Origin of the sequence: Mesonia aestuariivivens (assembly GCF_019311235.1) — a bacterium.
Classification (GTDB): domain Bacteria; phylum Bacteroidota; class Bacteroidia; order Flavobacteriales; family Flavobacteriaceae; genus Mesonia; species Mesonia aestuariivivens.
In genome coordinates, this window is the sequence record NZ_JAHWDF010000005.1 from 173,014 (window position 1) to 230,684 (window position 57,671).

General features: G+C 32.8%; 54 protein-coding genes (1 of these 54 running past the window's edge). 28 read left to right on the forward strand and 26 right to left on the reverse strand.

Translation table 11 applies throughout. The annotated features are described in order from the left end of the window. Positions 1-24 precede the first annotated feature (24 nt). The gene (locus KW502_RS06540) at positions 25-1,086 is read left to right on the forward strand and encodes a WD40/YVTN/BNR-like repeat-containing protein (RefSeq protein WP_219039736.1); all 1,062 of its coding nucleotides are present in this window, start codon (positions 25-27) and stop codon (positions 1,084-1,086) included. 8 nt (positions 1,087-1,094) lie between these two features. Here the strand turns inward: KW502_RS06540 and KW502_RS06545 are convergent, their stop codons facing one another. From KW502_RS06545 to KW502_RS06575, 7 genes are read right to left on the reverse strand one after another with little or no spacing between them, the layout of a single operon-like run. Continuing rightward, positions 1,095-1,517, reverse strand: a complete 423-nt coding sequence (locus tag KW502_RS06545) for a hypothetical protein (RefSeq protein ID WP_219039737.1) — start codon at positions 1,515-1,517, stop codon at positions 1,095-1,097. Between the two features lie 3 nt (positions 1,518-1,520). Beyond that, entirely contained in the window at positions 1,521-2,018 is a 498-nt protein-coding gene (locus tag KW502_RS06550; RefSeq protein ID WP_219039738.1) for a hypothetical protein, read from the reverse strand. A 32-nt stretch (positions 2,019-2,050) separates the two neighbouring features. Continuing rightward, entirely contained in the window at positions 2,051-2,602 is a 552-nt protein-coding gene (locus tag KW502_RS06555; RefSeq protein WP_219039739.1) for an RNA polymerase sigma factor, read from the reverse strand. A 17-nt stretch (positions 2,603-2,619) separates the two neighbouring features. Next, positions 2,620-4,446 carry an ABC transporter ATP-binding protein gene (locus KW502_RS06560; RefSeq protein ID WP_219039740.1) on the reverse strand — a complete coding sequence of 609 codons (1,827 nt, stop codon included), beginning with the start codon at positions 4,444-4,446 and terminating at the stop codon, positions 2,620-2,622. Positions 4,447-4,455: 9 nt separating this feature from the next. Further along, a complete protein-coding gene (locus KW502_RS06565; protein ID WP_219039741.1) occupies positions 4,456-6,171 on the reverse strand; it encodes a phospho-sugar mutase in 1,716 nt (571 codons plus the stop codon). 52 nt (positions 6,172-6,223) lie between these two features. Further along, positions 6,224-7,180, reverse strand: a complete 957-nt coding sequence (locus KW502_RS06570) for a glycosyltransferase family 2 protein (protein WP_219039742.1) — start codon at positions 7,178-7,180, stop codon at positions 6,224-6,226. Position 7,181: 1 nt separating this feature from the next. Beyond that, on the reverse strand, positions 7,182-7,724 hold the full coding sequence (locus KW502_RS06575; protein WP_219039743.1) for a DUF4199 domain-containing protein: 543 nt from the start codon (positions 7,722-7,724) through the stop codon (positions 7,182-7,184). A gap of 163 nt (positions 7,725-7,887) precedes the next feature. On the opposite strand from KW502_RS06575, the gene KW502_RS06580 reads away from it, so the two are divergent. Next, complete coding sequence (locus KW502_RS06580) at positions 7,888-8,142, forward strand: type B 50S ribosomal protein L31 (RefSeq protein ID WP_219039744.1); 255 nt, start codon at positions 7,888-7,890, stop codon at positions 8,140-8,142. Between the two features lie 225 nt (positions 8,143-8,367). On the opposite strand, the gene KW502_RS06585 is transcribed toward KW502_RS06580, so the two are convergent. Then, positions 8,368-10,542 (reverse strand): T9SS type A sorting domain-containing protein, encoded by a 2,175-nt coding sequence (locus tag KW502_RS06585; protein WP_219039745.1) that lies wholly within the window; start codon positions 10,540-10,542, stop codon positions 8,368-8,370. Positions 10,543-10,659: 117 nt separating this feature from the next. On the opposite strand from KW502_RS06585, the gene KW502_RS06590 reads away from it, so the two are divergent. The 5 genes from KW502_RS06590 to KW502_RS06610 all read left to right on the forward strand — a co-directional run bounded on the left by KW502_RS06590 (position 10,660) and on the right by KW502_RS06610 (position 14,960). Next, on the forward strand, positions 10,660-11,109 hold the full coding sequence (locus KW502_RS06590; protein WP_219039746.1) for a cytochrome c: 450 nt from the start codon (positions 10,660-10,662) through the stop codon (positions 11,107-11,109). Between the two features lie 9 nt (positions 11,110-11,118). Beyond that, complete coding sequence (locus tag KW502_RS06595) at positions 11,119-11,754, forward strand: Crp/Fnr family transcriptional regulator (RefSeq protein ID WP_219039747.1); 636 nt, start codon at positions 11,119-11,121, stop codon at positions 11,752-11,754. 63 nt (positions 11,755-11,817) lie between these two features. Continuing rightward, entirely contained in the window at positions 11,818-12,624 is an 807-nt protein-coding gene (locus KW502_RS06600) for a sulfite exporter TauE/SafE family protein (protein ID WP_219039748.1), read from the forward strand. A 96-nt stretch (positions 12,625-12,720) separates the two neighbouring features. After that, complete coding sequence (locus tag KW502_RS06605) at positions 12,721-13,614, forward strand: sterol desaturase family protein (RefSeq protein WP_219039795.1); 894 nt, start codon at positions 12,721-12,723, stop codon at positions 13,612-13,614. 11 nt (positions 13,615-13,625) lie between these two features. Further along, positions 13,626-14,960, forward strand: coding sequence for an MBL fold metallo-hydrolase (locus KW502_RS06610; RefSeq protein ID WP_219039749.1), 1,335 nt, complete (start codon positions 13,626-13,628; stop codon positions 14,958-14,960). Positions 14,961-15,040: 80 nt separating this feature from the next. Here the strand turns inward: KW502_RS06610 and KW502_RS06615 are convergent, their stop codons facing one another. Continuing rightward, positions 15,041-15,466, reverse strand: coding sequence for a PepSY-like domain-containing protein (locus tag KW502_RS06615; RefSeq protein WP_219039750.1), 426 nt, complete (start codon positions 15,464-15,466; stop codon positions 15,041-15,043). A 170-nt stretch (positions 15,467-15,636) separates the two neighbouring features. Between KW502_RS06615 and KW502_RS06620 the strand changes: the two genes are divergently transcribed. Both KW502_RS06620 and KW502_RS06625 read left to right on the forward strand, forming a co-directional pair. After that, positions 15,637-16,188, forward strand: coding sequence for a YeeE/YedE family protein (locus KW502_RS06620; protein WP_219039751.1), 552 nt, complete (start codon positions 15,637-15,639; stop codon positions 16,186-16,188). 54 nt (positions 16,189-16,242) lie between these two features. Next, positions 16,243-16,656, forward strand: a complete 414-nt coding sequence (locus tag KW502_RS06625; protein WP_219039752.1) for a DUF6691 family protein — start codon at positions 16,243-16,245, stop codon at positions 16,654-16,656. Positions 16,657-16,678: 22 nt separating this feature from the next. On the opposite strand, the gene KW502_RS06630 is transcribed toward KW502_RS06625, so the two are convergent. Then, positions 16,679-16,834 (reverse strand): hypothetical protein, encoded by a 156-nt coding sequence (locus KW502_RS06630; RefSeq protein WP_219039753.1) that lies wholly within the window; start codon positions 16,832-16,834, stop codon positions 16,679-16,681. 207 nt (positions 16,835-17,041) lie between these two features. Here KW502_RS06630 and KW502_RS06635 point away from each other — a divergent pair, with 207 nt between their 5' ends. The 6 genes from KW502_RS06635 to KW502_RS06660 all read left to right on the forward strand — a co-directional run bounded on the left by KW502_RS06635 (position 17,042) and on the right by KW502_RS06660 (position 23,536). Next, the gene (locus tag KW502_RS06635; protein ID WP_219039754.1) at positions 17,042-18,052 is read left to right on the forward strand and encodes an NADP-dependent oxidoreductase; all 1,011 of its coding nucleotides are present in this window, start codon (positions 17,042-17,044) and stop codon (positions 18,050-18,052) included. Positions 18,053-18,242: 190 nt separating this feature from the next. Then, positions 18,243-18,728, forward strand: coding sequence for an acyl-CoA carboxylase biotin carboxyl carrier protein subunit (locus KW502_RS06640; RefSeq protein ID WP_219039755.1), 486 nt, complete (start codon positions 18,243-18,245; stop codon positions 18,726-18,728). Positions 18,729-18,843: 115 nt separating this feature from the next. Beyond that, positions 18,844-20,289, forward strand: coding sequence for an acetyl-CoA carboxylase biotin carboxylase subunit (gene accC / locus KW502_RS06645; RefSeq protein ID WP_219039756.1), 1,446 nt, complete (start codon positions 18,844-18,846; stop codon positions 20,287-20,289). A gap of 67 nt (positions 20,290-20,356) precedes the next feature. Next, the gene (locus KW502_RS06650) at positions 20,357-21,901 is read left to right on the forward strand and encodes an acyl-CoA carboxylase subunit beta (protein WP_219039757.1); all 1,545 of its coding nucleotides are present in this window, start codon (positions 20,357-20,359) and stop codon (positions 21,899-21,901) included. A 108-nt stretch (positions 21,902-22,009) separates the two neighbouring features. Next, positions 22,010-22,906 (forward strand): NAD(P)-dependent oxidoreductase, encoded by an 897-nt coding sequence (locus tag KW502_RS06655; RefSeq protein WP_219039758.1) that lies wholly within the window; start codon positions 22,010-22,012, stop codon positions 22,904-22,906. A 156-nt stretch (positions 22,907-23,062) separates the two neighbouring features. Continuing rightward, on the forward strand, positions 23,063-23,536 hold the full coding sequence (locus tag KW502_RS06660) for a DUF4168 domain-containing protein (protein WP_219039759.1): 474 nt from the start codon (positions 23,063-23,065) through the stop codon (positions 23,534-23,536). Positions 23,537-23,610: 74 nt separating this feature from the next. Here KW502_RS06660 and KW502_RS06665 read toward each other — a convergent pair whose 3' ends face one another. From KW502_RS06665 to KW502_RS06705, 9 genes are all read right to left on the reverse strand, one after another. Further along, entirely contained in the window at positions 23,611-24,807 is a 1,197-nt protein-coding gene (locus KW502_RS06665) for an IS256 family transposase (RefSeq protein WP_219039760.1), read from the reverse strand. A 350-nt stretch (positions 24,808-25,157) separates the two neighbouring features. After that, positions 25,158-26,582 (reverse strand): SusD/RagB family nutrient-binding outer membrane lipoprotein, encoded by a 1,425-nt coding sequence (locus KW502_RS06670; protein ID WP_219039761.1) that lies wholly within the window; start codon positions 26,580-26,582, stop codon positions 25,158-25,160. A gap of 10 nt (positions 26,583-26,592) precedes the next feature. Then, entirely contained in the window at positions 26,593-29,817 is a 3,225-nt protein-coding gene (locus tag KW502_RS06675; RefSeq protein ID WP_219039762.1) for a SusC/RagA family TonB-linked outer membrane protein, read from the reverse strand. Between the two features lie 219 nt (positions 29,818-30,036). Then, positions 30,037-32,259 (reverse strand): NADP-dependent isocitrate dehydrogenase, encoded by a 2,223-nt coding sequence (locus KW502_RS06680; protein WP_219039763.1) that lies wholly within the window; start codon positions 32,257-32,259, stop codon positions 30,037-30,039. Positions 32,260-32,630: 371 nt separating this feature from the next. Beyond that, on the reverse strand, positions 32,631-32,984 hold the full coding sequence (gene rplS / locus KW502_RS06685; protein WP_219039764.1) for a 50S ribosomal protein L19: 354 nt from the start codon (positions 32,982-32,984) through the stop codon (positions 32,631-32,633). A 112-nt stretch (positions 32,985-33,096) separates the two neighbouring features. Further along, complete coding sequence (trmD, locus tag KW502_RS06690; protein WP_219039765.1) at positions 33,097-33,774, reverse strand: tRNA (guanosine(37)-N1)-methyltransferase TrmD; 678 nt, start codon at positions 33,772-33,774, stop codon at positions 33,097-33,099. A 12-nt stretch (positions 33,775-33,786) separates the two neighbouring features. After that, positions 33,787-34,389 (reverse strand): hypothetical protein, encoded by a 603-nt coding sequence (locus KW502_RS06695; RefSeq protein WP_255554146.1) that lies wholly within the window; start codon positions 34,387-34,389, stop codon positions 33,787-33,789. Between the two features lie 166 nt (positions 34,390-34,555). Continuing rightward, on the reverse strand, positions 34,556-36,001 hold the full coding sequence (locus tag KW502_RS06700) for a glyceraldehyde-3-phosphate dehydrogenase (RefSeq protein ID WP_219039766.1): 1,446 nt from the start codon (positions 35,999-36,001) through the stop codon (positions 34,556-34,558). A 134-nt stretch (positions 36,002-36,135) separates the two neighbouring features. Beyond that, on the reverse strand, positions 36,136-37,536 hold the full coding sequence (locus KW502_RS06705) for a S1C family serine protease (RefSeq protein ID WP_219039767.1): 1,401 nt from the start codon (positions 37,534-37,536) through the stop codon (positions 36,136-36,138). 135 nt (positions 37,537-37,671) lie between these two features. On the opposite strand from KW502_RS06705, the gene dapF reads away from it, so the two are divergent. The 3 genes from dapF to mltG are packed head-to-tail and all read left to right on the forward strand — an operon-like array spanning position 37,672 to position 40,008. Continuing rightward, on the forward strand, positions 37,672-38,451 hold the full coding sequence (dapF, locus tag KW502_RS06710; protein WP_219039768.1) for a diaminopimelate epimerase: 780 nt from the start codon (positions 37,672-37,674) through the stop codon (positions 38,449-38,451). Then, a complete protein-coding gene (locus KW502_RS06715) occupies positions 38,445-38,975 on the forward strand; it encodes a GNAT family N-acetyltransferase (protein ID WP_219039769.1) in 531 nt (176 codons plus the stop codon). Before dapF ends, KW502_RS06715 begins: the two co-directional genes overlap by 7 nt. Next, the gene (gene mltG / locus KW502_RS06720) at positions 38,965-40,008 is read left to right on the forward strand and encodes an endolytic transglycosylase MltG (RefSeq protein WP_219039770.1); all 1,044 of its coding nucleotides are present in this window, start codon (positions 38,965-38,967) and stop codon (positions 40,006-40,008) included. Before KW502_RS06715 ends, mltG begins: the two co-directional genes overlap by 11 nt. A gap of 129 nt (positions 40,009-40,137) precedes the next feature. Here the strand turns inward: mltG and KW502_RS06725 are convergent, their stop codons facing one another. From KW502_RS06725 to KW502_RS15370, 3 genes are all read right to left on the reverse strand, one after another. Next, entirely contained in the window at positions 40,138-40,656 is a 519-nt protein-coding gene (locus tag KW502_RS06725; protein ID WP_219039771.1) for a hypothetical protein, read from the reverse strand. Positions 40,657-40,697: 41 nt separating this feature from the next. Further along, positions 40,698-42,323, reverse strand: a complete 1,626-nt coding sequence (locus KW502_RS06730; RefSeq protein ID WP_219039772.1) for an ABC transporter substrate-binding protein — start codon at positions 42,321-42,323, stop codon at positions 40,698-40,700. A gap of 100 nt (positions 42,324-42,423) precedes the next feature. Then, complete coding sequence (locus tag KW502_RS15370; RefSeq protein ID WP_255554151.1) at positions 42,424-42,597, reverse strand: four helix bundle protein; 174 nt, start codon at positions 42,595-42,597, stop codon at positions 42,424-42,426. A 326-nt stretch (positions 42,598-42,923) separates the two neighbouring features. Here KW502_RS15370 and mtaB point away from each other — a divergent pair, with 326 nt between their 5' ends. Then, positions 42,924-44,279, forward strand: coding sequence for a tRNA (N(6)-L-threonylcarbamoyladenosine(37)-C(2))-methylthiotransferase MtaB (gene mtaB, locus KW502_RS06740; protein WP_219039773.1), 1,356 nt, complete (start codon positions 42,924-42,926; stop codon positions 44,277-44,279). A 45-nt stretch (positions 44,280-44,324) separates the two neighbouring features. Here the strand turns inward: mtaB and KW502_RS06745 are convergent, their stop codons facing one another. Continuing rightward, positions 44,325-44,624 (reverse strand): GNAT family N-acetyltransferase, encoded by a 300-nt coding sequence (locus tag KW502_RS06745; protein WP_219039774.1) that lies wholly within the window; start codon positions 44,622-44,624, stop codon positions 44,325-44,327. A 16-nt stretch (positions 44,625-44,640) separates the two neighbouring features. After that, positions 44,641-45,357, reverse strand: coding sequence for a pirin family protein (locus KW502_RS06750; protein WP_219039775.1), 717 nt, complete (start codon positions 45,355-45,357; stop codon positions 44,641-44,643). Positions 45,358-45,456: 99 nt separating this feature from the next. Between KW502_RS06750 and KW502_RS06755 the strand changes: the two genes are divergently transcribed. The 3 genes from KW502_RS06755 to cls are packed head-to-tail and all read left to right on the forward strand — an operon-like array spanning position 45,457 to position 48,583. After that, positions 45,457-46,140, forward strand: coding sequence for an alpha/beta hydrolase family protein (locus tag KW502_RS06755; RefSeq protein ID WP_255554153.1), 684 nt, complete (start codon positions 45,457-45,459; stop codon positions 46,138-46,140). Positions 46,141-46,157: 17 nt separating this feature from the next. Beyond that, positions 46,158-47,129, forward strand: coding sequence for a lytic transglycosylase domain-containing protein (locus tag KW502_RS06760; RefSeq protein WP_219039776.1), 972 nt, complete (start codon positions 46,158-46,160; stop codon positions 47,127-47,129). Continuing rightward, positions 47,129-48,583: a cardiolipin synthase gene (gene cls / locus KW502_RS06765; protein WP_219039777.1), complete on the forward strand. Its 1,455-nt coding sequence runs from the start codon at positions 47,129-47,131 to the stop codon at positions 48,581-48,583. Before KW502_RS06760 ends, cls begins: the two co-directional genes overlap by 1 nt. Before the next feature lie 48 nt (positions 48,584-48,631). Here cls and KW502_RS06770 read toward each other — a convergent pair whose 3' ends face one another. Further along, complete coding sequence (locus tag KW502_RS06770) at positions 48,632-49,147, reverse strand: DUF2892 domain-containing protein (RefSeq protein WP_219039778.1); 516 nt, start codon at positions 49,145-49,147, stop codon at positions 48,632-48,634. Between the two features lie 167 nt (positions 49,148-49,314). On the opposite strand from KW502_RS06770, the gene rpmH reads away from it, so the two are divergent. Together rpmH and carB are read left to right on the forward strand one after the other, a co-directional pair. Next, complete coding sequence (rpmH, locus tag KW502_RS06775; RefSeq protein ID WP_219039779.1) at positions 49,315-49,473, forward strand: 50S ribosomal protein L34; 159 nt, start codon at positions 49,315-49,317, stop codon at positions 49,471-49,473. Positions 49,474-49,581: 108 nt separating this feature from the next. Further along, complete coding sequence (carB, locus tag KW502_RS06780) at positions 49,582-52,434, forward strand: carbamoyl-phosphate synthase large subunit (RefSeq protein WP_219039780.1); 2,853 nt, start codon at positions 49,582-49,584, stop codon at positions 52,432-52,434. Positions 52,435-52,502: 68 nt separating this feature from the next. Here carB and KW502_RS06785 read toward each other — a convergent pair whose 3' ends face one another. Then, the gene (locus KW502_RS06785; protein WP_219039781.1) at positions 52,503-53,255 is read right to left on the reverse strand and encodes an NUDIX hydrolase; all 753 of its coding nucleotides are present in this window, start codon (positions 53,253-53,255) and stop codon (positions 52,503-52,505) included. A gap of 533 nt (positions 53,256-53,788) precedes the next feature. Between KW502_RS06785 and KW502_RS06790 the strand changes: the two genes are divergently transcribed. The 4 genes from KW502_RS06790 to KW502_RS06800 all read left to right on the forward strand — a co-directional run. Then, positions 53,789-56,065, forward strand: coding sequence for a TonB-dependent receptor (locus KW502_RS06790; RefSeq protein ID WP_255554154.1), 2,277 nt, complete (start codon positions 53,789-53,791; stop codon positions 56,063-56,065). Between the two features lie 11 nt (positions 56,066-56,076). Next, positions 56,077-57,099 (forward strand): nucleoside hydrolase, encoded by a 1,023-nt coding sequence (locus tag KW502_RS06795; RefSeq protein WP_255554156.1) that lies wholly within the window; start codon positions 56,077-56,079, stop codon positions 57,097-57,099. A gap of 5 nt (positions 57,100-57,104) precedes the next feature. After that, a complete protein-coding gene (locus KW502_RS15375) occupies positions 57,105-57,236 on the forward strand; it encodes a hypothetical protein (protein WP_255554158.1) in 132 nt (43 codons plus the stop codon). A 131-nt stretch (positions 57,237-57,367) separates the two neighbouring features. Continuing rightward, positions 57,368-57,671, forward strand: partial view of an alpha/beta hydrolase gene (locus KW502_RS06800; protein WP_219039784.1) — the 5' portion only. 578 nt of this gene lie beyond the right edge of the window; the window shows 304 of its 882 coding nt (coding positions 1-304); the start codon lies at positions 57,368-57,370; its stop codon lies beyond the right edge, outside the window.

Sequence of the window (57,671 nt, forward strand, 5' to 3'; positions counted from 1 at the left end):
GTTATATTTGAAAAAAAACTATTTATGAGAATTTTTACTTTGCTTATTTGTGTTCTCAGTTTAACTGCTTGTGTAAATGTAGCTCAACAAGAAAATGCTGTTCATCAATTCACATCGGTAAAAGTAGAAGGTATTTTTAACCATCCCGTTAGTATAAGGGCTTTAAAAATTAGTCCTGAACATATTTTTTATGCAGGTTCTAAGGGAAGTTTTGGATATTTAAATATGGCAGATCATTCGGTAGCTTTTATGGGAAATATAGCCGAAGCACCCACTAAAGAGTTTAGAGCTATAGGTAGTACAGGAGAATCTGATTTTATACTTAGCGCAGGAAACCCTGCCCAGCTTTATAAAGTGAATTATTTTGGAAAGCGTAAATTGGTTTATGAAGAGAAAAATGAAAAAGTTTTTTATGATGCCATGGGGTTTTGGAATGAAAATGAAGGTATTGCTATAGGCGATCCTACCGATGATTGCATGTCTATTCTTATTACGCGTGATGGAGGAGAGAGCTGGAAAAAGATTTCTTGTGATGAATTACCAAAAGCTATAGAAGGAGAAGCTGCTTTTGCGGCTAGTAATACTAATATTTCTATTGTGGGAGATCAAGCTTGGTTTGTGAGTGGAGGCAAAGTTTCTCGAATTTATAATTCAAAAGATAAGGGAGAAAGTTGGTCAGTTTCAAATTTACCTATCATTCAGGGTAAAGAGACTACAGGTGCTTATAGTCTAGATTTTTACAATCAAGATTTAGGAGTTGCCTTTGGCGGTGATTATACCAAGCCTAATGTTAATGTAGCTAATAAAATTTTCACTAAAAATGGAGGAGAATCTTGGGATGTTATCGCTAAAGGAGAAGGTCCTGGGTATAGAAGTTGTGTAAAGTTTGTACCTAACAGTGGTGGACAAGAAATTGTAGCTTTAGGTTTTAAAGGTATTTCTTACAGTGCAGACTATGGCGCTACTTGGAAACAAATAAGCGATGAACCTTTTTATACGTTCACTTTTGTAAATGAATTTGTAGCCTATGCTGCTGGAAATAATAGAATAAGTAGGCTAACTTTTATAGAAAATACTATAGAATAAATAACTTATTAATTTTTGTATTTTTCTAAAAGCATTTTATGAAAGTCATGCTCTGCTTTTTTTAACATCAATATTTTTTTGGGAGACATCATTTTTTTTAGTTCAATTACAAATTCTTTTCTAAGTTTTAAACGGTCTTCCTTCATCTGCATATAAGTAGCTAAAAGCTGTTCAGCATTTTTATCATCTAGTTGCTCAATAGTTTCTAGACCATTTTTTACTTCACACCATTTTTCATTATAAAGTCCTTCTTTTTTATCTTCAAATAAATTATAAATAGGCCAAAAGACTTGTGCTTCTTCTGGTGTTAACGAAAGGGCGTCTGTTATATAAGCGGTTTTTAAGGCTTCTATTTTTTCATCTTCGGCTTCTTGAGCTAAAGTGATGCCTGAAATAAAGAAGAAAGCGAGGTAAAAGAAATATTTTTTCATAATTTATTCGTCATTCAATAATGAAGCCATATCAGTATCGTTGCTTAAATATTCTAAAATAGCTTCACTATCTAAGGTGTTTAATTGAGATTGAAAATTATTAAGATTAGAGGTGTTGTCGTAATTGATTTCGTTTTCAAAATCAAATTCATTTTGCTCTAAATAATCTTCAATATCTATTTGGCTTATCGTGTTGTTTACAGTTACTACATTTGTTTCTTTATAAATTAACATGATAAATAATACGACTGCAGCAGCAGTTGTGATTGCTGTGAAAATTTTATTTCTGGAAATTGAAATTACTTTTGAAGTAGAAGGTTCTTCTTCAGGTAATGCTATATTTAAAGTTTTAAAATAATTATCTGGTGTTGTTAATCCGGAAGATTTAATTTGATCTAATGAATTGACTTTGTCTAAAGAAAAATTAACTTCAAAATTCTCAAAATATTCTTTGGGAACTTTAAAACCGGTATTTTTTGGTATGTTATTTTTCTCTTTCATGTCTAATTTAGACTTTAAATCTCTTTAAAGGTTTAATCTTCTTTTATATATTTTTCAATTTTTTTTGCAGCATGGTGGTAATTAGATTTACACGCTCCCTCAGACACTTCTAAAATTTCAGCAATTTCTTTATATTTTAGATCTTGAAAGTATTTCATATTAAAGACTTGTCGCTGCTTTTCTGGTAAGGTTGCTAAAGCTTTATGTAGAGCGAATTGTATATGATCGCCTTCAAAATATACATCACTTTCTAAATTATTAGCCAAGTAATCTTGCATTTCTTGACTAGAAAGTTGTAATTGTTTTGCTTTTTTATTTAAAAAGGTAATACTCTCGTTAGTGGCAATGCGGTACATCCAACTGTAAAGTTTACTTTCTCTTTTAAAATTTTTAATGTACCTAAAAACTTTTATAAATGTATTTTGTAATACATCATGAGTGTCTTCATGGTTTTTAACGATGTTTCTAATATGCCAATATAATCGTTCTTGGTATAATGCTACCAATTTAGAAAAAGCTTCTTCTTTTCTTTTTCCTTCTTGAAGTTGTTTAACAATTTGATCTTCTTCGTTTTGGGTAGGCATTTTATGAGGATTAGCAACTACTCAAAAGATTGCATTTCAACTAAATTTTTATAGGTTCCGTTTAAAGCTAAGAGTTCATTGTGTTTACCCTGTTCTACAATTTCGCCACGTTGCATGACAATAATATTGTCTGCGTATTGTATGGTTGAAAGTCGGTGAGCAATAACAATAGAAGTTCTATTTTTCATCATATTCTCTAACGCCTTTTGTACTAGTTTTTCACTTTCTGTATCTAGCGCAGAAGTAGCTTCATCTAAAATCATAATTGGCGGATTTTTAAGTACCGCTCTAGCAATGGAAAGACGCTGTTTTTGTCCACCACTTAATTTGTTACCACTATCTCCAATATTAGTTTCTATACCTTTTGGTAAATCTGAAACAAACTCCCAAGCATTTGCAATTTTTAATGCTTCGATAATTTCTTGATCGCTAGCATCTTCTTTTGCCATTAAAATGTTATTCTTAATGGTGTCGTTAAATAGTATAGCGTCTTGAGTTACCATTCCCATTAAATTACGAAGACTGCTTTTAGTGATGTTTTTAATATTAATACCGTCAATTAAAATTTCGCCTTTTTGAATGTCGTAAAATCTTGTCACTAAGTTTGCAATGGTTGATTTACCGCTACCAGATTGCCCTACTAATGCAATGGTTTTTCCTTTAGGGACTTCTATATTAAAATTCTTTAACACATTGTGGTCTTCATATTTAAATGAAATATCTTTAATAAGAATTCCACTTTCAAAAGAATCTTTTACAATTGCGTTTTCAAGATTTTTAATGCTGTTTTCTGTTTCTAGCACACTTAAGACACGTTCTGCAGCCGCATTTCCTTTTTTAACTTCATAAGAAGCTTTACTAATGGCTTTTGCGGGTGTTAAAATATTATACGCCAATCCCATATAAGCAATAAAAGAAGCTCCATCTAGCGAGCCTTCTAAAATAACCATTCTACCACCATATAATAGTAAAATAGAAATGACAACGATCCCTAAAAATTCACTCACTGGAGAAGCTAAGTTTTTACGGTGCATTAAATCATTAGAAAATTTAAAATGTCGTTCTGTAGATTGCTGAAAAACTTGAGTAAATCTTGCTTCAGCATTAAAGGCCTTAATAATTTTTAAACCTGAAAGTGTTTCTTCTAAATTAGATAAAATATGACCATTTTCACGTTGAACTCGATCAGATTTCTTTTTTAATTGTTTACCGATTAAAGAAATAATATAACCTGAAACTGGAATAAAAATAAATACAAATAAGGTTAATTGCGGACTAATAATCACCATCATTATAATGGTGAAAATAATTGTTAGTGGTTCTTTTACGATTAATTCTAATACCGCTAGAAATGAGTTTTGAACCTCTTGCACATCAGAAGTCATTCTGGCTATAATATCTCCTTTTCTTTTTTCTGAATAAAATGAGATAGGGAGTTCTACAATTTTTTTATATAATTTATCTCTTAGGTCTTTTAATACACCATTTCTTAAAAAGGCAATAAAATATAAGCCCATATAATTGAAAAGATTTTTAAGCAAGAATAAACTAATAATTATTGCCACTAATACCGTTAAGGTGTAGACACCTCCTTTTTCTGCTGAAGTGGTGGTGATGTAGTAATTAGAATATTCATTAAAAAAATCGCCTAAGTGAACTAAGCCTTTATAAGCTGGAACTTCTTTTATAGGTTTAGCTTCTCCAAACATTACTTTAAGCATTGGTATTAGCGCCACCATAGATAGTGTGCTAAATAAAGCGTAAAATATGTTAGCAAATATGTTTAAAAATGCATACTTCTTATAAGGAAGTATAAATGGATAAATTTTCTTTATATATTTCATTAAGGCAACTTAAAAATCAAAGTGCGAAAGTACCGAATCAATTTTATTTTCCAATCTTTCTTTAGCAACTTTATAATCTGAAGTATCCTCAAGAGAATGATGAGTGCTTACGTAAAATTTAATTTTAGGTTCTGTACCACTGGGTCTAGCCGCTACTTTTGTGCCATCTTCTAAATAAAAGATAAGTACATTTGATTGCGGAATATTGATTGTACTCTTTTCATCCGTTTCTAAATTTGTTCTTTCTGAAGTTTGATAATCTTCAAAAGCAATCACTTTAGTACCATTAAAATCTGTAGGGGTATTGTTTCTTAAATCGCTAAGCATTTGCTGAATTTCTTCTGCTCCTGAAATTCCTTTTTTTACTAAAGAAATTAATTTCTCTTGGTAAACCCCGTGTTTTTTATAAAGTTCTAAAAGCTCTTGAAATATAGAACTATCTTTTTCTTTGGCTTGAGCGCCAATAGTACAGGCAAGTAGGGTAGCGGTAACGGCATCTTTATCTCTAACAAAATCGCCCACCATATAGCCAAAGCTTTCTTCGCCACCGCCAATAAAGGTTTGATTAGGAAAATCTTTAATCATTTTTGCAATCCACTTAAAACCGGTAAGTCCAAGTTTACATTCTACACCGTAGTGACTGGCTAACTTTTCCATCATTGGGGTAGAGACGATAGTCGAGGCGATAAATTCATCACCTTTAAAACCGTATTTAGCTTTATATTCTTTTAACAGAAAATCTGTCATTAAAACCATGGTTTGATTTCCGTTAAGTAAGCTCATTTTACCTTCATTGTCTCTAACGGCAATTCCTAATCGGTCACTATCTGGATCTGTACCAATTACCATATCTGCTTGCTTTTCATCGGCAAGTTTTAATGCCATTTTTAAAGCGTCGGGTTCTTCTGGATTGGGAGATTTTACGGTAGGGAAATTTCCGTTTGGTTCTGCTTGCTCTTCAACTATAAAAACATTGGTAAAACCTGCTTTTTCTAATACCTTCGGAATAAGTGTTATCGACGTTCCGTGTAATGGAGTGAATACAATTTTAAAATCATCTTTGGCTTTTCTAGAAACTTGAAAGTTTACATTTTTTAATGAAGCTTCAATAAAAGCTTGATCTACTTCTAGATCTATATATTCAATTAAATCTTCTTTGGCTTCAAATTTAATTTCATTGTAATCTAAGCTATTGATTACTTCAACTATTTCTTTATCTTGCGGTGGCACTAACTGCCCGCCATCTTCCCAATAAACTTTATAACCATTATATTCTGGAGGGTTGTGACTTGCGGTAAGTACAATACCACATTGGCAATCTAAATGTTTAACCGCAAAGCTGAGTTCTGGCGTAGGTCTTAAATCAGAGAAAATAAATACTTTAATTCCATTAGCAGAAAACACATTGGCTACGATTTGCGCTAATTCTTTACTGTTATTTCTACAGTCGTAAGCTATAGCGACTTTTATCTCTTTTTTGGGGAATTGTGCTTTTAAATAATTAGAAACCCCTTGAGTGTTTTTACCTAAGGTATACTTATTAATTCTGTTGGAGCCTATTCCCATAATGCCTCGCATACCACCAGTACCAAACGCTAAATCTTGATAAAAACTATCTTCTAGTTCTTTTTTATCGTTTTCAATTAAATGTTGTGTGTTTTTTCTTGTGGTTTCGTCAAAAACATCAGATAACCAATATTTAGCTTTAGATAAAATTTCTTCCATGATAATTTTTAGTTTGGTAGTGCAACAAAAATAAATAAAAATAGATGAAGCGCTAATGATTTAGCGTTTTGCTAACTTTATAACGTTCTGTTTTACGATTTGAGCGTAAGATTAATTCTGCAACAAAACCAGTTAAGAAAAATAGGGTTCCTATAATCATGACGGTAAGCGCAATATAAAACCAAGGGTTTTGAGTTACTAAAATATCTTGAATTTGATGATACAAGTGATAAAGTTTAGAAACACCTATGTATAATGCAGAAAGAAAACCTACAAAAAACATGAGAATACCTAAGCCGCCAAAAAGGTGCATAGGGTTTTTGCCAAACTTAGAAAGAAACCATATGGTTATTAAATCTAGCAAACCGTGTAAAAATCGTTCTGAGCCAAATTTTGTTTCGCCATACTTTCTGGCTTGATGTTTTACTTCTTTCTCTCTTATTTTAGTATATCCTGCATTTTTTGCTAAAAGCGGAATATAGCGATGCATCTCACCATAAACATCTATATTTTTTACAACTTCTAATCGATAAGCTTTTAGGCCGCAATTAAAATCGTGAAGCTCAAGTCCGGCTACTTTTCTAGCTGCTAAGTTGAACAGTTTAGAAGGTAAATTTTTAGTAATTACATTATCGTAGCGTTTCTTTTTCCAGCCAGAAACTATATCTAAATTATCTTTGGTGATGAGTTGGTAAAGTTCTGGAATTTCTTCAGGATTGTCTTGCAAGTCTGCATCCATGGTAATGACTACATCACCTTGAGCTATTAGAAAGCCCGCATGTAGAGCTTGTGATTTGCCGTAATTTTTTTTGAAATGTATAGCTTTTACTAAATGGTTGGTAGTAGCTAAATCTTCTATAATTTGCCAAGAATGATCCGTACTTCCGTCATTTATGAAAATAATCTCGTAGCTAAAAGAATGAGCTAGCATAACCTCTAAAATCCAATTATATAATTCTGGTAAAGATTTTTCTTCGTTGAGAAGTGGGATAACGATCGATAATTGCATGCTATTCTGTAATTTGCTTATTTTCTTTCAGCCCAAGTGATACTAAGAGACCTATTAATATATAGATAACTAAATTTGAGCATAATCCTAATATTTGATTTTTTAATGAAAACTGATTTTCTTGTGTCAATGTTTTAATTGAATTATTAATATCTTCTTGAGAAGCGCCAAAATTCTCCATAAAAGATTTGGTCATTTCTATGGTTTTAGCAAGAACAAAATCAGCTGCATTGGGATCTAAAATATTAAATATAAGGTAATTTGTAGCAGTGTAAATTAATAAACCAATTAAAATAATTATAAAATAAGAGGTGAAGGCTTTTTTATAAGTGTAAATTTCAGAAGAAGCTTTTTTACATTGGTATGAACCTATAATGGCAATAGATAGAATGATGACAAAAGTTAATATTCTCGTCCACCATTTGGTGAATAATTCTAAATAGAAAAAATAACTTACTATTGTCATTAAGGCCAATACAATTCCTAGAACAATTCCGTATTTACCGGCTAGTTTTTTTAGGTTAGGGATTACTTGATTGTTCATTCTATTGAATTTTTAGGGAATTAACGCACAAATATAGAAAAAGCTGTTCGAGCATTTTTAAAAACTTTTAATATTTCTTAAATTTGTACTCTAAATAGTTGTGAAATAATTTATTTTATATAAATTTGCACCTCTAAAATTATAAGGTTTAAAGCTAAAGAAGATGAAACAAGGAATCCATCCAGAAAATTATAGACTAGTAGCTTTTAAAGATATGTCTAACGAAGAAATCTTTATCACTAAGTCGACTGTTAATACAAAAGAAACTATTGATGTTGAAGGAACTGAATATCCATTAGTTAAATTGGAGATTTCTAGAACTTCTCATCCTTTTTATACAGGTAAGACAAAACTTATCGATTCAGCTGGTCGTATAGACAAGTTTAAAAACAAATATGCTAAGTTTAAAAAAGACTAAGTTCTTTTTAACTTCAAGATACTTAAAAACCCTTAGAAATAATTCTAAGGGTTTTTTTAGTTGAAATAAAGCTTGTGGGTTATTTATTCACTAGCTACTGTTAACTTATAAAGGTTTTGTAAAACTCTTAAGTCAGAATATAATTTAGTTATTACAGGAGAAAAAAAGCCTACTTATAAATTTATAAGTAGGCTTTTTTATGATTGTCAACAGAAAGTAGTACTGTTAATTCTTAATAATTTTAAACGTCTGTGAGCTATTTTTAGAATTCACTTTAATAAAATAAGCACCACTTGAAAGTGAGTTCATTTGAATTTGTTTTTCTTTAAGATGAATAGACTTGTTTTCAAATACTTTTCTTCCAGATAAATCGAAAACCTCAATAGAAGAAATTAAGTTTTCTGATGAAATATTTATATAAGAATTAGTTGGGTTTGGATATAACTGAACAGAATTTTTATTCAAACTTTGCGTAGATAGCGTACTTATACAGCTAAATTTAGCTTCCCAACCCGCTTCATTTTCATATTGATCTGATGTGAATTTAATAGTTATGGCACCTTCTAAATTTGTTGCTGTAAAACTTAAGTTTTGCGAGGTTAAATTACCTGATATATGATCACCGTTATTAAAAATTGGTGAAGAGGTAGAAGTACCATCATAAATTGTCATAAAGTCAAAATCTTCTTCCGTAAAAAATTCAAGAAATTCTAATTTCAATTTTTCATTAGAATTGGGAGGATAGAAGGTTTTAACCAAATTTTGGTCGTCTCCATAATTATTAGAAATACCACCTGTATCTACAAAATTTTCATCACTACAATAATCCCAATTACTTAGGTACATATAATTTCTGTAACCACCATCATTACTGTTAGAACAAATATTTGTCACATATATATCGTAATAAGTATTTGAAGATAAATTTTGAATATTAACTGTAGTAGAATTGGTTTGAACCCAATTTTGATTATTTGCATTATTTCCGTACGGGAAAAATAAATAATACCATTCTGAAGAAAAATTATCTATAATGTTAAGATCTGTAGAATTTTCATCTGAATTAGAAAACGTAATATTCTCAATAGAAGCAAAGCAAGAATTAATACAATCTGTTCCTAAGCAACTTTTACTATCTACGGTATTTCTTATTAATTGACTAGGTTGCACACCAAAACCATTGGCGAGGTTAATCCCCACATTAGTAAGATGACAATAACTCATAATAGTCCCTCCATTAGAAGGTATTGGGCCATTACAACCTTCATCGTAATCTGCTTGAGGACCGCATCCATCAATGGCAGTATCATTTCCATTCCAAGCACAAGCGTGTGTATGTGGAGAGCCAAAGGCGTGACCCATTTCATGAGTAGATGCGCCTACAGTCCAAGAATAAGTTGGTAGTTGATTATAAAATTGGTCTACCGCAGAATAAGCGTAATTTAAATTAGAACATAGAGAATTTGGGTAAGCAACACTAGTCGTTCTAGGTTGATTAATTAAGTGCGCTAAATCACCATTAAAAAAATTACGATAATTACTAAAATAAGTTAGATTATCTCCAAACTCACCATTATAAGGGTCGTCTTGAGTCCAAACCATTACTTCACTTAAAGCTATTGTTATGCCATCATTGGCATATAAAGTAGAAATATTATTATGAATTGCAGTTACCCAATTAATAGTTTGATTAATATCTGAGTTGTTTTGTAAATAAGGTTCATAAGCAACTTCATAATAAACTCTTACGCAATTTGTAGTGACCATTGAAGATTCTTGGTTTGTATTAAAGTTTCTTTGCACTGACCTTTCCATGTTCTTTTCAATTTCATCTAAACCACAAACAAAAGGATTTTCACCATGTAGATCATGCTCAGCATATACAATATATTGTTTGCTGTTTTTTAATCTTCCTATATTAATATTGCCTAATTCTAAAGAAGAAGCTAAACCGTAGACACTATGATTAAAAAAAGAAAAAGAAGCTATTGATTGTTGAGAGTTAGCAATAACCCCTCGGTAAAAGACCCCAGATTTATGAGAAATTTTTTGTTGATTATGATTAAAAGCGGTGAAATTTTCTTCTATAGAATTTTTTCTGTAAAGTTCAATCTCTACAGACCTTCCTTTAAAAGGGATTGATAACTTAACTAAAAGCGGTTTATTTTGATAAATATCATGGATAACGTTTTCGTTAATATCAAGAATTGAAGCTTCAAGAACAGACTTACTTATCTCTTTATTTAAATCTCCATTTCTTGTTTCTGAGAAAATATTATATTCAGTAAATTCGTAGTTGTTTTGATGATATATTTCAATATCTTTTTTTACTTTCGATTCATGTTGACCAAACGCAATGCAACTTAAAAAGAAGAAAATTATTTTTGTAAATTCTTTCATAATTGATTTTTTGAGGTTATGAAATTAATAAAATAAAAGTTAAAAGCATAGGTATTTTGTTTGTGTTTCGGGATATACGTTAATATTTATCTTGCGGTTTGAATTAATTTTAATTATATGAATAGATCAATATACCTACTTTTTGTTCTTGTTTTTTTTATTTCTTGTAAAAAACAAGAGAAATCTAAACAATCAAAAGCTGAAGAAAACGCTATAACAGTTATTAAAAAGACACCTTTACAAGAAAGTATTGCAAAAGGAAAATCTGTATACACTAATAACTGTGCTCAATGTCACTTGCCAACCGGAAAGGGAATCCCGAAAATCTATCCACCACTTAGAAAATCAAATTGGTTAACCAAAAAAAGAACTGAAAGTATTCACGCTGTAAAGTATGGCTTAAGTGGAGAAATTACCGTTAATGGTCAACCCTATGAAAATGTAATGACGCCTATGGGATTGTCTGATCAAGAAGTAGCCGATGTGTTAAATTACGTCATGAATATGTGGGGCAATAAGCAAGAAAAAATGCTTACTCCTGAAGAAGTATCTAACGTCGATAAATAAAATTCACTCATGGATTTTACAGCACTTCAAAAAAATTACGGTGATTTATTTCAGCCAGAATTAATTGAAGAAATTAAAAAAGTAGCCCTTTCAAAACAGGTGAAATCTGGAGAACAACTCATAAAGTCTGGTGATTATATTCGCTCGATGCCGCTTATCTTAAATGGCATTATAAAAATAATGCGTGAAGATGAAAATGGTGATGAGTTATTGCTTTATTTTTTAGAAAAAGGAGATACTTGTGCAATGACAATGGCTTGTTGTGTAGGGAATAAAAAAAGTGAAATTAAAGCGGTTGCCGAAACCGATGTAGATCTTTTAATGATACCTGTACAAAAAATGGAAGAATGGTCTTCTAATTTTAAAAGTTGGAGAAATTTTGTTTTTGATAGTTATCATCATCGTTTAATGGAAGTACTCCAGTCTATCGATCAAATTGCTTTTTCAAAATTAGACGATCGTTTAATTAATTACCTTCATCACAAGCAAAATATTTTTAAAAGTAATTTAATAGAAATTACACATCAAGAAATAGCTCGTGACTTAAATAGTTCGCGAGTTGTAATTTCTCGGTTATTGAAAAAGTTGGAAAATAAAAAAATGATTAAATTGAATAGAAATTCGATTAAAATAATAGCTATGTAACTTTTATTACGTTCAGCAGCCATTCTTTTACATAGTTTTGTGCTTATAATATATAAATTACAGATGTTAATTAGTATTTTAGGTTTTATAGCCGCATTAATTATAGGAATTGTTTTAGGGCTTACTGGTGGTGGTGGTTCTATATTAACAGTGCCAGTATTTGTCTACTTATTGGGTATAGATCCTGTATTGGCGACTGGTTATTCATTATTTGTAGTTGGTATTTCATCTGCATTTGGTGCAATTAAAAATCTACAAAAAGGCTTAGTAAATTTTGGTGCATCACTTGTCTTTGCTGTACCTGCGGTAATTGCAGTGTTTTCAACTAGAAAATTTATCATCTCAGCCATTCCTAATGTTATAATTAAAAATCAGCATATGTTGGTGACTAAAGATGCTGCCATTATGGTATTTTTTGCCATTCTTATGTTAGCAGCATCATTTTCGATGATTCTTAATAATAAAAGATTGGTCGCCCGAAAAATGTTAACTCAACCTAAAAAAACTAATTACTTAACTCTAGGAGCACTAGGATTATTTACGGGTTTGGTCACTGGTTTGGTAGGAGCAGGCGGCGGATTTATTATTGTACCAATATTAATTTTTCTAGCTAAACTTCCTATAAAAAAAGCAGCTGCAACTTCTTTGTTTATCATCGCATTAAACTCTTTAATTGGCTTTTTGGGAGATGCACTTCAAATAGAAATTGATTGGATGTTTTTATTGTCATTTTCAGCTTTTGCAGTTTTAGGAATATTGTTAGGGATTTCATTCAGTAAGTTTATAGATGGTGCTAAACTCAAAAAAGGATTCGGTTTTTTAGTATTAATAATGGGTATTTATATCTTTTATAAAGAAATGATGATGTAAGCTGAATATTGAAAAAATTGAATTAAATAAAGTAAATAAGGTTGCTCACACAAGTTTAGATATTGTGTATTTTTGTTCTCGATCAATTTAATAATGATAGAAAAGTATTTAAAGATAATAAACGATTCATTTTCGGGATATTTCACTTATTTAATAAATGAAATATCCAACCCGTCGTGGACTAATTATTTTTATTGGCTCATCGCTTTATCATTATTGGTTTGGGTATTCGAAATACTAATTCCTTGGCGTAAAAATCAACCCGTATTTAGAAAAGGTTTTTGGTTAGATAGTTTTTATATTCTATTTAATTTCTTTCTCTTCTCTCTAGTGGGCTACAATGCTATTTCTAATGTTGGAGTCGAATTGTTTAATGATTTTTTAGCGCTATTTGATATTGAGAATATTGTTGCTATTGAATTAGAAAACTTTCCGATCTGGGCGCAACTTTTAATTATGTTTGTAGTTGCAGATTTTATTCAATGGAATGTTCATCGCCACTTACACAAGCAACCCTTTCTGTGGAAGTTTCATAAAGTACACCATAGCGTAAAACAAATGGGTTTTGCCGCACAATTTCGATTTCACTTTATGGAGACGATTATATATAAAAGTGTACAATATATACCACTAGCCATGATTGGTTTTGGTATAGAACAATTTTTTATAATACATATGTTTTCCGTCTTTGTTGGGCATTTAAACCACGCAAATTTAGGCTGGAGTTATGGTTGGTTTGGTTATATTTTTAACAATCCAAAAATGCATATATGGCACCATGCTAAAGATTTACCAGAAGGCAGACCTTATGGAATGAATTACGGATTAAGTTTAAGCATTTGGGATTATTTGTTTAGAACGGCTTATATTCCCAAAAACGGAAAAAATATAAAATTAGGTTTTGAAGGTGATGAAAATTTCCCAAAGAAATTTTTGGAGCAGTTAAAGTATCCTTTTCTAGATCAACAAAAAATACAGAAAAAAACATAAAATCTTTTTAGATGAATATAAAACAATTTAACGATAAAGCTTTAGCACATTATAGCTATGCAATCGTTTCCGAAGGAAAAATGGCAGTGGTAGATCCTGCAAGAAACCCAATGCCGTATTACCAATATGCAGAAGAAAATAATGCTAAGATCGTCGCTGTTTTAGAAACTCACCCGCACGCAGATTTTGTGAGTAGTCATTATCAAATTCATCAAGAAACTGGCGCTAGCATATATGTGAGTAAATTGTTAGGCGCAGATTATCCGCACCAATCTTTTGATGATGGAGACCATTTTATAATGGGAAACATTAAGTTTTCTGCTATTAACTCTCCTGGACATTCGCCAGATAGTATTACTATTCTAGCAGAAGCAGAAGATGAAAAAGCATTATTTACGGGAGATACTTTATTTATTGGTAATGTTGGGAGACCAGATTTACGAGAAAAAGCAGGTAATATGCATGCTAAGCGTGAAGAATTAGCGAAGCAAATGTATTACACCATAAAAGATAAATTTACTCATCTACCTAATGAAACTTTAGTTTATCCAGCACACGGAGCAGGTTCGCTATGTGGTAAAAATATGAGTGATGCTTCCTCTTCAACTTTAGGAAATGAACGAGTGAGCAATTGGGCATTTAAAGAACAGACCGAAGAAGAATTTGTGAATGAGATTTTAAGTGATCAACCTATGATTCCTTATTACTTTGGTTTTGATGTAGATACCAATAAAAAAGGAGCTGATAATTTTTCAAAAAGTATTGGCGAAGTACCATTATTGCTAAATGTAGAAGAAGTAGAAGAAGGAGTGATGATCATAGATATTAGAGCTCAACAAGAATTTAAGGAGAATTATCTGTTAGGAAGTATAAACATTCAAGGAATTAGATCACCACAAAAGTTAGAAACTTGGTTAGGTGCAATTGTTCAACCTAAAGAAGCATTTTATTTAGTAGTACCTACTGTAGAAATGGCAGAAACTACTTTAAGTAGGGTGGCAAGTATTGGTTATGAAAAGCAATTAAAAGCTGTTATAACGCTATCATCAGCATTAGCTTCCATCGAAAAAATCAATTTAGAAGAATTCAAAAATAATATAGATAACTATACCATTGTCGATATTAGAAATGTGGTAGAGGTTGTTAAAAAGAAACCTTTTAAAAATTCTATTAATATCCCATTACATGAATTAAGAGAGAGAGCTAACGAAGTGCCTACAGATAAACCAATTGTTGTGCATTGCGCTGCAGGTTATAGAAGCGCTGTAGGAAGTAGTATTCTTAAACGAGAACTTAAAAATATGACAGTTTTAGATTTAAGCGATGCAATTAAATATTTTATGTAAAGAATAATTAACTTATTGAATAAGAAAAAGCCAAACCACATTGAGTAGTTTGGCTTTTTTAATTTTAACTATGGACTAATTTATAAATTTTTATTTTTCAAAAAATTTCCATCGAGGTCAAAAATTAATTCGGCGCCACTTTTCATTTCAATTTGATGACTATCATCGTCCATTTTCCAATTAGTAACATAATCGTTTTTATAACGATTTTCTAAAAAGTACTTCATTTTTTTAGGCAATAACTCATAAGGAACTTTTTCATCTCCTTTAATTTGAGTAGGTTTCCCACTTTCATCAAAATCTATTTTAGTACCATTTTTAAATTTTACCTGATAACTGTCTTCACCAGAATTTGGTTCTGCATTAACTTTATCAATTTCATGAGTAGAATAACTCATTTCTATAATATGCAAAGCATTTGATGGTAACTTATCTAAATTTTCTTGTGCGTGAGTGTAAGCAAACATCATTAAACTTAATACTCCAGAAATTATCCATTTTTTCATCATCATAATTTTTATTATTTCTATTTCAAAACTAAAAACTAGAAATGTGTTTCTTATTAAGGTTTTGTGAATTTAATTAAGCTTAACATTATTGCTAAACTCATATTAAGTAACCTTGGTTACAGATATAGTTAAATGAATTATTCATATTTGTAGTAAAATAATGACTAATGAATTGGATTTTTGAACCTTGGCCTTGGTATATTGGCGGGCCAGCAATTGGTATTTTTATGTTGGTGCTTTTAAGTATGGGTAAGCAATTTGGAATGTCTTCTAATTTAAGAACGATATGCAGTATCGCTGGAGCAGGAAAAGTAACTAAATTTTTCAATTTTAATTGGAAAGCCCAACGATGGAATTTAACTCTAATGATTGGTGCAGCACTTGGCGGCTTTATTGCTGCCAACTATTTATCAGCTAATACTGTTCAAATAAATGAAAGTTTGCTGCCACAACTTCAAGCTTACGGAATTAATAGTGCCGGCAAAGCATATTTACCTACCGAGATTTTCGCAGTAGAAAATTTACATCTAAAAAATATACTTATTCTCTTAGGTGGCGGTCTGTTAGTGGGCTTTGGCGCACGTTATGCTGGTGGTTGTACCTCAGGTCACGGCATTTCGGGATTAAGCAATCTTCAGCTACCTTCATTAATAGCTATTGTTGGTTTTTTTATTGGCGGCTTGGTCATGATTCATCTTTTCTATCCACTTATTTTTTAAAATAATTTTAAAATGTCACCTCGAGCGGAGTCGAGAGATTCAAAATATTATAAAATGAAAACTATAATTTATTTATTGCTAGGAAGTCTTTTCGGCATCATTATGTATAAGTCTGAAGCCGCATCATGGTTTAGAATTTATGAGATGTTTAATTTCGCTAGCTTTCATATGTATGGCATTATGGGTTCTGCTGTTGCAGTAGGACTAATTGGCGTGCAAATCATGAAAAAGAAAAAAATAAAAGCTATTGATGGTTCAGAGTTATCGCTTCAGCCTAAAGAAAAAAGTATTTACCGTTACTTATTTGGCGGAATCATTTTCGGACTAGGCTGGGCACTTGCCGGAGCTTGCCCAGGACCAATGTATACCTTAGCTGGTGTAGGTTATATTTCAATTTTATTAGTTATCGCCGGAGCTATTTTAGGAACTTTTATTTACGGTATTCTTCGAAAATATTTACCGCATTAATTTTATTTCGGATATGAGTTAATTATTTTTTTTCTAATTGGTGCCACATAAATAATAAACTTGTACCGCTAATAAATCCTATCAAGCTTGTAGTGGTATCTTTACCTGTAATTAAAAAATAACCACAGCATAAAATCCCAGCCATTCCAATAATGAAAAATAAATGATTTTGTTTCATACTAATAGTTTTAATTATTTCTCTATTTGACATAGATTTCGGTTCTTAGTTACATAATTTAAAAAATAATATTTTCTATTAGAAGATTCTGTATAATTATTTACTTACATTTTTTAGTTAAAATCATATTTAAAATATGGATTGTCTTTTATTTAATAACTTCTTAACGGCTTATGCAATTGCATTTTTTTACATTTAAAATAAAAAATGAAAACGCAAAGTATTCTATTAAAACAACGTCCTGAAAAAACTCCACAAAATTCTGATTTTGAGTTTAAAGAAGAAGAAGTAAGTACCCCAAAATCTAACGAAGTACTTTTAAAATCTATTTATATTTCTGTAGATCCTTATTTAAGAGGAAGAATGCGCGATGTAGAATCGTACATAGAGCCCTTTCAATTGAACGAGCCTATCACTTCTGCAATTATTGCCAAGGTAGAAAAATCTGAACATGAAAATTTTAAAGAAGGCGATTATGTACTTGGCCATTTAGCTTGGAAAGAATACCAAGTAGCCAAAGGAGAAAACCTTCGAAAAGTAGATCCCAAACAAGCTAATCTTTCTGCTTATTTGGGCATTTTAGGGATGACGGGCTTAACGGCTTATTTTGGATTAACTGAAATTGGAGCACCTAAAGAAGGAGAGACAGTGCTCGTTTCTGGAGCTGCAGGTGCTGTAGGAAGTACTGTCGGGCAAATTGCAAAAATTTACGGTTGTAAAACTATTGGTATTGCTGGGTCTGATGAAAAAATTGATTTGATAAAAGGTAAATTTAATTATGATGAAGGTATCAATTATAAGACTACAGACAATATGAAAGAGGCCATTTCTAAAGCTGCAACAAATGGTATTGATGTGTATTACGATAATGTTGGTGGAGAAATTTTAGATGCAACTCTTCAAAATATCAATAGAAATGGTAGAGTAATTAATTGTGGAGCTATCTCTCAATACAATAAAGATGAAACTGCTACCGGACCAAGAGTAGAAGGTATATTAATTAAAAAAAGTGTAAAGATGCAAGGCTTTACGTTGCAAAACGATTTTGGAGAAAAATTTAATGAAGGCACAAAAAAATTAGCACAATGGCTTCAAGAGGGAAAGCTAAATTACGAAGAGACAATTAGAGAAGGTTTTGAGAAGGTACCACAAGCATTTATAGATTTATTTTCTGGTGAAAATAAAGGTAAAATGGTGGTAAAAGTAGCTGAAGAATAATCTACCTAATATTAAAAACTATTATTTATCCCAAAACAAGCTCGATGTTTTGGGATTTTTTGTAAAAAGTTCAATCCAAATAATTTTAATTAGAAGAGTTTGTTTTATTATAAAATCAAATTCATAAATAATGAATATTAATTTTATATATTTATAATATGATCAAAATAAGTCTATTTTATTTATCAATATGAATCAAAATTATAAAGTAAAAGTAAATAATGATATCGAGCTAGAGTTTAAGTTAGATGAAATTAAAAAGCTAGATATCCAACCACTTCCTAATAAAACATACCATCTGCTAAAAGACCATCAATCATTTAAAGCAGAAATTATAAAAAGTGATTTCCTCAATCGAAAATATACCGTAAAAATTAACTCTAATCATTACGAAATCGATATCGCTAGTCAGCTTGATTTGCTTATTAAAGAAATGGGTTTATTGCTAGGTAATGCTCAAAAAGTAAATGATATTAAAGCACCAATGCCTGGCTTAATCTTAGAGATAAATGTAAAAGAAGGAGATACGGTAAAAGAAGGCGATTACCTTTTGGTGTTAGAAGCTATGAAAATGGAGAACGCTCTAACCGCACCAAGAGATGCCATCATTAAATCGATAAGCATCGAAAAGGGACAAACGGTAGAGAAAAATCAACTATTAATTGAAATGGAATAAAACTCAAGTCATCAAATTTTAGAAACTGTCAGCTGGAGCGGAGTAGAAATACATAGAACATTAATTTTTAATAAACGCTAAATAGATAGCTGAAGAGAAAAAATTGCAATTCAAAATGAAAAAAATATTAGTTGCCAATAGAGGAGAAATTGCTTTACGTATAATGAAATCTGCTCAGAAAATGGGCATCAAAACCGTAGCTATTTATTCCACGGCAGATAGAAACGCGCCACACGTTAAATTTGCAGATGAAGCTGTATGTGTAGGAGAAGCACCGTCTAACCAATCATATCTACTAGGAGATAAAATTATAGAAACCGCCAAGCGTTTAAATGTAGATGGTATTCATCCGGGGTACGGATTCTTAAGTGAAAACGCAAAATTTGCAAAAGCAGTTACCGAAAGCGGAATCAAATTTATTGGTCCTAAACCTCACGCCATAGAAATTATGGGCAGTAAGCTTGCCGCTAAAGATGCGGTAAAAGCTTACAATATACCTATGGTTCCAGGCATAGACGAAGCCATTACCGATACCGAAAAGGCTAAAAAAATAGGAAAGGAAATTGGTTTTCCTATTTTAATTAAAGCTTCTGCTGGTGGGGGTGGTAAAGGAATGCGTGTAGTTGAAAAAGAAGAAGAACTAGAAGAACAAATGAAGCGTGCGATTAGCGAAGCTGAATCTGCTTTTGGTGATGGTTCTGTTTTTATCGAAAAATACGTGGCTTCACCACGACATATAGAAATACAAATTTTAGCCGATGAACACGGGAATACCGTTCACCTTTTTGAGAGAGAATGTAGCATACAGCGTCGTCATCAAAAAGTGGTAGAAGAAGCTCCTTCGGTAGTGTTGGATGAAGCTTTGAGAAAAGAGATGGGAGAAGCAGCTGTTCGTGTAGCTAAAGCCTGCGATTATGTGGGGGCAGGAACGGTAGAATTTTTATTCGATGAACATAGAAATTTTTATTTTTTAGAAATGAATACGCGCTTACAGGTAGAACATCCCGTAACCGAATTAATCACAGGAATCGATCTCGTAGAAGAGCAAATTAAAGTCGCGCGTGGTGAAAAACTCAGTTTTATGCAAGAAGATCTAACTATAAAAGGTCACGCTTTAGAATTAAGAGTTTACGCCGAAGATCCTTTAGACGATTTTATGCCGAGCGTAGGTAAATTAGAGAAATATGTAATTCCTGATGGCGAAAATATTCGTTTAGATAATGGTTTTGAAGAAGGAATGGAGGTGCCTATTTACTACGATCCAATGCTATCTAAATTAGTTACCTATGGGAAGAGTAGAGAAGAAGCGATTCAGTTAATGATTAAAGCGATTGATGCTTATCAAATTGAGGGCGTCTCTACCACATTAGCATTCGGGAAATTTGTTTGTGAACACGAAGCTTTCCGCAGCGGAAATTTTGATACTCATTTTGTGAGAAATTATTATTCTGCCGAGAAGCTTCAATCTAAAACAGAAGAAGAGGCAAGGTTAGCAGCTATTATAGCTTTAAGACAATATTTAAAAGATCAAGAGCAGTTGCGTTTACCTATTACAGAATAGTAAAATTGTCATCAAGAGCAAAGTCGAAAGGTATTTATCGTTAAAATATGCTATCAAAATAAAATAAATGAGTCAAAAAAATATAGATCAGCTTCAAGAAAAAGTAAAACTAGCCCATTTAGGAGGTGGTGAGAAGCGAATTGAAAAACAACACGCAAAGAAAAAATTAACAGCCAGAGAACGCGTAGATTATTTACTAGACGAAGGTTCTTTTGAAGAAATAGGAATTTTAGTTACCCATCGTACGACAGAGTTCGGAATGGATAAACAGAAAATCTATGGCGATGGTGTGATTACTGGTTATGGTACGATTAATGGTAGATTGGTTTACATATTCGCTCAAGATTTTACGGTTTTTGGAGGTTCACTTTCAGAAACTCACGCCGAAAAAATTTGTAAAATAATGGATTTAGCGGTAAAAGTTGGGGCGCCAATGATTGGTTTAAATGATTCTGGAGGAGCTCGAATTCAGGAAGGTGTGCGTTCGTTGGGCGGATATGCAGATATTTTTCATCGTAATGTGAAATCTTCTGGAGTAATTCCGCAAATTTCTGCAATTATGGGACCTTGTGCCGGTGGTGCAGTATATTCTCCAGCGATGACAGATTTTACGCTAATGGTGCAAGATACTAGTTATATGTTTGTCACAGGGCCTAACGTGGTTAAAACGGTGACCAACGAAGAGGTTACTTCTGAAGAGCTGGGTGGAGCGAGTACACATTCTACCAAATCTGGAGTCACACACCGAGTAGCAATTAACGATATTGCTTGCTTAGAAGATATTAAAAAGATGATTGGCTATATGCCACAAAATAACAAAAAACCTCCTGAAAAATTACCTTACCAGTTGGGAGATGAGCTTCGCCCAAAATTAGATGAATTAATTCCAGATAGTGCCAATAAGCCTTACGATATGCACGAGGTGATTAACGGAATTATAGATGAAGATTCATTTTTTGAAATTCATAAAGATTATGCCAATAATATTATTGTTGGTTTTGCACGTTTAGGCGGAAGAAGTATTGGTATTGTTGCCAACCAACCTATGAGTTTAGCAGGGGTTTTAGATGTAGACTCTTCCAAAAAAGCAGCACGTTTTACCCGTTTTTGCGATTGTTTCAACATTCCTTTATTAGTATTGGTAGATGTACCTGGATTTCTGCCAGGAACCGATCAAGAGTGGAATGGTATTATTTTAAACGGTGCTAAACTTTTATATGCATTAAGTGAAGCTACCGTGCCAAAAGTTACTGTCATTACTCGTAAAGCTTACGGTGGAGCTTATGATGTAATGAATTCTAAACATATTGGAGCCGATTTGAACTTTGCTTGGCCAAGTGCAGAAATTGCAGTGATGGGGGCTAAAGGAGCTAGCGAAATTATTTTTAGAAAAGAGATTAGTGAAGCAAGTGATAGTGAAAAGAAATTAGCCGAAAAAGAAACAGAATATGCAGAATTATTTGCCAATCCGTTTGAAGCCGCAAAACGTGGTTTTATTGATGAAGTGATTATGCCACACGATACACGTCGAAAATTATTAAAAGGCTTTAGTATGTTAGAACATAAAAAAGTATTACGGCCAGACCGTAAACACGGCAATATACCATTGTAATTTTAATATGATGGTTATGTTGAAACTTATTCCGTATCTTATTTAAATAATTATTAAAATTTTCAAAAACCGATGAGCTGTTCTTCATCGGTTTTTTATTTTAAGCAAATGAGAAAATTTAAAAAGCTAGTCGTTGTAGATGAAACGAAAATGAATACGGAAGCATTAGACCGATTAAATGAATATGCAGAAAATGTTGAGGTTTATCATGATCAACCTTCGTTTGATGAGTTGAAAAATAGGGTTAAAGATACCGAAGCAATTATCGTTTCTTGGCAGACTGAAATCTCAAAAGAAATTATTGATGCAGCCACAAGTCTTAAATACATAGGAATGGCTTGTTCGCTATATGATAATGAATCTGCCAACGTAGCTGTCGATTATGCTGAAAAGAAAAATATTGAGGTGACAGGTATTTTTGATTATGGTGATCCTGGTGTAATTGAGTTTATAATTTCAGGATTAATACAACTTTTACATGGTTTTGGAGAACACCAATGGCAAGAAAATCCGGTAGAATTAAGCGGTAGAAAAATAGGGATAATAGGTTTAGGTACCACAGGACAACTATTAGCAAAAGCTTTAATAAGCTTAAATGTTGAGGTTTTTTATTTCAGTAGAACTCGAAAGCCCGAATTTGAAAATGATCAATTACAATATTTAGAATTAAATGATTTGCTAAACACTTGTGAGATTATCTCAATACACCTTCCTAAAAATACGGTCTTATTAAATGAGAAAGAATTTAAGGAGTTTGGAGAAAATAAAATTTTAATCAATACTTCATTAGGTTTAGTATTTGAGCTAAGTTCTTTTGAAAATTGGTTAAAGTTGAGTAATAATTACACAATTGTAGATGGAGATGCCACAACTTCACTTCCACAGTCATTAAAAAATACAAAAAACCTAATAAACCACCAAAAAAGTGCGGGCTGGTCTAAAGAAACCCAAGAACGTCTGTCTGTTAAAGTATTAGAAAACATTAAGCAATTTAAAAACCGTTAAAGTAAGTTAAGATATTCTGATTTTTTGTCATTCCAAATTAATGGCATTACATTTGAGAAATTACAATTAATAGTGGGAATATTCTATAGTTAATTGTTATAATACTAAACGTTAACTATTATTTCTTTTAAAAAAAGTAAAATTTAAAATTAAATTATGTTAAAAAAAGCAAAACTAAACTTATTTTTATTTTTAGCAACCGTAGGAACTATTGGAATGTCTGCACAGACAGAAGCTAAAAAAGTAACTGATCAAGATTTATCTAACTTTGCAGATGCTTATCAAGCGGTGCAAGTTGAAAATCAAAAAGCTCAGCAAGAAATGGTAACTATGATTGAAGAATCAGGTTTAGATGTAAATAAATTTCAAGAAATTCAAAAAGCTCAGATGGATCCAAATACTGAGGTAGATGCAACTAAAGAAGAATTAGCGGCACATCAAGAATTGATGACTGAAATACAAGCTATGCAGCCAAAGTTACAAACTCAAAAGGAAGGCTTAATTAAAGAAAAAGGACTTACGATGCAGCGATATCAAGAAGTAGCTGCTGCTATTCAAAACGATCAAGCTTTACAACAAAAGCTTCAAGCTATTATGATGAAGAAACAAACTTCAGGTACAGAAGGATAATCTTCAAATTAACGTGTAAAAAGTGACACTATCCCGTCAAGTGTGTAAGTTTAAAATAACAGGGGTTAGACTTTTTAAAGTCTGACCCTTTTTTCATAGATCGTTAGGAATTGATTTAAAATGATGCCCCAGTTTCTTACAGGCATCGACCACTTTTTGGTAGCCTCCCTCACAGCCAAATATACGGATTTCATTACAGCATCATCTGTTGGGAAGTAAAGTTTGTTTTTAGTGTACTTTCTTATCTTACCATTTAAGTTTTCAATAAGGTTTGTAGTATAGATGATTTTTCTAATTTCTATTGGGAACTCAAAGAATACGGTAAGCTCATCCCAGTTATCTTGCCAGCTTTTAATGGCATAAGAGTACTTACTTTCCCACTTTTGAGCAAAATCCTTTAAAGCAGCTTCAGCAGCTTGTTTTGTAGGTGCGTCATAGATGTGCTTCATATCTTTTGTAAATTGTTTTTTATCTTTCCATACTACGTATTTACAAGCGTTTCTGATTTGATGTACTACACATATCTGAGTTTTGGATTCAGGGAAAACAGTTTTGATAGTAGCGGTAAACCCATTGAGATTATCAGTAGCAGTGATAAGTATACCTTCTGTGCCACGTGCTCTTATATCGGTTAATACGCTCATCCAGAAAGCTGCTGACTCATTCTTACCTAACCATAGACCTAGAACTTCCTTTTTGCCATCACCTCGAAGGCCAACCGCAATATAGACGGTTTTGTTAATGACCTTGGAGTTTTTACGTACCTTGAAGACGATCCCATCCATCCAAACAATAAGGTATACAGGTTCAAGAGGACGGTTCTGCCAGGCAACTATATCGCCTGAGATTATCTCTGTAATCCTTGATATGGTAGAAGTGGAGACATCAAAATTGTAAACTTCACGAATCTGCTCTTCGATATCGCTGTTGCTCATTCCCTTAGCGTAGAGCGATATGATGACATTCTCAATTCCATCGACCATACTGCCTCTTTTTGGGACTACTATAGGATTGAATGAGGCCTTTCTATCTCTAGGGACCGAAATTTCAGACTCTCCAAATGATGTTTTCACCTTCTTTTTAGAGTGTCCATTACGCGCATTGTCTCCGTTGGATTTCTGGTGTTTACCATAATCAAGATGCCCATCAAGCTCACCTTCCAGCATCTTTTCGATACCACGCTTCTGTATCTCCTTAAGAAAACCAGTAAGCTCATCACCAGTTTTAAACTGTTTAAGGAAATCGTCGTTAAATAAATCTTTTTTTTTCATAATGTGTGAAAATTAAAATTAAACAAAAAATAGCAGGGGTTGCAACCCCTGCTATTTTTTTAACTTACACACTTTATGAAATAGTCCCAAGGCGATGCTTTCGCATCGCCTTTTTTGTAGTGTTCATTTTCCTCTTTCATTTTATTATGAATAGGTTAAGTATAATATCTGATAATTTAGATGCTTATAGAAGATTACAACTAAATTTTAGTCATGCGATCTAATTTTAGAATATATAGATTAAAAAAATAATTTAGTTTAATAAAACGAAAAGCCCAGACCGAAAGGTCTGGGCTTTAATTAACAAAAGATAAAGTTTAGTGGAAATTTTCTTTTGCTAATAGTCTAACTTATTGAACATCCCAAAATAATGGTGTTTGTTGTGTATCGCCTCCAATTGCATTGGCAGCTTCATTATAACTTGCTCCATTTAGATTTTGTTCTAAAATGGGATAGGTAAATCGTAATGGAACTGGATTTTCTGTAACTGAAGGAATATTTAATACTGGAGCATCAAATTTTCTCCAAACATACCAGCCTTGGAAAGCATTGTCATACATAGCTAACCAGAATTGTAAAGCAACAGTTTCTTCCCAGTTATCGTCAGAATAAGCTACATTGTCCTGATCTAAGTAAGAGTCTACATCTACATCATCACCTAACCAATATTGCATTGATGCTGTAATTGCATTTTCGTAATGTGATTCTGCATCATTGACACCTGCAATACCTCTGGCAGCAGCTTCTGTTAGTAGAAACTCTACTTCTGTATAGTCCATTAAAATACCTGGATGTGCAGGATCTCTAAATTCTGCCCCAATGTGCGTATTTGCACTATAACTATTACTTGCTCCATAGGTTCCTCCGTTGTAACCATCTTCTAGATTGTCGTCAAAATAAACCGTTCTACGAGGATCTTCTAGATCATTCATATAATCGACAATTGTATTAGCTGCAACAAAATCATTACGTCCGCTTTGTACTAAATCTTCCCATAATGGGTTGGTGTTTGGCGTAGAGTTTAAGTATTGAAAAATCGCGTTATCATCATTAGAGGTCATTAAACCATTTGAAACAGCAGTTTGAACTGCGAGATTCGCTAATTCAGGATTGGATTCGGTTAATCGCATACCTAATCTTAGTAATAAGGAGTTTGAAAATTTTTGCCATTTATCCATATTACCATCGTAGATCAAATCTTCACCACCAGGGAATCCTTGACCTCCAAAATTTTCATTATTATCAATTAGTTTATTAATCAAGTCTTCATAAATCGCATTTGCATCATCATAAACTGGAGTTGTATTTTCAGTATCTAATGCTTCAGTGTAAGGTACATTACCAAATGTATCAACTAAATATTGCCAAGTAAAAACTTGTAAAACGTGTATTTGTGCTAAACGTGCATTAACTTCACTTTCTTCAAGCAATTGATCGTTAGCAATTGCAAACTCTTCAGCGTCTTTTAAATCTATAAGAACATTTCTATACAGAAGTGTAAAATGAGAACCCGGGATGTTTCTATCGGTTAAATTATAATTAGGTTCTTGTGTATATGTTGTTGATGTCAGATACTGACTAACAAACCTAAAAATGTTCGTATTTACATTTAAGTTTGTGACTTGATCCATTAATTCTTTAGATGCACTCGAGAATAAGTATTCTGCAGGTACACTAGAAGGATTTTTAGGATCGACATTCATCCTTTCGTATTTATCATCACTACAAGATATAAGTAGTAATAAAGAAAATATGCTAACTATATATTTTTTCATATTTTTTTATTTAAAAGTTAAGTTTAAGACTTGCACCAACTTCTCTAAAAGCTGGATATGCACCAGATTGATAACCTTGAATATTACCAGAACTTAATCCCGCTTCAGGATCTGAATAAGGAATATTTTTATGAATGATCCATAAATTTCTTCCGATTAAAGATAATGAGGCGTTTGTAATAGGCGTATTTCCTATAATATTCTCACCAAACTTATAAGTTAATGTTACTTCTCTTAATTTAACATAAGAAGCATCGTATATATGACCTTTATTCGCATCATTTGCGTAACCATATGGAGTTCCATTAGAATCTTCTAAAGAGATTCTCTCATTATTTTGTTCTCCAGATTCAGTTACACCAGGTAAAATTATACCTCCACTGTTTTGATCGTCAGTTAATGGAGCTCTTAGCGGATTACCTAAATCGTTCGTACCTACGGTTCTATCGTATATACCAGTGTTGAACCCATACCAGGTATCTAATGAGAAAATATCACCACCTTGCTGAATATCAATTAAAAATCCTAAACTAATATTCTTATAGGCAAATGTATTTTGTACACCACCAACCCAATCGGGTTGAATATTACCGATGATCTCATTATTAGTTTCAGAAATTTGGTAATAACCATCATCTCCAACAACTCTTTGACCATTACTGTAAATATAATCTGTACCTCTTATTGCTCCGTATGGCTGACCAGGACTTGCATCAATCGTAATACCACCTTGTAAGTTTGCTAAAGGAAGATTAGAAAGACTCTCATCTAACTCTATAACTTCACTACGGTTTCTAGCCCAATTGGCAGAAATATTCCAAGAGAAATTTTTTGTTTTAATAGGTGTACCTCTCAATTGTACTTCCCAACCTTTATTTTCTAAAGATCCTGCATTTCTAATTGCTCTATTGAATCCTGTTGAACGAGAGATTTCTACTGGAGTAATCAAATCTTCAGTAGTACTATTGTAATACGTAACATCAAAACCTATTCTATTGTTAAAAAGATTTGCTTCTAAACCGAACTCATAAGATTTGGTTCTTTCAGGTTTTAGGTTTGGATTGTTAATATCTCCTAAATTACTAGCAATTGCAGAGCCATCAAAAGGATCTAATAGACTGTATGTTTGAAGTATTCTATATGGATCTGTATCAGACCCTACTTCTGCATAATTTGCCCTTATTTTTGCAAACGATAACCAATCTGCTTCAATAACATTAGATAAAAGTGCACTACCCGAAATTGATGGATAATAATAGGTATTATTACTTGCAGGTAGAGAAGATGATCTATCTCTTCTAATCGTACCTTCAATAAAATAGTTATTAAAAAATCCAAGACTGGCTCTAGCGTAAATACCATCTACTAATTTATCCGCATCATACTCTTCAGGAGCTAATAACAGTGATCTAGAATTCGATAAAGAATATAATCCAGGAACATTTAGGCCTCCATTTGTACTAGCAAGTATATTATTCCATTCTTGTCTTCTTAAATTCCACCCAACGTTACCATCTAAATTAATATTGTCTGTAATGTCTTTATTTATATTTAAAATAATATCGTAATTATATTCTGCTTGTCTATTATTGTACCTAGAATAATTTGATACGCCAGTACTACCAACATTTCTTCTTTCTTCTCTTAACTCATCATAGGTGTCGAACGTGAAACGTCCTAAAACGCTAAATACATCGTTAATCTCATAATTCATGATAAAATTACCAAAATAACGGTTACGAGTATCGGTCTCAAAATTTTCGTATCGAGTCCAATAGAAATTATCTGTATAAACTGGCGCGGTATTTCCAGGTCCATTTAAATTCCAAGTTATATTTTGTCTTGTATCTAAATACGCTTGTTTTTGTTCTTTTAAATCAACGTTGGTTTGCCACCACTGTCTGAATGCTTGCATAGGGTTTTCAGAATCATATCCTGTTCCATATCTACCTTTACCATCTGTCTTGATATAACTAATATTGGTAGAAACACTAAATTTATCTGTAATATCCTGTGATCCATTAAATTTTATAGTGTTTCTCTTAATATTACTGTTAGGTAGGTTACCATTTTGATCAAAGTTAGTAACACTTAATCTAAACGCATTTGATTCACCACCACCGCTTATCGCAAAAGAGTTAATAGCGGTAGTTCCTGTTTCCCATACTGAGTTAGGATTGTTTCTTGCAGCTCGCCAAGGCGTTGCTTGCTGATAAGTATTTAATTGTGGAAATAAAGAATTCCACTGATAAACTGGTTGACCATCGAAAGCCGCTCCGTACGAAGCGTCTTCGGTAGTGGGTACCACAGGATCTAGTATACCGTCATTATTAATATCTGCAGAATTGAAGTATGAATCTTCATTTGGACCGTAAAATTCACCATAGCCAGCACCATATCTATTTTGATATTTTGGAAGCGTATTACTGTTTACTTCAGAAACTGTAAATGTAGAATTTACTGAAACGCCAATACCGTTTCTCTTCTTTCCCTTTTTAGTTTCAATAATAATAGCACCATTTGAAGCTCTAGAACCATATAATGCAGTTGCCGCAGCACCTTTTAAAACATTAATAGATTCAACATCTTCTGGGTTAACATCGGTTGCCGCATTACCATAATCATAACCACCAACACCAGAAGTTTGATCTGCAGTATTATTATTTGAATTATCAATGATGATTCCATCGATTACATAGAGTGCTTGGTTATTTCCTGTTAAAGAAGAAAAACCTCTAATAATGGTATTAGAAGAACCACCCATAGTTCCTGAAGGATTAACTTTTAATCCCGCAACTTTACCTTGTAAAGAATTAATAAAGTTAGATTGTGGAACATCTGAAACTTCAGAACCATCTACTTCTTGTGTAGCATAACCAAGTGATTTTTTTTCTCTTTCAATACCTAATGCTGTAACTACAACTTCGTCTAACTGAGCAGAATCTGGTTCTAATACCACATCGATTGTCGTATTATTAGTTACTGAATATTCTGTCGTTTTTAACCCTACATACGAAAATACAAGTATATCTCCTTCTTTAGCTTGTATTGTGTAATTACCATCAAAATCGGTTTGAGTACCTGTTGATGTGTCTTTAATAACCACATTAACCCCTGGAAGAGGTAACTGGTTGTCGTCTGTTACTGTGCCTTTAATTTCACTTGTCTGTGCCAAAAGCACCTGTGAAATTAGCACACTCAATAGTGTAAAAAACACCTTTAATTTTGTTCTCATATTTTATTTATTTGAATTAGCCACTTTGAAGTAGTTAAAAAAAAGATTAAGAACAATCATTTATAATGTTATTTAACAGGTTTTTTATGTTATTTTAACATTAAATTTGTTTTTTATTAACGTTTTAATTTCATTAAGTGATATTATCATCGGTAAATAATTAAAAAAAGCCACGCATTAAGCGTAGCTTTTTTTTAAGTTAATAAATATGTTGAAAACTTACTTATTAATAATACTATTTAAAGTTTCACTTGCTCTCATTTCTTTATAAACAAGTTTGGTATCAGGGTAATAATAACCATTAATATCTACAGGGTTTCCTTGTGCTGCATTTAATTCGGTTATAATTTTATCTTCATTTTCTTTCATTGCTGAAGCGATTTCAGAAAATTCAGTTTTCAGCTCTTCATTTTTATCTTGATGAGCTAAAGCTTCTGCCCAGTACATCGCTAAATAAAAGTGACTACCACGATTATCTAACTCGTTTACTTTACGAGAAGGAGATTTCTTGTTATCTAAGAATTTATCGGTGGCTTCATCTAAAGTTTCTGCTAAAACTAATGCTTTTGCATTGTCATATTTTTTACCCAAATGTTCTAGCGAAACGGCAAGCGCTAAAAATTCACCTAAAGAATCCCAGCGTAAATGCCCTTCTTCTACAAATTGTTGAACGTGCTTTGGAGCAGAACCTCCGGCACCAGTTTCAAATAAACCACCACCATTCATTAACGGAACAATAGAAAGCATTTTTGCACTTGTACCTAATTCTAAAATAGGGAAGAGGTCAGTTAAGTAATCTCTTAATACATTTCCAGTTACAGAAATGGTATTTTTTCCTTCTTTTACTCTTTTTAAGGTATAGGTCGTAGCTTTTTCTGTAGACATGATTTGAATGTCTAAGCCTTCAGTATCGTGATCTTTTAAGTAAGTAGTTACTTTCTTAATTAATTCAGCATCGTGAGCTCTATCTTCATCTAACCAGAAAATTGCTGGCCAGTTGGTGTCTTTAGCACGGTTTACAGCTAATTTTACCCAGTCTTGGATAGGTGCATCTTTCACTTGGCACATTCTCCAAATGTCACCTGCTTCCACTTCATGCTCAATTAAAACTTTACCTTCGTTGTTTACAACCTGAACCTTACCGTCTGTTGTAATTTCAAAAGTTTTATCGTGAGAACCGTATTCTTCAGCTTTTTGAGCCATTAAGCCAACATTAGGTACTGTTCCCATAGTAGTTGGGTCAAACGCACCATTTTCTTTACAAAATTCTATTGTGGCTTGGTAAAGTGGAGCATAACTACTATCAGGAATTACTGCTTTGGTATCTTGAGTTTTGTTATGTTTATTCCACATTTGACCAGAAGTTCTAATCATTGCAGGCATTGAAGCATCAATAATTACATCACTTGGCACATGTAAATTGGTAATTCCTTTATCAGAATTTACCATAGCGATATCTGGACCGTTTTCTAAATCTTTTTGAATATCGGCTTCAATCGCTGTTTTTTTATCTGCAGGAAGATGATCTATTGCATTAAGTACAGCACCTAAACCACTAGTTGCATCTGCACCTACTTCTTTTAATTCTTTAGCATATTTTTCAAATACATCTGCAAAGAAAACTTCTACGGCGCGACCAAAAATAATAGGGTCTGATACCTTCATCATCGTTGCTTTCATATGAAGTGAAAAGAGAACACCTTGTTCTTTTGCCTCAGCGATTTGCTCTTTTAAAAACTTAACCAAAGCTTTTGTACTCATAAAAGTACCATCAATCACTTCCCCTTCTAAAACGTGTGTCTTTTCTTTTAGTACGCTAGTGTTTCCATCTTTGCCTACTAATTGAATTTTTACATCACCTTCTTTTTCAATGGTTACTGATTTTTCATTAGCAAAAAAGTCTCCACTTTTCATCGTTGATACGTGAGATTTAGAGTCTTTACTCCAATCTCCCATACGATGTGGATTTTTCTTTGCGTAATTTTTTACGGCTTTTGGTGCTCTACGATCAGAGTTTCCTTCTCTTAATACTGGGTTTACAGCACTACCTTTAACGCTATCGTATTTTTTCTTGGTTACCGATTCTTCTTCGGTGGCAGGCTCATCTGGATAGTTAGGTAATTTGTAACCTTTGGATTGTAACTCTTTAATTGCTGCTTTTAATTGCGGAATAGAAGCACTAATGTTTGGTAATTTAATAATATTTGCTTCTGGAGATTTAGCCAATTCTCCTAATTCTGCTAAAGCGTCTGCAACTTTTTGATCTTCATTTAAAACTTCCGGAAAAACAGCTAAGATTCTTGCTGCTAAAGAAATATCTTTAGTTTCTACATGAATTCCCGAAGACTTAGTGTAAGCTTCTATAATAGGTAATAAAGAGTGTGTCGCTAAAAACGGAGCTTCGTCTGTTTTTGTATAAATAATTCTTGGTTGTTCTGCCATTTGAATTGTATGATTTAGTTTTTAAAGATTATATGAAATCTTAAGTTATTAATTCAGTTAATCAATCTATGTGAGAACGTAATATAGATTTTTGTGAGTATCACAAATATAATGAATTGAAGCCTTTTTTGCAGTATATTTTTAATTAGAAATCTGTTAAGAAAGAGGAAATATGCTTTTATTTATTAGAAAACAAAAAGAAAATATTAAATAGAAGTAGAGTTTGCACTCAATTTTCTTTAGAGATGAATTTTGAAGTTAATAATCTAGGTCTTTTTCTAAAGAAGAAATTAAAGACCCCATTTTTTAATTGCATAAAAAAACCTTCAGTAGAAACTGAAGGTTTTAATGTATTTTTTAAAAGGAAAGAATTATTTGAAACGACGTTCTTTAATTCTTGCTTTTTTACCAGTAAGTTCTCTAAAGTAGTAAATTCTAGCTCTACGAACTTTACCTCTTTTATTAATTTCTACTTTCTGTAAAGCAGGTAAGTTGATAGGGAAAATACGCTCTACACCAACTGTTCCACTCATTTTACGAATTGTAAAAGTTTGAGCAGTACCTGTACCTTTAATTTGAATAACTACACCTCTAAAAAACTGAGTACGAGTTTTAGCACCCTCTTTAATTTCGTAGTAAACAGTGATTGTGTCTCCTGCGTTAAATTTTGGAAATTCTTTTTTTGTTACGAATTCGTCTTGAACAAATTTAATTAACGATTCCATTGTTAAATAGATTTAAAATAATTCTTAATCAACATTCACGACTATCGCCAGAGGTTAATATAGAAGCGGTTGCAAAAATAATATTTATTTTTTAAATAACAAGTTTAAAGAATTAATCTTTTAAGAGATCAGGTCTTTTTTCTAGAGTACGTTGGTAAGCTTGTTCTTCTCGCCAAGTTTCAATCTTAGGAAAATTACCGCTGGTTAGTATTTCGGGCACTTTCCATCCTTTATATTCTGCAGGTCTTGTATAAATTGGTGGGGCTAATAAATCGTCTTGAAAAGAATCTGTAAGGGCAGAAGTTTCATTACCTAAAACCCCTGGTATAAGTCTAATTACAGCATCACAGAGTATGGCAGCGCCTAATTCACCACCCGATAAAACAAAATCACCGACAGAAATTTCTCTAGTAATAAAGTGGTCTCTTACGCGTTGGTCTACACCTTTATAATGACCGCAAAGAATAATAATATTGCCTTGCAAAGAAATTTGATTGGCAATTTTTTGAGTTAAAGTTTCTCCATCGGGAGTCATATAAATAACCTCATCATAAGCTCGCTGTGCTTTTAAATCTGAAATACATTTATCGATAGGTTCAATCATCATCACCATTCCGGCACCACCTCCAAATTGATAGTCATCAATCTGCTTGTAATTATCATTTACATAATCTCTTAAGTTGTGAAGATGAACTTCTACTAATTTTTTTTCTATCGCTCGCTTTAGAATAGAAGCCTCAAAGGGGCTTTTTAAAAGATCTGGAACAACGCTGATAATATCGATACGCATAAAAGGCCTAACTTAGAGTTTATTTTTATTTTGTTTGTTTTTTTCGTCTTGAAGTTGTCTGCCTAATTTTTGCTGTTTTTCAAGCGCTTGTTTGCGGTACTCGTCAAATTCAGTTTCATTCTTAGCTAAATTAATTTTAGCTTCTTTAGTTTGAATATTACTTTGTTTGTATTTGTATACAAAGAATACTAAAATTAAAACTAGCACCAAAATAATAATCCACATGATGGTTTGGTAGGTGCCTTTATTGGTGGCAATACCAAAGAAAGAAATTTCGTCTTTTTCTTCTGTAATTTTATTTAAATTATTTTGAGTTTGGGTTAACTCTGCGTTTAAGCTATTTACTTCAGCTTTTTGCTTTTCAATGGTTTTTTTAGAATTGTTAATTTCTGCATTTAACGATTTAATTCGCTCAACCGTTTTTCTTTGAAGTTGTAAAAGTTGATTTTGTTTTACAACTTTATAATCTTGATAATTGTTAGAAGATTCGATTACTTCATTAAATTGACTGTTAATCGTCGTTAATTCTTGTTCATTTTCTTCTTCTTGAGCAAAGCCTAAGAGACTAATAGAAATGAAAATGAAAGTGAAAAATACTTGGTTTAATTTCATCATTGCAAATTAATATTCAGATTAAATAACTTATGTTATTCAACTTTATTGTAAAAGTTTTATTTAAAATTAAAGGCTCAAATATAGGTAAAGCTCAGAATATTTAAACTTAAAAATAAAAAAAACCTACCGGGCAAGCGGTAGGTTTTTAGACGACAGTTTTTACTAATTAATAGTAAGTAAACCGCCTAACTTTGGCTATGTATTTAGCCAGACGAATAACTTGATGACTGTAACCATATTCATTATCATACCAAATGTAGACGATTAAGTTTTTGCCATCTTCAGTAACAATGGTAGAATTACTATCGTAAATAGAGGGCGCAGAAGAACCTATAATATCTGAAGATACCAATTCGTTGTCTAACGAATATTTTATTTGTTCTACTAAATCACCTTCTAAAGCATATTTTTTTATGATGGTATTTATCCCTTCTAATGAAATAGGATTTTTTAAGGTTAAGTTTAGAATAGCTAGTGAGCCGTTAGGGACAGGAACTCTTATGGCGCTAGAGGTAAGTTTACCTTCAAAAACAGGTAAAGCTTTGGCGACAGCTTTTCCTGCACCAGTTTCTGTGATTACCATATTTAAAGCAGCGGCACGACCTCTTCTGTATTTATCATGCATGTTATCGACCAAATTTTGATCGTTTGTATAGGCGTGAATAGTTTCTAGATGACCATGTTGTACGCCTAAAGAATCTTCTACAGCTTTTAAAATAGGGGTGATGGCATTGGTGGTGCAAGAGGCTGCAGAGAAAATGGATACTTGGTCTGGATCATATTCTTTATGATTAACGCCATGTACAATATTCGGAATTCCTTTTCCTGGTGCAGTAAGTAAAACTTTACTAGCACCTTTTGCTTTTAAATGACGCTTTAATGCTTCTTCATCTCTAAATGCTCCAGTATTGTCAATTATTAATGCGTCATCAATTCCGTATTGAGTATAATCAATATCTTCAGGTTGGTTGGCAGAGATTATATAAACAGTAGTGCCGTTAATGATAAGTGCTTTTTTCTTTTCGTCTACACTCACGGTACCCGAAAAATCGCTATGCACAGAATCACTCTTTAATAGAGAAGCTCTTTTTTCTAAAATAGTTTTATCTACAGCTCCTCTAGTGACAATTGCCCTAAGCCTTAGTTGACTGCCTTTGCCTGTTTTGGTCATTAGTTCTCTAGCTAATAGTCTTCCTATTCTACCAAAACCATATAAGACAACATCTTTAGGAGCTATATTTTTGTATGATTTGGCTTTAGAAAGTTTATTAGAAATAAAAGCAGTAGCATTATGTTTAGAACTTTCTAGCTGATATTCATAGGTTAATTTACCAATATCTAACTTTGCGGGTGGAAGATCTAAAGCTAAAATAGCTTTTACAATTTCTACAGAATCAAAAATGGAAAATGGTTTTTGAACAAACTTTGCCGCATACTCATGTAAGTTTAAAATTTCACTTACATTCTTGTCGATCAGCTGATTTCTGAAAAGAACCATTTCTATGGATTTATCATACCATAAATCACTAATTATTTTAATAAATTCTACAGTAGCTTTTCTGCGATTTGCCTGAAAGGCTAATTCTTTCTCGTATGCTGCGTTCTGACTCATTTTTTATTGATGTTTTTGTGAATAAAAATTAAAAAGTCAAGACAAAAGTACAAATATCAATCGTTTTCGTAACTGTTTTTAATAAAAAAAATCTCCTTATCGTAATAAGGAGATCTTGCGAAAAATATAATATTTTAAGGTTTGAAAGTGTAGCTTTCTTGCTGTCCATTAATACTTCTAAAAGTTACTTTAGTAATTTCGTTATTATTTTTTTGATTCATTATTTTTTTAACATCATTAATTGTTGAAACTTTTTGATCATCAATAGCTATAATAATGAATTTATCTTGTGGAATTTCAAAATGTTGCGATAAACTTCGTATAATTTTGACACCGCTATCTGTTCCAAAATTGCTCAGGTAATTCTCATCTGCGTTAGTAATTTCAACTCCAGCTACTTCTAAAGCAAAAGTTTCATATTTGGTTAGCTTTACGTGAGCAGTTTTCTCTTCGCCGTTTCTGAAGTAATTTACATCTACCTCACTACCTGGACGTTTAGTTTTAATGTAAGAAGTTAAATCTGAAAGCTTTCTTACTTTTACATGGTCTATTGCTGTGATTAAATCGCCTTCTTTTAAGCCTGCTTTTTTTGCGCCATCAGCACTTGAGGCAACATACACACCTTGAGAAATAGAAAGTTCTCTTTCTTTGGAAGCTTTCGGGTCTAATGTAGCGCCGGTAATTCCTAAAATCGCTTGTTGTACATCTCCATATTCTAAAATATCTTCTACAATCTTTCTAGCATTATTACTTGGTACAGCAAAACCATAGCCAATATAACTACCGGTTTGTGAGGTTATCGCAGTATTGATACCAATTAATTCTCCATTGGTATTTACTAATGCGCCCCCGCTGTTTCCTGGATTAATGGCAGCATCTGTCTGTATAAAAGATTGCATTTTTGAGTCTCCTTCATTTAAATCTCTTCCCTTGGCACTAATAATACCTGCAGTTACGGTAGAAGTTAAGTTGAAAGGATTACCAACTGCTAATGCCCAATCTCCTATACTTACGGTATCACTATCTCCAAACGGAATGTATTCTAAATCTTCAGCTTCTATCTTTATTAAGGCAATATCAGACTGTGGGTCTGTACCTATAACTTTAGCTTTGTAGGTGAGGTTGTTATTTAAAGTAACTTCTAGCTCACTAGCTCCATCAATTACATGATTATTAGTAACAATATAGCCGTCTGGAGTAATAATTACACCAGATCCCGCACCTTGAATGGCTCTTCCTCCTCGCATTCCACTCATATATTCTCTTAATGTTCTAGGCTGCCTTCCTACCGCTACATTTTTTACGTGAACTACGGCATGAACCGTTTTATTCGCGGCTTCTGTAAAATCTGTATTTACCGCATTACTTCCAGCGGCAAATTTATTTGAAATAAAAGAAGCAGCTTGCTTTTGTTGCTTTTCTTGCGTTTGATAAATGGGTGCGCTGTTTTCATCTTCTAAAAATAGTTTATAGCTCCCAAGGGTAAGTGCTCCACCCAACATAGATACAAATAGTAAACTTGTTATTTTTTTCATTTTTATATGGAGTTTTAAATAATTCAACCTTAAAATTAAAAATTTCTGAAACCTTAAAATATTTGCTTAACTGTTTTTTAACGGCATAGATTTCAAAGTGATTATTGTATATTTGCACACTTTTAAAACGAAAAAATGACCGTAAAATTTTATAAGTATCAAGGAACAGGTAACGATTTTATCATGATTGATAATCGGGAAATGTTTTTCAAAAATGATACCAAAATTATTCAGCATTTGTGTGACAGAAAATTTGGCATAGGAGCCGACGGTCTTATCTTACTCGAGCATTCTGAAGATAAAGAAGATGATTTTAAAATGGTTTACTTTAATAGTGATGGCAACCAAAGTACCATGTGTGGTAATGGTGGCCGCTGTTTAGTTCGGTTTGCAGAGTTTTTAAATATTGTAGATAAGAGTGCTACTTTTACAGCAATAGATGGGAAGCATCGTGCTAAAATTGAGAACGATAAAATTCATCTTCAAATGCAAAATGTTCATGGAATTAAAGAACTAGGAGATGAATATTTTTTAGATACGGGTTCTCCACATCACATTGTTTTTACTTCAGATGTTCATCAATTAGATGTAAAAAAAGAAGGAGCGGCTATTCGTTACAACGACATTTATAAAAATGAAGGGACTAATGTTAATTTTGTAGAACCTCAAGAAGAAATACTCCAAGCAAGAACTTATGAACGTGGGGTGGAAGATGAAACACTTTCCTGCGGAACTGGAGTTACCGCAGTAGCTATCGCTGCCACTTTTGCTAAAAAATACCATACATTACCCGTAAAAATAAAAACACCAGGAGGTCTTTTAGAGGTGAATTTTAAACAGAACGAAACTCAATTTACGGAAGTTTGGTTAAGTGGTCCAGCACTACAAGTTTTTCAAGGTGATATTTTATGCTAACACTTACCGGAAAAAATATAAATTTAAGACCTTTAGAGCCCGAAGATCTAGACTTTATTTATACCATAGAAAATAAAGAAGAGCTTTGGGAGTTAAGCTCTACGCAAACACCTTATTCAAGATTTCTAATTAAGCAGTATTTAGAAAATGCACACCTAGATATTTATGAAGTAAAGCAACTGCGTTTAGTTATAGAAGCTAAGAACCTAGAAGCTTTAGGCTTAATAGATATTTTTGATTTTGACCCGCAGCATCGAAGAGCTGCTATAGGAATTTTAATTGTAGATGATCAAAATAGAGGGAAAGGTTTTGGTGCAGAAGCTTTACAATTATTGTGTGATTATGCATTTGAACGATTAAAGCTTCATCAAGTCTACGCGAATGTAGCAGAAGATAATCTAAAGAGTCAGCATTTATTTGAACGTCAAGGTTTTCAAATAGTGGGGGTTAAAAAAGACTGGAACCTCGTTCAGGGAAACTATAAAAATGAAATATTATACCAATTTATAAATCATGTATATTAAAAAAATTCTGTTAGCCATTGTTCTTTTAGGGATGGTAGGTTTAGGTATCTTTAGTTATTATGTTTATCATACGATTCTTGCCCCTAATACCAGTTTTTCTTCAGAAACAAAAGAAGTTTTTGTGAAAACAGACGCAAGCTACTTAGATGTTATTGAACAATTACGACCTTTAGTAAAAGATATTGAAAGTTTTGATGTCGTGGCTCAAAAGAAAGCTTATGCTAATCATATTAAAGCAGGAAGATTTGTGTTAAAAAAAGGGATGAGTAATAATGATATCATCAATACCTTAAGAAGCTCCAACCAACCTATTTCGTTAGTATTTAATAATCAAGAACGTTTAGAAGATCTTGCAGGTAGAGTTTCAAAACAAATTGAAGCCGATAGTCTTTCTTTACTTCAAACTATGAGCGATAGTGCTTTTTTAGTTGAAAATGGGTTTCAACCAGCGACGGCTTTAGCTATGTATATTCCTAATCAATATGAATTTTATTGGAATACTTCCGCGGAAACTTTTAGAGCACGAATGCTTAAAGAGTACCAGCGTTTCTGGAACGAAGATAGAAAAGCAAGAGCAGAAAAGATCGATCTAACGCCTAACGAAGTTTATACGTTAGCTGCCATCGTTCAAAAAGAAACCGCCAAAGTAGATGAACGTAGAAGAGTAGCTGGCGTTTATATGAACCGACATAAGCGTGGTATAAAATTAGATGCTGACCCTACCGTAATTTATGCTGTAAAGAAGAAAAATGGCGATTTTGATAGAATCATCAAGCGTGTGCTATATAAAGACTTAGAAACAGATTCTCCATATAACACCTACAAATACGCAGGTCTTCCACCAGGGCCCATTGCGATGCCTGATATTTCTGCCATCGATGCGGTTTTAAATTATGAAGATCACGATTATTATTACTTTGTAGCCAATCCAGAAAAACCAGGCTATCATAAATTTGCTAAAAGTTTGCGTCAGCATAATAACAACCGCCAAGCTTATGTGCGTTGGATTAACAAAGTTGGCATTAATCGATAGTTGAGTTGAGCGTTTCCCTAGCGGGGCGGGCTTTACATTACAATCTTTTAATTCGTATTCTCATTAAAAGGATTTTCATTACAATCCCTAACGCAGTAATTAAAATTTATAATTTAAAAAACCTTGTTGTTAAAAACAAGGTTTTTTACCATAGGGGTTACTATTATGGTCAATCGTATAATTAAATTCTTTACCATCTTTTCCCCGAATATAAGTTACATAATCCCATACGCCAGAATGTGTTAAAATATACTCACCATTTACTTCACCTTTATAAATTTCTTGATAGTAATTTTTAATGGTAGGGTGGGCACCACCTTCTGTAGATTCTTCTTTAACGTATTGAAGCGAAATCGCCTCATTTTGTCCTTCATATTTAACATGACTCGCTTTTCCATTCGCTGCAAATTCAACCCAAATTCTCTTGCTTTTATTGTTGTCGTTGGTAAAACAGACATATTTTGAGTTTTTTGATTCTTTAGTAATGCTAGGTTCTTCTTTTTCAATTACCGCTTCTTGTTTCTTCTTCTTTGTTTCTGCTTCTTTTAAAGTATCAGTATTTTTTTTTTGGTGTTGATTACTTTCTTTACAAGAAATTGTAAAAGTTGATACGAAAAGTAGTAATAATAAAATTCTCCTAAGATTCATGGCTTATTTTTTATGTTGAAAGATCAAACTTCTTGCCTCTTTCAATTTTTTTTAATAATTTTTATTTTCTTCACTCGTTTTAAATCCATTAAATTAATAGGATTAATCCCTAAACCTTTTACATTTTTTTGTGTAAAACGCACTACTTGATCATAATATAAAGGGATCACTGCAGCTTCATTCATGATAATCGAATCCATTTGTTGGTAAAGCGGAATTCTATCTTTTGCTATAGACGTATTGATGGCTTTTTTATATAAATCATCAAATGCATCCGATTTAAAATGCGTGTAATTAGGACCGTTAGGCGAATAATTTTCAGAATAAAATAAAGATAAATAATTTTCAGCATCAGGATAATCTGCAATCCAACTGGCCCTAAAAATATCTAATTTTCCGGCAGATCGTTGTTGGCGTAGCGTAGAAGGCGGCATCACATTAATATTTACTTGTAATCCAATTTTTTGTAATTCTCGCTGTATATATTCTACCAAATCTAAATAGGAAGAATTGGTGCTTATGCTTATTGCTGGAGAGGTGTCGCCAGTTTCTTTTTGGTAATTAACGAGGAGCTCTTTTGCTTTTTGAAGATCGTATTCGTAGTATTTCTTCTTGGCAAATCCTGGTAAACCTTTGGGGATAAATCCGTTTTGAGCAGGTGTTCCAATACCGTTTCGTAAATAGGTAATCATCGTTTCTCGATTAAAACCATAATTTATAGCTTGGCGTAAAGATGTAGATTTAATTTCAGTCTTGTCGCTATCGAGGTAAATCCCTAAATATTCGGTATTTAAATAGGGGGCAGAAAGCATTTCTATACGGTCGGCGTATTTGTTTTTTAATTTTCCTACAGAAGAAAGTAATTCATCTTTATAAGAAGGATCCAATCCGCTTAAAAAATCGAGATTCCCTTGTGCAAATTGTAAAAATTCACTCTGTTTATCGGGTAAAAAAGTAATGGCAACAGCTTCTAAATAGGGGAGTTGCTTTCCGTTGTTATCTTTTTCAAAATAAAGATTGTTTCTTCTAAAGACCAGTTTTTCATTGGCTTCCCAACGTTTAAATTTAAACGGACCGGTGCCAATAGGGCTTACTCTAAAATCGAGTTTTTCCATTTCTGTAGGAATTACCGAACAAAATTTCATCGATAATAAACCTAAAAATGCAGGGAAAGGTTGTTTCAGCTGAATCTTTACTGTTGAATCATTTTCCGCAGAAATCGTTTCTACATATTGCATCACCCAACTTCCGGGGGAAGCTAAGTTTCTATCAGTTAATCGCTCTAAACTGTAAACTACATCTTCAGCATTAAAAGTTCGGGTAGCATCTTTGCCAAAAATCTGGTGTTTATGAAAATAAACATCTTTCCGTAGTGAAAAAGTATAGGTTTTGGCATCTTCAGAAATTGTCCAACGCTTCGCTAAGTCTGGTTGAATGTTTAAACTATCATCTAATTGAACTAAACTATTATAAAGCTGATGGCAGGGCCAAATATTTCGTTGGTCTTTCGCAAATGCAGGATCTAACGAGGTGATATTTGCGTGTTCATTGTAGCGAAAAACAAGATGATCTCTGCTCCTTTCCGTAGTATCTTGGCAAGAAATTAAAAATAAAGTAAGTATAAAAAGGAATATTCTAGAGGTATGGAAGTGGGAAGTTAGAAGCACGAAGTTTTAATTTATGGAGTTTCTAAAAGCAATAATCATATTCATCAGGTTGAAGCATTTTTAATATTTTTCTTTAAATCTTTCTTCACTTACATAGTTTCTATATTTTGCTTTGTAAAGACAAGTAAAGACAAGTAACGACTTCTGCTAAAGAACTTACTGAATAACCTAGAGATTTTTTATTTTCTGAACTAGATTGTAAGATTGAGCCTTCAGTAATATTTAATGCTACAGAATCTGCAGCTCTACAAATTTGCGAAGAAAGATTATACATTTCTTTTTTAGGGAAATTATCTGAAATTAATTTCTTCTCTTAATTCCATTGCGATTTTCTAAATTTTAAGTTTTTCAAATTTAAAACTCATTTGTAAGGTTTAAAAATCTAAATTAAGAAATTATTGTCTTTCAACTTCTAGCTTCAATCTTCCAAGCGCTAAATCATTAAAATTTAGAAAGATGTCTTGATTGTAAAAAATAGAAATCCTGCTGCAAAACTCATAATTCATTACTATATTTGCACCCGTTTTTGTAAGGAATAACAAGGCTTGTCGCCAAAGTTATTCCTTACAATAATACTAAAAGATTAGGAAAGGAGCTGTTATGATAGAAACAAATAAAAACGTTGCATTTTACACTTTAGGTTGCAAACTTAATTTTTCTGAAACTTCAACCATTGCCCGTTCGTTTGAGAATGAAGGTTTTAATAAAGTAGAGTTTACGGAAAAAGCAGAAATTTATGTAATTAATACCTGTAGCGTCACCGAAAATGCCGATAAACGTTTTAAAACTATCGTGAAGCAAGCTCAGAAACTTAATGAAAATGCCTTTGTTATCGCTATTGGTTGTTATGCGCAATTAAAGCCAGAGGAGTTAGCCGATGTTGAAGGGGTAGATTTAGTATTAGGAGCTACCGAAAAATTCAACATTACCAGTTATTTAAATGAGTTACTGAGTCAGCCTGCTGAAACTCGCACCGCTCAAATCCATTCTTGTGAAATAGATGAAGCCGATTTTTACGTAGGTTCTTATTCGATTGGTGATCGAACGCGCGCATTTTTAAAAGTGCAGGATGGTTGTGATTATAAATGTACGTATTGTACCATTCCTTTAGCACGTGGAATTTCTCGAAGCGATACGCTAGAAAATGTGCTGAAGAACGCCAAAGAAATTTCTGATCAAGATATTAAAGAAATTGTTCTTACCGGTGTAAATATTGGAGATTATGGTAAAGGAGAATTTGGCAATAAAAAACACGAACATACTTTTTTAGATTTAGTGAAAGCTTTAGATGAGGTAGAAGGTATCGAGCGTTTGCGTATTTCTTCTATTGAGCCCAATCTGTTAAAGAATGAAACTATCAATTTTGTAGCGCAGAGCGAGACGTTTGTACCCCATTTTCATATTCCGTTACAAAGTGGTAGCAATCAATTATTAGGTTTAATGCGACGTCGTTATCGTCGTGAGTTATACGTAGATCGTGTTACTGAAATTAAAAAAACAATGCCTAATGCCTGCATTGGGGTAGATGTAATTGTTGGTTTTCCTGGAGAAACCGATGAGTTGTTTTTAGAAACTTACAATTTTTTAAACGATCTTGATATTTCGTACCTTCACGTGTTTACGTATTCAGAAAGAGACGACACCATTGCGGCATCGATGGAAGAAGTGGTGCCACTAAAAGTGAGAAAAAAGCGTAGTAAAATGTTGCGTGGTCTTTCGGCTAAAAAGCGGAGAGCATTTTATGAAAGTCAGCTAGGAAAGACTTTCACCGTTCTTTTTGAAGGAGAAAATAAAGAAGGTTATATTCACGGATTTACTGAAAATTATGTGAAAGTAAAAATGCCATGGAATCCTGAATTTGTAAATACATTACATCAGGTAAAATTAAAAGAAATCGATGAAGATGGCTTGGTACGTTTTAATTTGGTAGAATCTAATTCACATATAGCAGTATAAAATCACTCCTTCAAAAATTTCTTTTGAAGGAGTGTTATTTCAATTTTAGATACTCATTCCAACGGGTAGTAAGTCTGAATATTTAAATTTATTAGCTCGGAAGAATTTTTTTACTTCTTTACTTGTGGGAACAATTTTAATTTTTCCTTTTTCTTCAAGGTAATCAAATATCTTAGTGAAAAACTTTTCTTGATACCCTTGTTCTTTTAGGTGATCGGATATTTTAAACTTAGAAAGGAAGATTTTTCGCTCTTGTTCAGAATATTCAAGGGTAATTAAATCGTCATGAATTGTAGCTTCAAACTGTCTTAAAAAATCATTATTTTTAATTTCAAAATCTTCCATAATTTTAGGTTTTAAATTATTCCATGGGTACTTCCATTAAAAGTATACGTGCATCTTCATTAACTTCAATTTCTATTTCGTTTATTTCCCAAACGCCAAGAGCATCTCTTTTTTGTAGGGTTTCTCCTTCAATTTTAATTTCTCCTGAGATTAGAAAAATATAAACTCCGTGGTTTTTTTGATGTACTTGATATACAATTTTTTTACCGGCATCTATATTTCCTAAATTAAAATAAGTTTGCTGGTGTACCCAAAGAGCGTTACCATCATTATCATTTTTAGGAGTCACTACTGGCAATAATTTGTTATGCCTTTCTTCTGAAGAGAATTTTTTTTGGTCGTATCTTGGCGTAACATTTTCAGTTTCGGTAAATACCCAAATTTGTAAGGTATTGGCTTTTTCAGTTTTACTTCCATTAAATTCGCTATGTTCTACACCAGTACCAGCGCTCATTACTTGCACTTCACCTTCATGAATAATACCTTCATTTCCCATAGAATCTTTGTGCTGAAGCGCACCTGCTAACGGAATGGTAATAATCTCCATATTCTGGTGAGGATGCGTTCCAAAACCCATTCCTCCATCAATCGTATCGTCATTAAGCACACGTAGCGCACCAAATTGTAACCGATTCGGGTTAAAATAATTGGCGAAACTAAAAGAATAATTGGCTTTTAACCAGCCAAAGTCTGCAGAACCTCTAGTGTGAGCAGGGTGAAAAATTTTTTGCATTTTAATTTTTTTATAAGATCAAAATCACTTTATAACTATTACTTTTGATGCGTAAATTTAATTTTTTTAAATCAGTTTCACTGTTATATAGCTGTTAAAATGGAAGAAACAGACCAAAAGACTCATGTTTATTTTATGCCGGGTATGGCAGCAAATCCTTCGATCTTTGAGCATATTAAACTACCTGAGAAGTATGTAATACATTGGTTAAAATGGAAAATACCTTATCATAATGAGTGCATGCATTCTTACATCACAAGAATGCTAGAGGAGGTAGTTCATCCAAACCCAGTATTAATAGGCGTTTCTTTTGGAGGTGTTATTGTTCAGGAGATGGCGAAATTAATTCCTGTAAAGCGACTTATTCTAATTTCTACCGTAAAATCACAGCATGAATTACCGGCAAGAATGAAATTAGCTCGCAAAACAGGGCTTTATAAAATTTTACCTACAAGTTTAGCAGGTAGAATAGGTGATTTAGAAAAACTTCCCGTAGGAGAATTTACAAAAAAGAGAGCACATTTATATAAACAATACCTCTCGGTGAGTGATAAGCAATACTTAGATTGGGCTATCCAGAAAATGGTCTGTTGGGAGCAAGAGAGTCCGTTACCAAATACAATTCATATACATGGCGATTCAGATCTTATTTTTCCTATAAAAAATATAGAAAATTGCATCATTGTTGAAGGAGGTACTCATATCATGATTATTAACCGTTTTAGATGGTTTAATAAACATTTACCTTCTCTAATAGAAGAGGGAGAATTAGTTAAAAATTAATAAACATAAGAACGAAGATGAAGAACGTTAAAACAGGATTAATGATTATTGGCGTAATTGCTATTGCTGGTCTAGGAATACAAGCGGTAAGTTCTATTACCCAAAACCAAGATACAGTTGTAAAGGCTCATCAACAAATTAATGCCACTACACCAGTAAACAATAAAGCAGTAAAAGATTATAATGTTTATGCTTTATCTATGCCTGAAAACTTAAATTTTGCAGGAGAATCTGTTCCTGTAGAAGATCCAGATATTTATGAACGTATGGATCGAGAATTGTTAGTGAATACATATTGGCAATCTAACGGGTTGTTACTCATCAAGCGTGCGCATAAATATTTCCCTATCATAGAACCTATTTTAAAGAAAAATGGTATTCCTGATGATTTTAAATACTTAGCCATTGCTGAAAGTGGGTTAACACAAATCGTATCTCCTGCTGGGGCTACAGGTTTTTGGCAGCTTATGAGTGCTACGGCGCAAGAACATGGATTAGAGGTGAATGATAATGTAGATGAACGTTATCATATAGAAAAAGCAACGCAAGCTGCTTGCGAATATCTAAAAGAATCTAAAGCGCGTTTTGGGAGTTGGACGCTAGCTGCTGCAGCTTATAATGCGGGTAATTATGGTATTTCTAAGCAACAAGATCGTCAATCTGTGAATGAATATTACGATCTTTTATTAGGTGAAGAAACAGGAAGGTACGTATTTAGAATTTTAGCTTTAAAAGAAATTTTAAGTAATCCAGAACATTACGGATTTAATTTTGAAGAGAAGCATCTCTATAAACCCATCGCAACAAAAAAAGTAGAGGTAGATACTGCTGTGACAGACTTTGCTGGCTTCGCTAAAAAATTAGGAATTAATTATAAAATTTTAAAAATTCATAATCCTTGGTTAAGAGAAGCACATCTGAACAATAAATCTCGTAAGTTGTACGAAATTGAAATTCCGTTAAAAGGAACTTATACTTATCAGCCATAATGTTAGAATACGTTCAGAATAATATTTTTTTTACCTTAATTATTATTAATTATATCATTGCTATTGGTACTGCATTTTTTATAATTCTTAATAATAGAAACCCTATAACCACTGTGTCTTATATTTTGGCATTGGTGGTTTTACCTTTTTTAGGCTTATTAATTTATTATTTTTTGGGTCAAGAATATCGAAAAGATAAAATGTTTAAACGAAAAAAGGTTTTTAACAATGAAACGGTTAAAAAGTGGGAGAAGAAGCTAATTTTAAATGACAATCGCTTAGAAAATTATGAAACAGACTTTTTAGGCAATAAAGTGAACATAGTTAAGCTTCTTCAAAATAATCAAAAAAAACCCTTGGTGTTTGGTAACGATGTTCAAATACTGATTAATGGAGAAAAGAAATTTGAGGCGCTTTTTAAAGATATAAAAGAAGCTAAAAATCATATTCATGTTGAATACTATATGTTTAATGATGATAAAATTGGCTCTCAATTTATAGAAGCGCTTATCAAAAGAGCAAAAGAAGGAATTGTCGTAAGGGTAAATTATGATTATGTAGCAAGTGCTATTTCTAATAAATCGATAAAAAAAATGAAACAAGCTGGCATAGAGATTTTTCCTTTTATGCCGGTTTGGTTTCCTAATTTAACAAGAAAGTTAAACTATAGAAACCATCGTAAAATTGTAGTGATTGATGGTATTATAGGTTATGTGGGTGGCGTAAATGTTTCCGATGAATATGTAAACCCAAATAATACCGGCTATTGGCGAGACACGCATACCCGATTAAAGGGAAATGTGGTAAAATCTATTCAATCTCATTTCTTATTAAATTGGAATTTTGTCTCTGAGCAAGAAATTGAAATTACAGATCATTATTTTCCTGAAGTAGAAGAATGCGGAGAAATTCCTGTGCAAATTGCCGCTAGTGGTCCAGATTCAGACTACCCTCATATTATGGAGGCATTATTTACAGCCATCAATGGTGCTAAAGATTTTATAAGAATAACTACTCCTTATTTTATCCCTAACGATCAAATGCTTACCGCATTAAAAACCGCAAGTAGAAGAGGGGTAGATATTGAAATACTAATCCCGAAAGAAGGAGATTCTTGGGCAGCTAAATATGCTACCAATTCTTATATTTTAGATTTATTAGAATCGGGTATTAAAGTTTATCATTATTGTAAAGGTATGGTGCATGCTAAAACGATGGTGGTAGACGGTTTACTTTCTACCATAGGGACTTCTAATATGGATTATAGAAGTTTCGAGATTAATTTTGAAATTACGGCTCTCATCTATAACAAAGAAGTTAGTGCTGAAATGCTTCACATTTTTGAAGACGATACTAAGCATTGTAATCAAGTCGCTATAGAAGAATGGAAACAAAGGTCATTTCAAGAAAAAGTAAAAGAATCTTTTAGTAGGCTTTGGGCGCCTCTATTGTAAAAAAGTACACTTACTAATTTACTCCTATCTTAACAAATGAAAAAGATATTATATCTTTTTCATTTGTTGTTTCATCATTCTAATTTGATCGTTTAGCATTCCGTGCTTATCGAGTGATTTCGCTTCCTTTAGTAAAAGTTGGGCCTCACGTTTTCTTCTTTTAGTCATTGCAATTCCTGCCAAGTTTATTTTAGCCATTGCTAAATCTTGACTCATAGACAATCCTAATTTAATGGCTTTTTTAAAATATTTTTCAGCTTGACTAATATTGGTTTGAGAAACCATTAATCCGTGAAGGTAGTAATAATAACCCTGTTGTTTTTGAACTAATGCAGACTCAGGATTTGAAATTTTATCTAACCATTTTTTAGCTCCAGGAAAATCTTGTTTTCTTAGTCTTAAAAAAGCAAGTAAGATAATTTCATTTTTAAAGTATAAAAAGATAAAAACGGCGGCTAAAAGAATAAGTAAAATACCATTACCTATATTATTTTCTATAAATTGATAAATTGCGTAAGCAATTGTTGCTGCAGCTAAAACTAATTTTATATTCTTATTAAACATGAGTCGTATTTTTAGAGCCGCAAAGGTAAAAAAAACAATTAGAAAATTATTTAAAAATCCATTTGGAAGAGTTAAAAGATATTGTATATTTGCACGCAGTTTTAAAAAAGAGACCCTCTTTATAAAAACAACTAAGATACTAAAAGACGATTTAAAGATATTTTAAGATGAAAAGAACGTTTCAACCCTCGAAGAGAAAAAGAAAAAATAAGCACGGATTTAGAGAGCGCATGAGTAGCGTGAACGGTAGAAAAGTGCTTGCACGTAGAAGAGCAAAAGGAAGAAAGAAGCTTTCTGTATCTACAGAAAACAGACATAAACACTAATATGATTTGTTAGTGATTTTTAAATATTAAGGTGTTACTTATCGTAACGCCTTTTTTTATACCTATTCGTATCTTAACTTTGTAACCCAACCTAATATATTTTTTCAGATGCCTAAAAATAAAGACCTCAAAAGTATTTTAATTATTGGATCAGGACCCATTGTTATTGGTCAAGCTTGTGAATTTGATTATTCTGGAACACAAGCGCTACGTTCTTTGCGAGAAGACGGGATAGAAACGATTCTTATCAATTCTAATCCAGCAACGATCATGACAGATCCGTCAATGGCAGATCATGTGTATTTAAAGCCACTGACTACAAAATCAATAATCGAAATTTTAAAAGAGCATCCGCAGATCGATGCTGTTTTACCTACCATGGGAGGGCAAACCGCATTAAATCTTTGTATTGAGGCAGATGAAAAGGGAATTTGGGAAGATTTTAAGGTCAAGCTTATTGGGGTAGATATCAATGCTATCAATATTACCGAAGATAGAGAGAAGTTTAGAGAATTAATGGAAGAGATAGGTGTCCCTATGGCACCACAAGCTACCGCGACCTCTTTTTTAAGAGGAAAAGAAATTGCACAAGATTTTGGTTTCCCATTAGTGATTAGAGCTTCTTATACCTTAGGTGGAGCAGGAGCAGGAATCGTTTATAAGGAAGAAGACTTCGATGAGATGTTAACGAGAGGTCTTGAGATTTCGCCTATTCATGAAGTGATGATTGATAAGGCGATGATGGGATGGAAAGAATATGAGTTAGAATTGCTTCGTGATAAAAATGATAACGTCGTTATTATTTGTACCATCGAAAATATGGATCCCATGGGGATTCACACGGGAGATTCGATCACGGTAGCTCCAGCAATGACGTTGAGTGATACTACATTCCAGAAGATGCGTGATATGGCCATCAAAATGATGCGTAGTATCGGTGATTTCTCCGGAGGTTGTAACGTACAGTTTGCGGTGAGTCCAGACGATAAAGAAGATATTATCGCTATAGAAATTAATCCGCGGGTATCACGTTCTTCAGCATTAGCATCAAAAGCAACAGGATATCCAATTGCTAAAATTGCTTCAAAATTAGCCCTAGGCTATACCTTAGATGAATTAGATAACCAAATTACGAAAACTACTTCCGCATTATTTGAACCTACATTAGATTATGTAATCGTAAAAATACCTCGTTGGAATTTTGATAAGTTTGAAGGTTCAGATAGAACTTTAGGTTTGCAAATGAAAGCTGTAGGCGAGGTGATGGGTATTGGCCGTTCTTTTCAAGAAGCATTGCATAAGGCTACACAATCTTTAGAGATTAAGAGAAACGGTTTAGGAGCCGATGGGAAAGGTTATAAAGATTACGATGTTATTATCGATAAATTGACGCATGCGAGTTGGGATCGTGTTTTTGTAATTTACGATGCGATTCAATTAGGAATTCCATTAAGTAGAATTCACGAGATCACTAAAATCGATATGTGGTTCTTAAAGCAATATGAAGAACTTTATTATTTAGAAAAAGAAATCTCTACTTATAAAATAGATACGATCAACAAAGAAATTTTGCTAGAAGCAAAGCAAAAAGGTTACGGTGATCGTCAAATAGCCTTTATGTTGGGTTGTTTAGAGAGTGAGGTTCATAAAAAACGTGAAGATTTAAGTATTAATCGCGTTTATAAATTAGTAGATACTTGTGCTGCAGAATTTGAAGCGCAAACACCATACTATTATTCTACGTTTGAAAGTGAAGTAGAAAGAGCCGACGGAACTAAATATGTAGAGAACGAAAGTATAGTATCAGACCGTAAAAAAATAGTAGTATTAGGCTCTGGTCCTAACCGAATTGGTCAAGGAATCGAGTTTGATTATTGTTGTGTTCATGGTGTTTTAGCTGCTTCTGAAGCTGGTTATGAAACCATTATGATTAACTGTAATCCAGAAACAGTTTCTACCGATTTTGATGTAGCCGATAAGCTTTATTTTGAACCTGTTTTTTGGGAGCATATCTATGATATTATCAAGCATGAGAAGCCAGAAGGGGTAATCGTTCAGCTTGGAGGGCAAACCGCTCTTAAGTTAGCTGAAAAATTAGAACGTTACGGTATTAAAATTATGGGAACCAGCTACAAAGCTTTAGATTTAGCTGAAGATCGTGGTAGCTTTTCTCAATTATTACAAGAAAACAATATTCCTTATCCTGAGTTTGGGGTAGCAGAAACTGCCGATGAAGCTTTGGCGTTAGCAGATGAATTAGATTTCCCAATCTTGGTACGTCCTTCTTATGTATTAGGGGGGCAAGGAATGAAAATTGTTATCAATAAAAAAGAATTAGAATCTACTGTGGTAGATTTATTAAGAAAAATACCGAACAATAAATTGCTGCTAGATCATTATTTAGATGGTGCCATCGAGGCCGAAGCAGATGCTATTTGTGATGGAGAAGATGTTTATATTATTGGGATTATGGAGCATATTGAGCCTTGCGGTATTCACTCGGGAGATTCCAATGCTTTGCTTCCTCCTTTTACCTTGGGAGATTTGGTACTTCAGCAAATAAAAGACCATACGCGTAAAATTGCTTTAGCCTTAGATACCGTTGGTTTAATTAATATTCAATTTGCAGTAAAAGACGATAAAGTGTTTATAATTGAAGCCAACCCAAGAGCATCAAGAACGGTTCCTTTTATCGCGAAAGCTTATGGAGAGCCTTATGTAAATTATGCTACTAAAGTAATGCTAGGTGATAAAAAAGTAAAAGATTTTACATTTAATCCGAAGTTAGAAGGTTATGCGATTAAGCAACCAGTATTTTCTTTTAATAAATTCCCTAAAGTGAATAAACAATTAGGGCCAGAGATGAAAAGTACGGGAGAAAGTATCTTGTTTATTAAAGACTTAAAAGACGATAATTTTTACGATTTATATGCAAGGCGTAAAATGTATTTAACAAAATAAAAGTTATCTATAGTGTACTAAAAAAGGAGTTCTAAATGAACTCCTTTTTTTATGGTATATAGAAAGATTTACCAGCTTTCTTGTAACCCATTTTCTAAAGCAGAGTTGTAGTTTTCAAGATTAAATTTATAAAGATCGGGAGCTTTGTGCGCACCTCCTTTTCGGGTTTCATCTAGTTTTTCTAAAATTTGGTAGCGCGTCATTTTTCTGTAAAAGTTACCGCGGTTTAATTTTTTATCTAAAATAATCTCGTAGAGTTTCTGTAATTCTGGCATGGTGAATTTTTCAGGAAGTAAATTAAGGCCTACGGGTTTATAGTTTAAATCTCTTCGAAGTTGAAGGAGAGCTTCGTTAAAAATTTCTTGATGATCCATCATTAATTCGGGTAATTCATCAATTTTTTTCCATTCACAGGCATCAGAAACTTCGTCGATAACTGGGGTGACGGTTTCATAATCAATTAACGCATAGTGCGCAATAGAAATATAACGCTGTTTATGCCAAAGATCATCAGGGCAATCTATAAAAAAGTCTTCACTCCTATTTTTTTTGCCATAGGTTTTAAATTGGTTTAAAAAAATATTATTAGCTCCAGTTCTTTCTTTTAGAATTCGGTTGGCGCCTTGTGCTAGATCTTCCTCTTTTTTTAAATACCCACCAGGTAACCCCCAAGCTGTAGCATCAAGCAATTTTATTAAAAGTACTTTAAGCGTAGCGTCATGAAAACCAAATACCACACAGTCTATAGAGATACTTGGTAAAAATTCTTTTTTTAAAATTGGAGAGCCTTTTATTAATAAATTATAAAGTTTATCTGTCATAGCTTTTATTTAATTTTCAAAAATACATTTCAGATTTAGTATAATCAATACTTTTAAACAATAATCTTTAAATAAAGTAACCTTTAAAAAAGGTTGGGGAGCATGTTAAATAATTGATTATTCTGTTTTTACATTCAATACGTTACTAAATTCTTAATTTTTAGCATACGATTTTAAAAATTTTCTATGCTTCATTTTGAAACTTACAAAAAAAATGTTAATATTGCTGTATAAAGAAACAATAGATTCTTTACGAAAACGATGTAACTATGATTGGAAATTAGCTTTAGCCTATATTTTTTTGGTTTTTTACTAGTAGAAATAAAAGAAGAATATTTAGCTATAGAAGACTATACCTTTTAATAGTTCATAAAATTAAGAATACGATTAGCGTTTAGAAACTGAATGTTAAATGCTATCTGTCAGTCACCGATGGTGATTTTATAAAATCAAAGATTTTTTCCTGTTTTGATTTCAAGTCAAAACGGGAAATTTTTTAATCAATTTTTAAAAGTTTCAAAATGAAGCATTATATGAATAAGAATTTTACAAAAAGAAGTCTAGGGTTACTCTTTGCAGGGGTTTCTTTATTTGCCTCGCAATCGATTTTTGCACAAGAAGATAAAGGCAAAAAATTAACTGTACAAGATTCTATCGCCTTACAACAAGAGTTAAAAGGGGATAAAGAAGCGGAAGGTAAGAAAAACGGAAGCGACAGGAATGTGATGCTTAATGCATCTAGTAACTCGGGACCTAGAGATGTAAATATAGGATTGCCAGGAAATGTAGGAGGGATAACAATTCTCGAAAACGATTTACCAGTAGTTTATTTTTTCTGGCCAGAATTACCTAACAAAACCTGGAGACAAAGTTTAAGTCTTCAAAAAACAGGTTTGCTTAAAATGGATGAATTGGCAAGTACGATGGGAGACTTAGGTTTTGCTGTAAATTCATACACCCAAACTGGTACGGAAGAATTTCAATTAAAAGGAAAGTTGTCTGGGAGTCATTTTGGATGGTTGCAAGGAGATGTAAATGTATCTGGACCAATTTCTGACAGTGGATGGTCGTACACCGCTGGAGCATTTGTCAATTTTGATCCGAGTACTTACGATTTAGGCTATAACAATTATGCCGATCAAACCAAGATTTTTAGAGCAGGATTAACCAAGCGATTTAAAGACGGTAAAGGGGATTTTAATATTTCTTATAAATATGCAGATTCTTATGTTACTCAGAACTATGCTGTTTTTGAATATGGCCCAGATGGTGAAGCGAAAGAAACAGACAATTTTAGAATTGGACGTGATTCTTATATGGTGCGAGATGGTAGAATTCGCTTTAAAGATGTAGATGGTGGTAATTACTATTGGGGAGAATTAGACGGTGATGCCAATACCAATATTTCTCATAACTTAGATATATTTGGTAATTATAAAATGGACAATGGGTGGAATTTTAAATATTCTACGCGCTTACACTTAGCTAAAGCATCATTGTTATATAGTATACCTATTAGTATTCTTGAAGCTGATGCATCAGATAATTATACTATTGCTAATACTGGAGAAGCCTATACAGGTTCAGTAGGAACTCAGTTAGGAATGAATTCACCTGAAATCCCAACGACCTCTATCATGGGAAGATTTTCTATAAATAAGAAAGTCGATGATCACGATTTAACTTTTGGAATTCTAGAACAGTATTATCATATAGATAACTATGTGTCTAATAGATCTGTTTTCTTTCAAACAGTAGAAAATCAACCACAGCGTTTAATAAGTCCGGCTACAGATCAATATGGATTCTATGGTTATAATGGAGGTTCAGAATTTCACAGCGGTAAAGAAAACAAACTATCTGTTTACGGTAGTGACAATTGGCAGGTAAACGATCGTTTAAATTTAAGCTATGGTTTATTTTTAAGACATCAACACCTAGATGGTGAATATTCACTCACTCCTAGAGGAGCAGATTTTACCATTCAGGATGCCGCAATTGAGCCTATCAATAAAGATTGGTTTCATATAGCAGGTAAATTTAATGCTACCTATAATTTGACAAATAAATTCGGATTATTAGCTAATTTCCAATATACAGAAGAAAACGGTAGATTAGAGAGTTATTCTGCAGCAGCAATTCCAAATACAACAACAAGTAAAAGTCCGTTAGGTGCTTTTGGAGTATTTTATAATAATGATTGGTTAAGCTTAGTTTCTCAAGTTACTTATTTAACAAAAAATAATTATCTAAAGCGTTTCAATTTAGTAAACCCGCAGGATGATACTGAGCAGCAACAAACAACCACTTATTACGATATTGAAACATTAGGGTGGACAACAGATGTTGTACTTACTCCATTTAAAGGTTTTAGTATGCACGGTTTGGTAACGCTGCAAGATCCAAAGTATAAAGATTTTAATTTTTCTGCTTTTGGTAACGACTATGATTTTAGTGATAAAACAGTATTAGAAATATCTAAAGTTCTAGTAGAACTAGATCCTAGTTATACTTATAAAGACTGGAGAGTTTGGGCAAGTTTTAGATACTTTAGTGAGCAATATGCTAACATCAATAACGCTTTAACTTTTGCACCGCGTTGGGAAAATTTTGGTGGAGTAAATTATAAATACAATGACCACTTAAATTTTGGGGTAACGCTAATTAACTTCTTAAACCAAGTAGGAGCTAAAGGAACGATTAACGGAGCTGAGTTAATCGAAGATCCAGAACCTTATTATGGAAGATTGTTAACTGGTTCTTACATCAGACCATTTACCGCACAGCTTTCAGTAAACTTTAATTTTTAATGTATTTTAAGATGAAAAAATATATGTTAGGTATTCTCTTAGCAATCCCATTTATAGGGATTGCTCAAGAGAATTCTTGGAATTCTTGGCATAAAGAAATAAGGCCTAGAATGCGGGTGATGATCGATAATGATTATGCGGGTGATCCAGATGGATTATTTCAATTAGTACATCATCTACTGTCACCTTCTATAGAAATTAAAGGTATTATTGGTTCCCACCTTAAGCCTGGTGATGGTTTCGATTCTTCAGATCAAACAGCAACACACGCTGTAGAAAATATAAATGAAGTTATTGATTTATTAAATTTAGATGATAAGTTTCCGGTTTATCAAGGAAGTAATTCAGGATTAAAAAATATATCAACACCCAATGAATCTGCTGCAGCGAAAGCTATTGTAAAGGAAGCGATGCGTACAGACGTGAACTCACCTTTATACCTAATTTGTGGTGGTGGTTTATCTGAAATAGCAAGTGCCTATTTATTAGAACCAAAAATTGCAGAAAAAATAATTTTAATCTGGATTGGTGGTACTGAATATTCAGATATGGCAACGCCACCACCAGGATACACCACGTTAGAATACAATACGGGTATCGATATTAAAGCCGCTCAGGTTATTTTTAATTCCTCTACTATTCCCCTATGGCAAGTACCCAGAAATGCATATCGTGAGACCCTAATGTCGTATGCAGAATTAAAAACACGCGTGCAACCCGCAGGAAAGATAGGGGCTTATTTAGTAGAGAAAATAGAAGCTATAATCAAAATGACTAATGAATACGAAATTTACATGGGTGAAACTTATATTATGGGAGATAATCCTTTAGTGTTGCTAACCGCCCTTCAGTCTTCTTTTGAAGCAGATCCTTCTTCTAGTTTTTACGAGATAAAACAAGCACCTTTAATAAATGATGAAGGGGTTTATGAAGTGAATCATTCTGGTAGAAATATTCGTGTTTATCATCATTTAGACAACCGCTTAATGTTTGAAGATTTTTATGGAAAGCTTCAATTATTTCAACAAAATTAAAAATTATGATCACGTATACATCAATTATAATTTCAGCCATAGCCATGAGTTTTGCACTTACAACCCAAGCACTGGCTATAAAAACAGTAACCAGTAAATCGGGTGCCATTATAGGCTATACAAAAAATTCAGGGTGAGAATCCTGAAAGAAATCAGGCCCTACGATATGATTCCGTATTAAGATTCTTAAGGGAATACCTACGATTTTGGGTATGGTTTAGACTGGAATGGTGTAATTAAAGATGAAAGAATTTCAAAATATAAAAAAATGAAAACGAAAATTAGAATAATAAGCTCCTTGCTATTATTAATGGCTGCTTTTCAACTTTCAGCACAGGATCAAGTTGTAAAACTTTACGATGGAAAAGCTCCAGGTTCTGAAGATTGGAATTGGAAAGAGGCTCAAAAATATTCAGATTTATTTCAAACTGAAGTGGTTTATAATGTAACCGACCCAGAATTATTAGTTTTTAAACCCGAAAACCCTAATGGAACCTCAATAATTATTGCTCCGGGTGGTGGTTTTCAGACTTTATCAATTAACCGAGAAGGAATTGAAGTGGCTAAAGAAT

Coding starts and splice junctions, on each gene's coding strand:
- KW502_RS06540 (WP_219039736.1), top strand. CDS start 25: ATGAGAATTTTTACTTTGCTTATTTGTGTTCTCAGTTTAACTGCTTGT.
- KW502_RS06545 (WP_219039737.1), bottom strand. CDS start 1,517: ATGAAAAAATATTTCTTTTACCTCGCTTTCTTCTTTATTTCAGGCATC.
- KW502_RS06550 (WP_219039738.1), bottom strand. CDS start 2,018: ATGAAAGAGAAAAATAACATACCAAAAAATACCGGTTTTAAAGTTCCC.
- KW502_RS06555 (WP_219039739.1), bottom strand. CDS start 2,602: ATGCCTACCCAAAACGAAGAAGATCAAATTGTTAAACAACTTCAAGAA.
- KW502_RS06560 (WP_219039740.1), bottom strand. CDS start 4,446: ATGAAATATATAAAGAAAATTTATCCATTTATACTTCCTTATAAGAAG.
- KW502_RS06565 (WP_219039741.1), bottom strand. CDS start 6,171: ATGGAAGAAATTTTATCTAAAGCTAAATATTGGTTATCTGATGTTTTT.
- KW502_RS06570 (WP_219039742.1), bottom strand. CDS start 7,180: ATGCAATTATCGATCGTTATCCCACTTCTCAACGAAGAAAAATCTTTA.
- KW502_RS06575 (WP_219039743.1), bottom strand. CDS start 7,724: ATGAACAATCAAGTAATCCCTAACCTAAAAAAACTAGCCGGTAAATAC.
- KW502_RS06580 (WP_219039744.1), top strand. CDS start 7,888: ATGAAACAAGGAATCCATCCAGAAAATTATAGACTAGTAGCTTTTAAA.
- KW502_RS06585 (WP_219039745.1), bottom strand. CDS start 10,542: ATGAAAGAATTTACAAAAATAATTTTCTTCTTTTTAAGTTGCATTGCG.
- KW502_RS06590 (WP_219039746.1), top strand. CDS start 10,660: ATGAATAGATCAATATACCTACTTTTTGTTCTTGTTTTTTTTATTTCT.
- KW502_RS06595 (WP_219039747.1), top strand. CDS start 11,119: ATGGATTTTACAGCACTTCAAAAAAATTACGGTGATTTATTTCAGCCA.
- KW502_RS06600 (WP_219039748.1), top strand. CDS start 11,818: ATGTTAATTAGTATTTTAGGTTTTATAGCCGCATTAATTATAGGAATT.
- KW502_RS06610 (WP_219039749.1), top strand. CDS start 13,626: ATGAATATAAAACAATTTAACGATAAAGCTTTAGCACATTATAGCTAT.
- KW502_RS06615 (WP_219039750.1), bottom strand. CDS start 15,466: ATGAAAAAATGGATAATTTCTGGAGTATTAAGTTTAATGATGTTTGCT.
- KW502_RS06620 (WP_219039751.1), top strand. CDS start 15,637: ATGAATTGGATTTTTGAACCTTGGCCTTGGTATATTGGCGGGCCAGCA.
- KW502_RS06625 (WP_219039752.1), top strand. CDS start 16,243: ATGAAAACTATAATTTATTTATTGCTAGGAAGTCTTTTCGGCATCATT.
- KW502_RS06630 (WP_219039753.1), bottom strand. CDS start 16,834: ATGAAACAAAATCATTTATTTTTCATTATTGGAATGGCTGGGATTTTA.
- KW502_RS06635 (WP_219039754.1), top strand. CDS start 17,042: ATGAAAACGCAAAGTATTCTATTAAAACAACGTCCTGAAAAAACTCCA.
- KW502_RS06640 (WP_219039755.1), top strand. CDS start 18,243: ATGAATCAAAATTATAAAGTAAAAGTAAATAATGATATCGAGCTAGAG.
- accC (WP_219039756.1), top strand. CDS start 18,844: ATGAAAAAAATATTAGTTGCCAATAGAGGAGAAATTGCTTTACGTATA.
- KW502_RS06650 (WP_219039757.1), top strand. CDS start 20,357: ATGAGTCAAAAAAATATAGATCAGCTTCAAGAAAAAGTAAAACTAGCC.
- KW502_RS06655 (WP_219039758.1), top strand. CDS start 22,010: ATGAGAAAATTTAAAAAGCTAGTCGTTGTAGATGAAACGAAAATGAAT.
- KW502_RS06660 (WP_219039759.1), top strand. CDS start 23,063: ATGTTAAAAAAAGCAAAACTAAACTTATTTTTATTTTTAGCAACCGTA.
- KW502_RS06665 (WP_219039760.1), bottom strand. CDS start 24,807: ATGAAAAAAAAAGATTTATTTAACGACGATTTCCTTAAACAGTTTAAA.
- KW502_RS06670 (WP_219039761.1), bottom strand. CDS start 26,582: ATGAAAAAATATATAGTTAGCATATTTTCTTTATTACTACTTATATCT.
- KW502_RS06675 (WP_219039762.1), bottom strand. CDS start 29,817: ATGAGAACAAAATTAAAGGTGTTTTTTACACTATTGAGTGTGCTAATT.
- KW502_RS06680 (WP_219039763.1), bottom strand. CDS start 32,259: ATGGCAGAACAACCAAGAATTATTTATACAAAAACAGACGAAGCTCCG.
- rplS (WP_219039764.1), bottom strand. CDS start 32,984: ATGGAATCGTTAATTAAATTTGTTCAAGACGAATTCGTAACAAAAAAA.
- trmD (WP_219039765.1), bottom strand. CDS start 33,774: ATGCGTATCGATATTATCAGCGTTGTTCCAGATCTTTTAAAAAGCCCC.
- KW502_RS06695 (WP_255554146.1), bottom strand. CDS start 34,389: ATGATGAAATTAAACCAAGTATTTTTCACTTTCATTTTCATTTCTATT.
- KW502_RS06700 (WP_219039766.1), bottom strand. CDS start 36,001: ATGAGTCAGAACGCAGCATACGAGAAAGAATTAGCCTTTCAGGCAAAT.
- KW502_RS06705 (WP_219039767.1), bottom strand. CDS start 37,536: ATGAAAAAAATAACAAGTTTACTATTTGTATCTATGTTGGGTGGAGCA.
- dapF (WP_219039768.1), top strand. CDS start 37,672: ATGACCGTAAAATTTTATAAGTATCAAGGAACAGGTAACGATTTTATC.
- KW502_RS06715 (WP_219039769.1), top strand. CDS start 38,445: ATGCTAACACTTACCGGAAAAAATATAAATTTAAGACCTTTAGAGCCC.
- mltG (WP_219039770.1), top strand. CDS start 38,965: ATGTATATTAAAAAAATTCTGTTAGCCATTGTTCTTTTAGGGATGGTA.
- KW502_RS06725 (WP_219039771.1), bottom strand. CDS start 40,656: ATGAATCTTAGGAGAATTTTATTATTACTACTTTTCGTATCAACTTTT.
- KW502_RS15370 (WP_255554151.1), bottom strand. CDS start 42,597: ATGTATAATCTTTCTTCGCAAATTTGTAGAGCTGCAGATTCTGTAGCA.
- mtaB (WP_219039773.1), top strand. CDS start 42,924: ATGATAGAAACAAATAAAAACGTTGCATTTTACACTTTAGGTTGCAAA.
- KW502_RS06745 (WP_219039774.1), bottom strand. CDS start 44,624: ATGGAAGATTTTGAAATTAAAAATAATGATTTTTTAAGACAGTTTGAA.
- KW502_RS06750 (WP_219039775.1), bottom strand. CDS start 45,357: ATGCAAAAAATTTTTCACCCTGCTCACACTAGAGGTTCTGCAGACTTT.
- KW502_RS06755 (WP_255554153.1), top strand. CDS start 45,457: ATGGAAGAAACAGACCAAAAGACTCATGTTTATTTTATGCCGGGTATG.
- KW502_RS06760 (WP_219039776.1), top strand. CDS start 46,158: ATGAAGAACGTTAAAACAGGATTAATGATTATTGGCGTAATTGCTATT.
- cls (WP_219039777.1), top strand. CDS start 47,129: ATGTTAGAATACGTTCAGAATAATATTTTTTTTACCTTAATTATTATT.
- KW502_RS06770 (WP_219039778.1), bottom strand. CDS start 49,147: ATGTTTAATAAGAATATAAAATTAGTTTTAGCTGCAGCAACAATTGCT.
- rpmH (WP_219039779.1), top strand. CDS start 49,315: ATGAAAAGAACGTTTCAACCCTCGAAGAGAAAAAGAAAAAATAAGCAC.
- carB (WP_219039780.1), top strand. CDS start 49,582: ATGCCTAAAAATAAAGACCTCAAAAGTATTTTAATTATTGGATCAGGA.
- KW502_RS06785 (WP_219039781.1), bottom strand. CDS start 53,255: ATGACAGATAAACTTTATAATTTATTAATAAAAGGCTCTCCAATTTTA.
- KW502_RS06790 (WP_255554154.1), top strand. CDS start 53,789: ATGAATAAGAATTTTACAAAAAGAAGTCTAGGGTTACTCTTTGCAGGG.
- KW502_RS06795 (WP_255554156.1), top strand. CDS start 56,077: ATGAAAAAATATATGTTAGGTATTCTCTTAGCAATCCCATTTATAGGG.
- KW502_RS15375 (WP_255554158.1), top strand. CDS start 57,105: ATGATCACGTATACATCAATTATAATTTCAGCCATAGCCATGAGTTTT.